General features: G+C 71.9%; 54 protein-coding genes and 2 pseudogenes (2 of these 56 only partly in view). 34 read left to right on the top strand and 22 right to left on the bottom strand.

What is annotated here, in order from left to right:
* Both ACWPXV_RS05320 and ACWPXV_RS05315 read left to right on the top strand, forming a co-directional pair.
* A protein-coding gene (locus tag ACWPXV_RS05320; protein ID WP_454084253.1) for an AbgT family transporter crosses the window boundary here: on the top strand, positions 1-754 show its end. 824 nt of this gene lie to the left of the window's left edge; the window shows 754 of its 1,578 coding nt (coding positions 825-1,578); its start codon lies beyond the left edge, outside the window; the stop codon is at positions 752-754.
* A gap of 14 nt (positions 755-768) precedes the next feature.
* A complete protein-coding gene (locus tag ACWPXV_RS05315) occupies positions 769-1,743 on the top strand; it encodes an ATP-grasp domain-containing protein (protein WP_454084252.1) in 975 nt (324 codons plus the stop codon).
* Positions 1,744-1,812: 69 nt separating this feature from the next.
* Here ACWPXV_RS05315 and ACWPXV_RS05310 read toward each other — a convergent pair whose 3' ends face one another.
* Positions 1,813-2,847 carry an NAD(P)-dependent alcohol dehydrogenase gene (locus ACWPXV_RS05310; protein WP_454084251.1) on the bottom strand — a complete coding sequence of 345 codons (1,035 nt, stop codon included), beginning with the start codon at positions 2,845-2,847 and terminating at the stop codon, positions 1,813-1,815.
* A 209-nt stretch (positions 2,848-3,056) separates the two neighbouring features.
* Here ACWPXV_RS05310 and ACWPXV_RS05305 point away from each other — a divergent pair, with 209 nt between their 5' ends.
* Positions 3,057-3,806, top strand: coding sequence for a DUF4839 domain-containing protein (locus ACWPXV_RS05305; protein WP_454084250.1), 750 nt, complete (start codon positions 3,057-3,059; stop codon positions 3,804-3,806).
* Between the two features lie 33 nt (positions 3,807-3,839).
* Here ACWPXV_RS05305 and ACWPXV_RS05300 read toward each other — a convergent pair whose 3' ends face one another.
* The gene (locus ACWPXV_RS05300; RefSeq protein ID WP_454084339.1) at positions 3,840-4,148 is read right to left on the bottom strand and encodes an MTH1187 family thiamine-binding protein; all 309 of its coding nucleotides are present in this window, start codon (positions 4,146-4,148) and stop codon (positions 3,840-3,842) included.
* A 106-nt stretch (positions 4,149-4,254) separates the two neighbouring features.
* On the opposite strand from ACWPXV_RS05300, the gene ACWPXV_RS05295 reads away from it, so the two are divergent.
* Positions 4,255-5,448, top strand: coding sequence for an OmpA family protein (locus ACWPXV_RS05295; protein ID WP_454084249.1), 1,194 nt, complete (start codon positions 4,255-4,257; stop codon positions 5,446-5,448).
* A 208-nt stretch (positions 5,449-5,656) separates the two neighbouring features.
* Here ACWPXV_RS05295 and ACWPXV_RS05290 read toward each other — a convergent pair whose 3' ends face one another.
* Genes ACWPXV_RS05290 through ACWPXV_RS05270 form a run of 5 tightly spaced genes read right to left on the bottom strand, consistent with a single transcriptional unit; the run spans position 5,657 to position 12,113 of the window.
* A complete protein-coding gene (locus ACWPXV_RS05290) occupies positions 5,657-7,915 on the bottom strand; it encodes a family 43 glycosylhydrolase (protein WP_454084248.1) in 2,259 nt (752 codons plus the stop codon).
* Positions 7,916-7,937: 22 nt separating this feature from the next.
* A complete protein-coding gene (locus tag ACWPXV_RS05285; RefSeq protein WP_454084247.1) occupies positions 7,938-8,951 on the bottom strand; it encodes a glycoside hydrolase family 43 protein in 1,014 nt (337 codons plus the stop codon).
* A complete protein-coding gene (locus ACWPXV_RS05280; protein ID WP_454084246.1) occupies positions 8,948-9,811 on the bottom strand; it encodes a carbohydrate ABC transporter permease in 864 nt (287 codons plus the stop codon). The genes ACWPXV_RS05285 and ACWPXV_RS05280 overlap by 4 nt, the downstream gene beginning before the upstream one ends.
* Positions 9,808-10,761, bottom strand: a complete 954-nt coding sequence (locus ACWPXV_RS05275) for a carbohydrate ABC transporter permease (RefSeq protein WP_454084245.1) — start codon at positions 10,759-10,761, stop codon at positions 9,808-9,810. The genes ACWPXV_RS05280 and ACWPXV_RS05275 overlap by 4 nt, the downstream gene beginning before the upstream one ends.
* 2 nt (positions 10,762-10,763) lie before the next feature.
* Positions 10,764-12,113, bottom strand: a complete 1,350-nt coding sequence (locus tag ACWPXV_RS05270; RefSeq protein ID WP_454084244.1) for an ABC transporter substrate-binding protein — start codon at positions 12,111-12,113, stop codon at positions 10,764-10,766.
* Positions 12,114-12,289: 176 nt separating this feature from the next.
* Between ACWPXV_RS05270 and ACWPXV_RS05265 the strand changes: the two are divergent.
* The 3 genes and pseudogenes from ACWPXV_RS05265 to ACWPXV_RS05255 form a co-directional block, all read left to right on the top strand.
* Positions 12,290-13,292 (top strand): annotated as a pseudogene (locus tag ACWPXV_RS05265) (LacI family DNA-binding transcriptional regulator); the annotation flags it as partial.
* Between the two features lie 202 nt (positions 13,293-13,494).
* Entirely contained in the window at positions 13,495-15,291 is a 1,797-nt protein-coding gene (locus ACWPXV_RS05260) for a glycoside hydrolase family 2 protein (RefSeq protein WP_454084243.1), read from the top strand.
* A 231-nt stretch (positions 15,292-15,522) separates the two neighbouring features.
* On the top strand, positions 15,523-15,873 hold the full coding sequence (locus tag ACWPXV_RS05255) for a hypothetical protein (RefSeq protein WP_454084242.1): 351 nt from the start codon (positions 15,523-15,525) through the stop codon (positions 15,871-15,873).
* Here the strand turns inward: ACWPXV_RS05255 and ACWPXV_RS05250 are convergent.
* Positions 15,867-17,510, bottom strand: a complete 1,644-nt coding sequence (locus ACWPXV_RS05250; protein ID WP_454084241.1) for an SLC13 family permease — start codon at positions 17,508-17,510, stop codon at positions 15,867-15,869. The genes ACWPXV_RS05255 and ACWPXV_RS05250 overlap by 7 nt on opposite strands.
* Before the next feature lie 99 nt (positions 17,511-17,609).
* Between ACWPXV_RS05250 and ACWPXV_RS05245 the strand changes: the two are divergent.
* Positions 17,610-18,218, top strand: a pseudogene (locus ACWPXV_RS05245) (MFS transporter); the annotation flags it as partial.
* A 76-nt stretch (positions 18,219-18,294) separates the two neighbouring features.
* The gene (locus tag ACWPXV_RS05240) at positions 18,295-18,795 is read left to right on the top strand and encodes a hypothetical protein (protein ID WP_454084341.1); all 501 of its coding nucleotides are present in this window, start codon (positions 18,295-18,297) and stop codon (positions 18,793-18,795) included.
* Positions 18,796-18,918: 123 nt separating this feature from the next.
* Here the strand turns inward: ACWPXV_RS05240 and ACWPXV_RS05235 are convergent, their stop codons facing one another.
* Entirely contained in the window at positions 18,919-19,332 is a 414-nt protein-coding gene (locus ACWPXV_RS05235) for a DoxX family protein (protein ID WP_454084240.1), read from the bottom strand.
* Positions 19,332-19,769 carry a nitroreductase family deazaflavin-dependent oxidoreductase gene (locus ACWPXV_RS05230; RefSeq protein ID WP_454084239.1) on the bottom strand — a complete coding sequence of 146 codons (438 nt, stop codon included), beginning with the start codon at positions 19,767-19,769 and terminating at the stop codon, positions 19,332-19,334. Before ACWPXV_RS05230 ends, ACWPXV_RS05235 begins: the two co-directional genes overlap by 1 nt.
* Before the next feature lie 88 nt (positions 19,770-19,857).
* Here ACWPXV_RS05230 and ACWPXV_RS05225 point away from each other — a divergent pair, with 88 nt between their 5' ends.
* Positions 19,858-21,042: a winged helix DNA-binding domain-containing protein gene (locus tag ACWPXV_RS05225; protein WP_454084238.1), complete on the top strand. Its 1,185-nt coding sequence runs from the start codon at positions 19,858-19,860 to the stop codon at positions 21,040-21,042.
* A gap of 9 nt (positions 21,043-21,051) precedes the next feature.
* Here ACWPXV_RS05225 and ACWPXV_RS05220 read toward each other — a convergent pair whose 3' ends face one another.
* From ACWPXV_RS05220 to ACWPXV_RS05210, 3 genes are all read right to left on the bottom strand, one after another.
* Complete coding sequence (locus tag ACWPXV_RS05220) at positions 21,052-22,356, bottom strand: hypothetical protein (RefSeq protein ID WP_454084237.1); 1,305 nt, start codon at positions 22,354-22,356, stop codon at positions 21,052-21,054.
* Between the two features lie 194 nt (positions 22,357-22,550).
* On the bottom strand, positions 22,551-23,351 hold the full coding sequence (locus ACWPXV_RS05215; protein WP_454084236.1) for an alpha/beta hydrolase: 801 nt from the start codon (positions 23,349-23,351) through the stop codon (positions 22,551-22,553).
* 122 nt (positions 23,352-23,473) lie between these two features.
* Positions 23,474-24,673, bottom strand: coding sequence for a pyridoxal phosphate-dependent aminotransferase (locus ACWPXV_RS05210; RefSeq protein WP_454084235.1), 1,200 nt, complete (start codon positions 24,671-24,673; stop codon positions 23,474-23,476).
* A 123-nt stretch (positions 24,674-24,796) separates the two neighbouring features.
* Between ACWPXV_RS05210 and ACWPXV_RS05205 the strand changes: the two genes are divergently transcribed.
* From ACWPXV_RS05205 to ACWPXV_RS05175, 7 genes are all read left to right on the top strand, one after another.
* On the top strand, positions 24,797-26,773 hold the full coding sequence (locus ACWPXV_RS05205; protein WP_454084234.1) for a serine hydrolase: 1,977 nt from the start codon (positions 24,797-24,799) through the stop codon (positions 26,771-26,773).
* 117 nt (positions 26,774-26,890) lie between these two features.
* Complete coding sequence (locus ACWPXV_RS05200) at positions 26,891-27,133, top strand: type II toxin-antitoxin system Phd/YefM family antitoxin (protein ID WP_454084233.1); 243 nt, start codon at positions 26,891-26,893, stop codon at positions 27,131-27,133.
* Entirely contained in the window at positions 27,130-27,519 is a 390-nt protein-coding gene (locus ACWPXV_RS05195; protein ID WP_454084232.1) for a type II toxin-antitoxin system VapC family toxin, read from the top strand. The genes ACWPXV_RS05200 and ACWPXV_RS05195 overlap by 4 nt, the downstream gene beginning before the upstream one ends.
* A 62-nt stretch (positions 27,520-27,581) precedes the next feature.
* Entirely contained in the window at positions 27,582-28,049 is a 468-nt protein-coding gene (locus tag ACWPXV_RS05190; RefSeq protein ID WP_454084338.1) for a GNAT family N-acetyltransferase, read from the top strand.
* Between the two features lie 61 nt (positions 28,050-28,110).
* Positions 28,111-29,652, top strand: a complete 1,542-nt coding sequence (locus ACWPXV_RS05185) for a molybdopterin-dependent oxidoreductase (RefSeq protein ID WP_454084231.1) — start codon at positions 28,111-28,113, stop codon at positions 29,650-29,652.
* Positions 29,645-29,782, top strand: coding sequence for a hypothetical protein (locus tag ACWPXV_RS05180; RefSeq protein WP_454084230.1), 138 nt, complete (start codon positions 29,645-29,647; stop codon positions 29,780-29,782). Before ACWPXV_RS05185 ends, ACWPXV_RS05180 begins: the two co-directional genes overlap by 8 nt.
* Positions 29,783-29,849: 67 nt before the next feature.
* Complete coding sequence (locus ACWPXV_RS05175; protein ID WP_454084229.1) at positions 29,850-30,320, top strand: hypothetical protein; 471 nt, start codon at positions 29,850-29,852, stop codon at positions 30,318-30,320.
* On the opposite strand, the gene ACWPXV_RS05170 is transcribed toward ACWPXV_RS05175, so the two are convergent.
* Together ACWPXV_RS05170 and ACWPXV_RS05165 are read right to left on the bottom strand one after the other, a co-directional pair.
* The gene (locus ACWPXV_RS05170) at positions 30,311-30,568 is read right to left on the bottom strand and encodes a Txe/YoeB family addiction module toxin (RefSeq protein WP_454084228.1); all 258 of its coding nucleotides are present in this window, start codon (positions 30,566-30,568) and stop codon (positions 30,311-30,313) included. The two genes, ACWPXV_RS05175 and ACWPXV_RS05170, sit on opposite strands and share 10 nt — an antisense overlap.
* Positions 30,565-30,813, bottom strand: coding sequence for a type II toxin-antitoxin system Phd/YefM family antitoxin (locus ACWPXV_RS05165; protein ID WP_454084227.1), 249 nt, complete (start codon positions 30,811-30,813; stop codon positions 30,565-30,567). Before ACWPXV_RS05165 ends, ACWPXV_RS05170 begins: the two co-directional genes overlap by 4 nt.
* Positions 30,814-31,164: 351 nt before the next feature.
* Between ACWPXV_RS05165 and ppk2 the strand changes: the two genes are divergently transcribed.
* The gene (ppk2, locus tag ACWPXV_RS05160) at positions 31,165-32,037 is read left to right on the top strand and encodes a polyphosphate kinase 2 (RefSeq protein WP_454084226.1); all 873 of its coding nucleotides are present in this window, start codon (positions 31,165-31,167) and stop codon (positions 32,035-32,037) included.
* Positions 32,038-32,055: 18 nt separating this feature from the next.
* On the opposite strand, the gene ACWPXV_RS05155 is transcribed toward ppk2, so the two are convergent.
* Positions 32,056-34,611: a hypothetical protein gene (locus ACWPXV_RS05155; RefSeq protein WP_454084225.1), complete on the bottom strand. Its 2,556-nt coding sequence runs from the start codon at positions 34,609-34,611 to the stop codon at positions 32,056-32,058.
* 160 nt (positions 34,612-34,771) lie between these two features.
* Here ACWPXV_RS05155 and ACWPXV_RS05150 point away from each other — a divergent pair, with 160 nt between their 5' ends.
* The 4 genes from ACWPXV_RS05150 to ACWPXV_RS05135 all read left to right on the top strand — a co-directional run bounded on the left by ACWPXV_RS05150 (position 34,772) and on the right by ACWPXV_RS05135 (position 40,273).
* The gene (locus tag ACWPXV_RS05150; RefSeq protein ID WP_454084224.1) at positions 34,772-36,406 is read left to right on the top strand and encodes a hypothetical protein; all 1,635 of its coding nucleotides are present in this window, start codon (positions 34,772-34,774) and stop codon (positions 36,404-36,406) included.
* A gap of 55 nt (positions 36,407-36,461) precedes the next feature.
* Entirely contained in the window at positions 36,462-36,980 is a 519-nt protein-coding gene (locus tag ACWPXV_RS05145) for a DUF421 domain-containing protein (RefSeq protein WP_454084223.1), read from the top strand.
* Positions 36,981-37,230: 250 nt separating this feature from the next.
* Positions 37,231-37,614: a VOC family protein gene (locus tag ACWPXV_RS05140; RefSeq protein WP_454084337.1), complete on the top strand. Its 384-nt coding sequence runs from the start codon at positions 37,231-37,233 to the stop codon at positions 37,612-37,614.
* A gap of 157 nt (positions 37,615-37,771) precedes the next feature.
* Positions 37,772-40,273 (top strand): AAA family ATPase, encoded by a 2,502-nt coding sequence (locus ACWPXV_RS05135; RefSeq protein WP_454084222.1) that lies wholly within the window; start codon positions 37,772-37,774, stop codon positions 40,271-40,273.
* A gap of 52 nt (positions 40,274-40,325) precedes the next feature.
* Here ACWPXV_RS05135 and ACWPXV_RS05130 read toward each other — a convergent pair whose 3' ends face one another.
* The 3 genes from ACWPXV_RS05130 to ACWPXV_RS05120 form a co-directional block, all read right to left on the bottom strand.
* The gene (locus ACWPXV_RS05130; RefSeq protein ID WP_454084221.1) at positions 40,326-40,733 is read right to left on the bottom strand and encodes a PIN domain-containing protein; all 408 of its coding nucleotides are present in this window, start codon (positions 40,731-40,733) and stop codon (positions 40,326-40,328) included.
* The gene (locus tag ACWPXV_RS05125) at positions 40,718-40,975 is read right to left on the bottom strand and encodes a type II toxin-antitoxin system Phd/YefM family antitoxin (protein WP_454084220.1); all 258 of its coding nucleotides are present in this window, start codon (positions 40,973-40,975) and stop codon (positions 40,718-40,720) included. The genes ACWPXV_RS05130 and ACWPXV_RS05125 overlap by 16 nt, the downstream gene beginning before the upstream one ends.
* An 81-nt stretch (positions 40,976-41,056) precedes the next feature.
* Positions 41,057-41,911 (bottom strand): hydrolase, encoded by an 855-nt coding sequence (locus ACWPXV_RS05120; protein ID WP_454084219.1) that lies wholly within the window; start codon positions 41,909-41,911, stop codon positions 41,057-41,059.
* A 157-nt stretch (positions 41,912-42,068) separates the two neighbouring features.
* Here ACWPXV_RS05120 and ACWPXV_RS05115 point away from each other — a divergent pair, with 157 nt between their 5' ends.
* Positions 42,069-42,704, top strand: coding sequence for a DUF4203 domain-containing protein (locus ACWPXV_RS05115; RefSeq protein WP_454084218.1), 636 nt, complete (start codon positions 42,069-42,071; stop codon positions 42,702-42,704).
* 28 nt (positions 42,705-42,732) lie between these two features.
* Here ACWPXV_RS05115 and ACWPXV_RS05110 read toward each other — a convergent pair whose 3' ends face one another.
* Positions 42,733-43,476, bottom strand: coding sequence for an SDR family oxidoreductase (locus tag ACWPXV_RS05110; RefSeq protein WP_454084217.1), 744 nt, complete (start codon positions 43,474-43,476; stop codon positions 42,733-42,735).
* A gap of 74 nt (positions 43,477-43,550) precedes the next feature.
* On the opposite strand from ACWPXV_RS05110, the gene ACWPXV_RS05105 reads away from it, so the two are divergent.
* The 10 genes from ACWPXV_RS05105 (at position 43,551) to ACWPXV_RS05060 (ending at position 52,411) form a co-directional block, all read left to right on the top strand.
* Entirely contained in the window at positions 43,551-44,354 is an 804-nt protein-coding gene (locus tag ACWPXV_RS05105; protein ID WP_454084216.1) for an isocitrate lyase/PEP mutase family protein, read from the top strand.
* 63 nt (positions 44,355-44,417) lie between these two features.
* Positions 44,418-44,975: a dihydrofolate reductase family protein gene (locus ACWPXV_RS05100; RefSeq protein WP_454084215.1), complete on the top strand. Its 558-nt coding sequence runs from the start codon at positions 44,418-44,420 to the stop codon at positions 44,973-44,975.
* A gap of 188 nt (positions 44,976-45,163) precedes the next feature.
* Positions 45,164-45,892, top strand: a complete 729-nt coding sequence (locus ACWPXV_RS05095; RefSeq protein WP_454084214.1) for an AfsR/SARP family transcriptional regulator — start codon at positions 45,164-45,166, stop codon at positions 45,890-45,892.
* A gap of 300 nt (positions 45,893-46,192) precedes the next feature.
* Positions 46,193-46,732: a VOC family protein gene (locus ACWPXV_RS05090; RefSeq protein ID WP_454084213.1), complete on the top strand. Its 540-nt coding sequence runs from the start codon at positions 46,193-46,195 to the stop codon at positions 46,730-46,732.
* 5 nt (positions 46,733-46,737) lie between these two features.
* The gene (locus ACWPXV_RS05085; RefSeq protein ID WP_454084212.1) at positions 46,738-47,640 is read left to right on the top strand and encodes a SagB/ThcOx family dehydrogenase; all 903 of its coding nucleotides are present in this window, start codon (positions 46,738-46,740) and stop codon (positions 47,638-47,640) included.
* Between the two features lie 3 nt (positions 47,641-47,643).
* Entirely contained in the window at positions 47,644-48,684 is a 1,041-nt protein-coding gene (locus ACWPXV_RS05080; RefSeq protein ID WP_454084211.1) for a TOMM precursor leader peptide-binding protein, read from the top strand.
* A 16-nt stretch (positions 48,685-48,700) separates the two neighbouring features.
* Positions 48,701-50,188 (top strand): YcaO-like family protein, encoded by a 1,488-nt coding sequence (locus ACWPXV_RS05075; RefSeq protein WP_454084210.1) that lies wholly within the window; start codon positions 48,701-48,703, stop codon positions 50,186-50,188.
* A 35-nt stretch (positions 50,189-50,223) separates the two neighbouring features.
* Complete coding sequence (locus ACWPXV_RS05070) at positions 50,224-50,877, top strand: CPBP family intramembrane glutamic endopeptidase (RefSeq protein WP_454084209.1); 654 nt, start codon at positions 50,224-50,226, stop codon at positions 50,875-50,877.
* Positions 50,874-51,617, top strand: a complete 744-nt coding sequence (locus tag ACWPXV_RS05065) for a CPBP family intramembrane glutamic endopeptidase (protein WP_454084208.1) — start codon at positions 50,874-50,876, stop codon at positions 51,615-51,617. The genes ACWPXV_RS05070 and ACWPXV_RS05065 overlap by 4 nt, the downstream gene beginning before the upstream one ends.
* Complete coding sequence (locus ACWPXV_RS05060) at positions 51,614-52,411, top strand: class I SAM-dependent methyltransferase (RefSeq protein WP_454084207.1); 798 nt, start codon at positions 51,614-51,616, stop codon at positions 52,409-52,411. Before ACWPXV_RS05065 ends, ACWPXV_RS05060 begins: the two co-directional genes overlap by 4 nt.
* Before the next feature lie 78 nt (positions 52,412-52,489).
* On the opposite strand, the gene ACWPXV_RS05055 is transcribed toward ACWPXV_RS05060, so the two are convergent.
* A complete protein-coding gene (locus ACWPXV_RS05055) occupies positions 52,490-52,837 on the bottom strand; it encodes a UBP-type zinc finger domain-containing protein (RefSeq protein ID WP_454084206.1) in 348 nt (115 codons plus the stop codon).
* Positions 52,838-52,936: 99 nt separating this feature from the next.
* Positions 52,937-54,544 (bottom strand): FAD-dependent oxidoreductase, encoded by a 1,608-nt coding sequence (locus tag ACWPXV_RS05050; RefSeq protein WP_454084205.1) that lies wholly within the window; start codon positions 54,542-54,544, stop codon positions 52,937-52,939.
* 278 nt (positions 54,545-54,822) lie between these two features.
* On the opposite strand from ACWPXV_RS05050, the gene ACWPXV_RS05045 reads away from it, so the two are divergent.
* Positions 54,823-55,822, top strand: partial view of a S8 family serine peptidase gene (locus ACWPXV_RS05045; protein ID WP_454084204.1) — the beginning only. The gene runs 3,269 nt beyond the window's last position; the window shows 1,000 of its 4,269 coding nt (coding positions 1-1,000); the start codon lies at positions 54,823-54,825; its stop codon lies off the right edge, out of view.

The following is a 55,822-nucleotide window of genomic DNA, read 5'->3' as shown; positions in this document are numbered from 1 at the left end:
CCGCGGCCTGCTGTGGGCCGCGGTGGCCTTCGCGCTGACGGCGGCGGCCGTCGTCGCCGCCGTCGCCGTGCCCGGCTCCCCGTGGCGCAACGAGGAGGGCGGCTTCCTGCCGAGCTCCCCGCTGCTCAGCTCGATCGTCTTCCTCGTCTTCCTGCTCTTCCTCGTGCCCGGGCTGGTCTACGGGTGGGTCGTGGGCACCGCGCGCACCGTCGCGGACGTCACCACGCTCATGGGCAAGGCGATCCGCGACATGATCCCCTTCCTCGTGCTCGCTTTCGTGCTCGGCCAGTTCATCGCGCTGTTCAACTGGTCGGGGATCGGCTCGTGGATCGCGGTGACCGGAGCGGAAGGGCTCGAGGCGGCGGGGCTGACCGGCTTCCTCGCCATCCTGCTCTTCGTCATGCTCGCGTCCGCGCTCAACCTCTTCATCATCTCCGGCTCGGCGCTGTGGACGCTCATGGCGGCGGTGTTCGTCCCGATGTTCGCCCTCATCGGCTACGAGCCGGCCTTCATCCAGGCCGCCTTCCGCGTGGGTGACTCCGCCACGCAGATCCTCACCCCTCTCAACCCGTACATCATCGTGCTGCTGACGATGCTGAGGAAGTACGAGCCCAAGGCGGGCCTGGGCACGATCATCGCGCGGATGCTGCCCTTCACCGTCGTGTTCTGGCTGGCGTGGGTCGCCGTGCTCTCGGTGTTCTTCGCCCTCGACCTGCCGCTCGGGCCCGGCAACGGAATCTTCCTCGACCAGTGACTGTTCGCCCTGACATGACTCTCCCCATCTACGCCCTGCACGAGAACCCCGAGTGGTTCCCGCCCTTCGCCAAGGCCTTCGCCGGCCGCGGCGTCGAGGTCGTCGAGTGGGTCCTCACCGACGGCGTCCTCGACCTCGACTCCGCGCCGCCCGAGGGGATCTTCTGGTCGCGGATCAGCGCCTCCTCCCACACCCGTGGGCACACGCTGTCCAAGGACTACACGCGGGCGGTGCTCTCGTGGCTCGAGGCGCACGGACGGCGGACCGTCAACGGGCGCCGGGTGCTGGAGCTGGAGATGAGCAAGGTCGACCAGCTGACCGCGCTCCGGGCAGCGGGCATCGAGACGCCGCGCACCGTCGCGGCGATCGGCCGCGAGCAGATCCTGCGCGCCGCGCAGGGCTTCCCCACCCCGCTGATCCTCAAGCACAACCAGGGCGGCAAGGGGCTCGGCGTGCGGCGCTTCGGCTCCTTCCCCGAGCTCGAGACCTACGTCGGGTCCGACGAGTTCGAGGAGCCGGTCGACGGCATCACGCTCGTCCAGGAGTACGTCCAGGCAGCGACGCCGCGCATCACCCGCGTGGAGATCGTCGGCGGGGAGTTCATCTACGCCATCGACGCCGACACCGCCCGCGGCGGCTTCCAGCTGTGCCCGGCCGACGCCTGCGAGATCGACCCGAGCACCGGCCGCCCGATCATGCCGCCCGGGGCCACCATCGCCCCGGAGATCGGCCAGCAGCTCTTCACTCTCCGTGAGGGCTTCGACCACCCGATCATCGGGAAGTACATCGACTTCGCCGCCCGCAACGGCATCGAGGTGCTCGGCGTGGAGTTCATCGAGTCGACCGACGGCCGCCTGCTCACCTACGACGTCAACACGAACACGAACTACAACGCGAACGTCGAGGCCGTCGCGCCCCGCTCGGCCCCGGCCGCGCTGGTCGACTACCTCGTCCGCCTCGCCTCCGAGGGCGACGCCGCGGCAGCGTAGCCCCTCGAGCGCGCCGAGAGCCGGATTTCTCCGAGGAGGGATCCGGCTCTCGGCGTTTTGCGGGCGGGACTACGGGACGATGACGGCGCGGCCGCGCAGTGTGCCGTCGTGCAGCTTCTCGTAGGCCTTGGGCGCGTCGTCGAGGGAGAAGACCTCCGTCTCGACGTGAACGGCGCCGGTCCGCGCGAGGTTGAGCACCTCGAAGAGCTCGTGGCGGTAACCCCAGTACGGCGCGCGCACCTGTGACTCGTACGGTCGGTCGAGCATGCCGACGGGGAGCGAGCCGCTGCCGACGCCGACGTTCACCTGGTCGCCGCTGACGGCGACCATCTTGGCGCCCAGCTCCATGGTCGGCTGCACGCCGACGAAGTCGAAGACGGCAACCGCGCCGCGCCCACCGGTGAGGGCGCGGACCTGCTCCACGGCGTCGTCGTTGGAGAGGAACGCATGGTGCGCGCCCACCTCCTTGGCGAGCTCGAGCTTGTCCTCAGCGAGGTCGAGGGCAACGACGGTCACCGGGGTGATCGCGCGCAGGATCTGGATGCCGACGTGCCCGAGCCCACCGGCACCGATGACGACGGCGACCGAGCCCGGCACGAGCTTGTCCAGCGACATCTTGATCGCGTGGTACGGCGTGAGGCCGGCGTCGGTGAGCGACACGTTCTGGACGGGGTCGAGGTCGCCGAGGGGCACGAGGTGGCGGGCATCGTCGACGATCATGTACTCGGCCATGGCGCCGGGCGCACCGAGCCCGGGCGGGGCGATGCCCAGCTCGGCGGCCCGCTCGCAGTAGTTCTCCTTGCCCTGGGCGCACATGTAGCAACGGCCGCAGCCCTGGGGTCCGTAGACGGCGACGGCCGTGCCGAGCTCGACTCCGGTCACGCCCTCGCCGACCTTGTCGACGACGCCGGCGCCCTCGTGGCCGAGGGTGAGCGGCAGGCCGTAGATGTACTGCTCCTCGGGCAGGCTCATGACGAACGAGTCGGAGTGGCACACGCCGGCGGCGGTGACCTTCAGCCGCACCTGGCCGGGGCCTGGCTCGGGGGTCTCGATCTCGACGACCTCGGGGGCTGCGCCGATCGTGCGGTACTGCAGTGCCTTCATGCTGGTCCTCCTTCTGGACCGGCGCGAGATGCCGGCCCTCCCCCAACCTTCTCAGGCCCCCGGCGCCCAGCATGAGCAGGAGGTCCCACCCCACCCCTACGTCGAGAGCTGAGTTGTTACTGACCCGGACGCGAGCGCTAGGGCTGCACCGGTGATCGATAAACTCCGAGCCCGGCATGTTGCCGGTTCTGAATGGGACGAGGCATCGCGTGACCGAAGAGTCCGTCAAGTACGAAACGAAGACTGTGCGGAGCATCCGCGGCATGGAGTCTCGAACGGCCGCAAAATGGGAGAAGGAAGGGTGGGAGGTCGTCTCCCAGTCACAGGGCAACCTGCAGACAGAGATCGTGCTCCGTCGTCCCAAGGCGAAGCCACCTTGGGGACTCATCGCCATCGGCGGGGGCCTGCTCGCGGTCGCGATCATCACACCGATCACCATCGGCGCCCTCAGCGATTCCGACAGCGCCGAGCCGGCGGCAACGGCGACGGCGCGAGACATTGAGCCTACCCCCGCGGAGCCTGCGCCCACTTCCCAGGCGCCGACGCCCGCCGTGCCGGAGCAGACCCGCGACGAGGTGCTCACCGCCGAGAACAACGCAGATCTCGCGGCGATCCTCGAGCTGAGCGACTACTGCGACAGCTCCATCGCTGAATTCGCCGTGAAGTACCGCGACGCAACGATCGCATTCGACGGGAACGTGTCGAATATGGCGAAGTTTGACGGAACCAACACTCGATATAACCTCTTGCTCGGTGTCGGCGACTACAGCGAGACCTCTTCGATCGGGCCTGCGTTCCAGTTCCGCGACGTGAACACGACGTACGACCTCCACTACACCGGTGAAACGCCAGACGCGATCAACGTCGGAACCAGCCTTCACATCACTGCGGACGTCGGCGAGTATGAGCCCAACTCGTGCTTGTTCCTTCTCGAGCCCGTGGAGACGGCCATCCACTAGCAGTCAGCGCGAAGTCACCCACTAGGCGTTCTCTCAACCCTCGCCGCGGAGCCGCTCCTCGACGCGCTCGACCTTGGCGCTGAGCTGGCCGTCGTAGCCGGGGCGCAGGTCGGCCTTGAGGACGAGGCTGACCCGCGGGCTGTGGGCGGCAACGGCGTCGCACGCGGCCTTGATGACCGGCATGACCTCGTCCCACTCCCCCTCGATGGTCGTGAACATCGCTGTCGTCTCGTTCGGCAGGCCGGACTCCCGGACCACGCGGACGGCGGCGGCGACGGCGTCGGAGACGGAGCCGTCGGGCGAGTCGGAGACGGTGGGCGCGACGGAGAAGGCGAAGAGCATGGCGCTCATGCTAGGACGGTCCGGGGCCGCACCGCCGCTCCGCTACGCTCGTGGACGTTTTGTCAGCACGGGCGTGTGGTCACCCCGTCGAAGCTCAGGGGTTCTCATGCGGTCTGCTCGCGTCTCGGTCTCGGTCCTCGCGGCGGGGGTGCTCGTCCTCGCCGGGTGCTCCAGCGAGCCCGACGCCGCCGACTCCCCCGGGGCCGCGCCGTCGGCGACCGAGAGCAGCAGCGCGGAGACACCGAGCGCCAAGGAGGAGCCGACCGCCAAGGACGGCGCCGCCACCGCGCCGGCCGGCCAGCGCTTCCCGCAGTGCGAGCCGGGCGAGGGCAAGACGGTCACCATGCTCGAGAACGAGGTCATCGAGGCCCAGGAGATCCCCGAGGTCGTGGTCGAGGCCTTCGAGTTCGGCGGCGAGACCGTTCCGGCGCAGGTCATCGAGGCGGTGACGATCCCCGAGCGGGTCATCGACCGCGGCTGCATCGTCGAGTACGACGCCCCCGGTGGCTGCCTCGGCGCGGTGGAGATCAGCGGCGCCTTCATCCCCGGCTACTCCCTCCCGCCGCGGGTCCTGCCTGCGGTGACGCTGCCGGACGGCACCGTGCTGGAGGAGATCGTCGTCGACGGCGCGAGCCAGCCCGACGTCGTCGTCGAGGGGGCCTCCGCCGAGCAGGTGTGCCAGGTCGAGGACGACGAGCCCGGCTCCTACGTCTCGACGGTCTACCGGCCGGCCATCTACCGGGCAGCCGGGTATCAGGCTGCCTCGTACCAGTCGGTGGCCTACCGGTCCGCCGAGTACCTCGATGACGGCCAGGTGCCCGGTGCGTCGATCCCCGGGGTGTCGGTGCCCGGCTCCTCGGTCTCCGGTGAGAGCGTCCCCGGGGCCTCGCTCCAGGGGTACCGGATCGAGGGCAGCGACGACGTCGAGGTCACCGACAAGGACGAGTCCGTCTCCTACAGCAGCGAGGGCGACGTCCTCTTCGGCAACAACGAGGACGAGATCCTGCCCGAGGCCGAGTCCGACCTCGAGGCCGTCGTCGCGGACATCGAGGACCGCGGCACCCCGGTCACCGTCCTCGTCGAGGGGCACACCGACGACGTCGGCACCGAGGAGCACAACCTCGACCTCTCCGAGCGCCGCGCCGAGGCCGTGGCCACCTGGCTCGTCGAGCGCGGCGGCCTGGACGCCGAGCTCGTCACCACCGCCGGCTACGGCTTCGCCCACCCCCGCGCCGACAACGACACCGACGAGGGGCGCGCCCAGAACCGCCGGGTCGTCATCACCATCAAGTTCGAGTAGCGCGCGGCCCTCCCCTCGCCGAGCGCTGAGTTGTTCCGAGAAGCCCGAGTAACAACTCAGCGCTCGGCGATAGGGAGGCGCCCGGCGACAGGGAGGCGCCCCCCTCCTGGCCGCGAGGTGTCGGCCCTCCCCTTGCGCCGAGAGCTGAGTTGTTCCGGGGTGCCCGAGTAACAACTCAGCTCTCGGCGACAGGAGTGGGGGGCGCGGGTTAGCTCACGTCGAGGAACCTCACGTAGTCGAAGACCGCCTCGGTCTCCGGTTGGGCGCCGCCTCCGGTGTAGAGGCCCACCCGCGCGTCGCTCCCGGCGGGCAGGGTCCAGGTCGCTCCCCAGCGCCAGGACTCCCCGTCGGTGGAGAAGGCCGAGCGGTACAGATGCTCACCGGCGTCGTTGGTCGAGTGGTGGATGCGCAGCCACGTCGTGTCGGCGGGCGGGCCGCTCGTGTGGCCGCCCCAGGACAGGAAGCCGTCCTGCAGGGTCTCCTTGCCGAACTCCACCTGGCGGGTGTTCCAGATCGCCACGTGGCCCAGCCGCAGGAAGTTGTCGTCGTCGGCGTGGACGATGAGCCCGGCCTGCTGGAAGTTGCGCACCTCGGTCTCCCCGAGGTCGAGCGTCAGCCTCGTCTCCACGATCCAGTCCCCCTCGGGCGCCTCGCGAAGAAGCAAGCCGCCAGAACCGCCGGCACCCACGAGGTCGGCACCGGTGAGCGGCCACACCAGCGCGCCGTCCTCCACCCGGGCGGCGGTGTCCTCGCGGACCCACTCCCACCCCTCGAGCTCGGCGTCGGCGAAGTCCTCGGACACGAGCACCTCACCAGCGGCAGGCTCGGCCACCAGCTCGGTCACCGGCTCGTACGCCTCGTTGACCGACAGGTTGTCGACGTGCGCGCCCGTGCCGCGGAACTCCACGGGCGCCGAGCGCAGGATCCCCGGCCGCAGCCCGAGCCCCACCTCGGCGATGACGTCACCGAGCCGCGACTCGCTGAGCCGGGCGTGCACCTGCCCCTCGACGACGTGCACCTGCAGCGCCGTCCACACGGACAGGTCGTAGCCGGCCGGGATCGGGACGGTCGTCTCCTCCTGGAAGCGCCCGCGGCCGTACTCGACGTGCAGCTCCCGCTCCCCCGGGTTCACCTCCACCTCGATGCGGTTGGACCCGCGGCCCACGTAGACGAGGAAGGGCTCCGTGCGCCGGGTGCGCAGGTCGAGCTCGACGTGCACCTCCTCGGGCGCCGGCTCGTCGGTCCACACCCGCCCGCGGAACAGGGCGTGCTCCCCGGACTGCGGGTCGACGTCGGAGCGGAAGGAGCCGCGCAGCGCGCCACCCTCGGAGGGGTCCTCGACCGTCAGGCCCAGCAGCGACCCCGCCACCGGCCCGGTCTCCTCGCCCTCGCTCGGCCCCGCCCCGGCCCGGGTGACCGGCCAGCCGTCCACCCAGTCGAGGCGGTCGAGCAGCGTGGGCCGCCGGTTGATCCCGCCCGGCTCAGCAAGCCACGGGTCCTCGCGGTCGATCGCGTGGTCGTAGATCCAGTCCTGCCCGGACAGGTCGCTCACCACGGTGTGGTGCCCCGCCCCGATCCACCGGTTGCCGTTCTGCACGAGCACCTGCGTGCCGCCCGGCCGCGTGTCGAGCAGCGAGACCCCCTCGTGGTCGACGAAGGGCCCGCGTGGGCTCTCCGAGCGCCCGGCGAACACGCTGTACCCGGTCGACGGCCCCGCGCAGCAGTTCGCCGAGGACGCCATGAGGTAGTAGTACCCGTCCCGCTTGAGCACGTAGGCGCCCTCGAACTTGTCGTTGATCGCCACCTGCGTCGCCTCGCCCACAGCGCGCAGCCCACTCTCGTCGAGCTCGGTGACCCACAGGCCGCCGTAGTAGCTGCCGTAGTAGAGGTACCGGCTGCCGTCGTCGTCGGCGAGCATCGAGGGGTCGAAGGTCCAGAAGAAGCCCCCGCCGTCGGGCCGCGGCGGGACCACGGGCTCGGCCACCGGCGTCCACGGCCCCTCCGGCGTCGGCGCCGTCACCGCCCCGATGGCGGAGTCGTCACCGGCGTTGAGCACGGTGTCGGTCACCGTGAAGTACAGGACGTACTGGCCGTCGACGTAGCGGATGTCCGGCGCCCAGAAGAAGGACGTGTCGGTGGCCCAGTCGGGCGCGGACCCCTCGTCGAGGATGGTGCCGCGGTACTCCCAGTCGACCATGTTGCGCGAGCGCGCCACGTGCATGAGCCCGAACTCCCCGCCCTCGACGAGCGGGTCGGACGTCGCGTACAGGTACCACCAGCCGTCCTTGCCGCGGATGATCGCGGGGTCGGCGTAGGTGTCGGCGAAGTCCGCCGTCACCGGGTTCGTGTAGGAGGTGGCGGCGGGGTCCTCGCCGCCGTCGGCCTGGGCGGGCACGGCCGCCGCGGCGGCCAGGCCGAGCGCGAGCGTGACCGCGCCGAGCGCCGCCGTGATCCTTCGGTGTCTCATCGTTGATCTCTCCGAGGGTGTGTCAGGGCACGACGACGACGGGACGTCCGTCGTCCCACTCCAGCGGCAGGACGTTGACGCCGCGGTAGGAGGTGTCGCCGTACCACGAGTGGAAGACGAGCCGGTCGGTGCCGTCGGGCGCCGTCACCACGTCCTGCCCGCCGGGACCGATGAACCGGCCGTCGGTGGCGTCGGTGGTGAGCAGCGGCCCGTCGGCCTTGGTGTAGGGGCCGTCGACGACGTCGGCCGTCGCGTACCCGACGGCGTACTGCTCGCCGCCGTAGTCGTTGGCCGAGTAGAGCAGGACGTAGCTGCCGTCCCGCTCCACCAGCGTGGGCGCCTCGATGAGGTACCCCTCCCAGTCCTGGTCCTGGGTGAGGAGCCGCACCGGCTCCCCCGCCAGGGACAGCCCGTCGGCCGCGAGCGGCGCGAGGTACAGCCAGGTGTCGATCCCGATGGCGTTGCCGTCGTTCTTCCACAGCAGGTAGCGGGCGCCGCCCGAGTCCACGAAGGTCGAGGCGTCGATCGCCCCACCCTCCTCCTCCGGGCATACGAGCATCTCCTCGCCCACCACCGTGAACGGCCCCTCGGGCGCGTCGGCCGTCGCCACGCCCACGCACTGCGCGTAGGGGTCGTAGTTCGTGGCCGTGAAGTACAGCGCGAAGCTGCCGTCGTCGAGCTCGGTGACCTCCGGCGCCCACGTCTTGCCGGGGATCACCCAGCTCGGCAGGTCCGGCAGCGCGTCCTCGAGCAGCTCCCACTCCACGAGGTCCGTGGAGCGCGCGACCCGCACGTTGCGCAGGTTCCCGTTGGTCCCGTAGGCGTAGTAGACGCCGTCGACCTCCAGGACGTCCGGGTCGGGGAAGTCGTCGTCGATGACGGGGTTGACGTCCTCGGAGGGCGAGGACGACGACGGCGAGGACGACGACGGCGGGGGCGTGGCGGCGTCGTCGTCCGTCACCTGGCCCCCGCCCCCGCAGGCGGCGAGCACGACGACGCAGGCCAGCGCCGTCGTCGTCGTGCCCGGCCGCCTCATCCCTTGAGCCCCGAGCGGGAGACGCCCTCGATGATGTAGCGCTGGAGGAAGATGTACATCGCCAGCACCGGGATGCTCGCGATGACGGCGCCGGCCATGAGGAGGTCGTAGCGCACGGCGTTGGCGGACTGCAGGGTGGACAGCCCGGCCGGCAGCGTCTGGACGTCGGGGCTGAACAGGACGTAGACCGGCCAGAGGAAGTCGTTCCAGTTGGTGAGGAACGCGAGGAGCGCGAGGGTGGCGAGCGCGGGCCGGGCCAGCGGCAGGGCGACCTTGTAGAACGCCTGCCACTGGTTCGCACCGTCGAGCCGGGCCGCCTCCTCGAGCTCGCCGGGGAGGCTGATGAAGAACTGGCGCATGAAGAACACCCCGAACGCGGAAGCCGCGGTGGGCACGATGACCGCGAGCAGGGTGTTGAGCCAGGCCAGCTCCCCGACGATGAGGTAGTTGGGGATGATGAGGATGACCGGCGGCACGAAGAGCGTGGCGACGACGGCCCCGAAGACGAGCCGGCGGCCGCGGAACTGCATGCGTGCCAGGGCGAAGCCGGCGAGCGTGGACGTCGTGACGACGAGCGCCGCGTTCGCCGCCGCCGCGCCGAGGCTGTTCGCGAACCACCGCAGCACCGGGGTGCCGGGGGCGTTGAGGATCGACTCGTAGGCGGCGGTGGTGGGCGGGTCGGGGATCCACGTCGGGGGGAACCCGGCGGCCTCGCCACGCGTCTTGAAGGACGTGACGAGCATGTAGATGAGCGGGCTGATGAAGAGGAGCGCGAGCAGCCCGAGGACGACGTAGCGCAGGACGACGCGGCCCACGGGCGTGCGGCGGGTCGCCGGGGCCGGTGCGGTGGTGGTGGTCATCTCGGGCCCCTCCGCTCACGGAAGATCCAGAACACGACGATGCTCAGGAGCATGAGCGCCACGGTGAGCACGTAGCTCATCGCGGCGGCGCTGCCCATCTGGAAGTTGCGCAGGCCCGTCTCGGCGATCTGGTAGATCGCCGTGCGGGTCTCGCGGCCGGGGCCGCCCGACGTCATGAGGTAGGACTGCCCGAACATGTTCGCCGAGGCGATGATGGTGATCGTCGTGATGAACGCGAGCACCGGCCGCAGCCCCGGGAGCGTGACGTTGCGGAACTGCTGCCACGCGTTGGCGCCGTCCACCCGGGCCGCCTCGTACAGCTCGCCGGGGATGTCCTGGAGCGCGGCGAGGTAGATGACGGCGTTGAAGCCGAGCGTCCACCACACCGTCACCCCCACGAGGCTCACCCACACCGCGGGGCTCGAGGTGAGCCACGGGATGTCGTCCGGGAGGCCGAGGAGCCCGAGGTAGTAGTTGACGAGGCCGATGTTGTTGTCGAGCAGGTAGCGCCACATGATCGCGACGACGGCCACCCCGAGCACGTAGGGCGCGAAGTAGATCGCCCGGAAGAAGGTCCGGCCCTTGAACTTCATGTTCATCACGAGGGCGACGGCGAGCGGGATGGTGAGCAGCAGCGGCACGCTGAACACCGTGAAGATCGCCGTCGCCTCCATCGCGTCCCAGAACTGGGCCGCCGCGATCGAGCTCGTGTCGAACAGGCTGGTGTAGTTCTCCAGACCGACGAACGGCTTGTTCGGCAGGGTGTAGTCCCACCGGTGCAGGCTGATCCACGCGCCGACGACGATCGGCGCGACGACGAAGCCGAGGAACAGGACGAGGTACGGGGCGAGGAAGAGCCACGGCGTCGCCTTCCCGTGCACCGGGATGCCACGCCGTCGCCCCTCCCGCAGCCCCTCCTCGCTGCGCGGAGGCGCAACGGTGGAGGTCATCGTCAGCCTCCGAAGCTCTCGAGGTTCTGCTCCATGAGGTTGGTGCCCTGCTCGGCCGCGGTGCCCAGCGCCTCGGACGGCGGGGTGTTGCCGAGGACCGCGTCCGCGATCGCCGGCTCGAGCGCCTCCGCCTGGACCGTGCCGACGCCCGGGACGGGCGGCAGGAAGCGCATGGTGTCGATCTGCTCGGCGATGACCTGCTGGGGCATGTCGTCGAGCACGCCGCTCTCCCGGACGGACAGGCGCGCGGGGATGAGGCCCGAGCCGGCCCAGGTGGCGGACTGCTCGGACATCCAGGCGATGAACACCTGCGACGCGGCGGCGAGGTTCTCGTCCTCGGTCGCCTGCCGGCTCATGAAGAAGTGGTGGGAGTTGGCCCAGACGGCGGCCTCGTCGCCGATCTGCGGGATCGGGGCGATGCCGTAGGGCACCTCCTCGGCCTCGAGGTCGTTGATCTGCCAGATGCCGTCCCAGGTGATGGAGTTCTCCCCGTTCTTGAAGGCGACGTACTGGGAGTCGATGGCGACGTCGTTGGGGCTGTAGCCCTGCTCGATGATCGAGCGCTGCCACTCCAGCGCCTCGACGCCACCGGCGGAGTCGTAGTTCGCCGCGGAGCCGTCCTCCGCGTACACCTCCTCACCGTTCTGCCAGGCGAGGGACAGCCACATGAGGTGGCTGGGCCACAGCTGCGGCATCCAGAACGGCGTCTCGAAGCCGGCGGCCTGGAGCGCGTCGAGGGCCTCCATGAGGGAGGCCTCGTCGGTGGGCGGCTCGGTGATGCCCGCCTCCTCGAAGTGCTCGGTGTTGTAGTACATCGCCAGGGAGTGGACGTCGAGCGGGATCCCGTAGCGCTGGTCCTCGTAGATGCCGGCGTCCCAGACCTCCTCGGTGAAGTCGTCCGCCGTGAGCTCGAGGGCCTCGGCGAGGTCGTCGAGCGGCACGATGGCGTTGCGGGCCGCCATGGTGGCCAGCTGGTCGAGGTGCATGACACCGACGTGCGGGCCCTCGCCCTGCGTGACGGCCGCAGGGAGCCGCTGGTAGAAGTCGGCCCAGTCCATGGTGTTGGGGACGACGGTGATGTTCTCGTGCTCGCTGTTGAACTGGTCGACGAGCTCCTGCATGAAGGGCCCGTCACCGCCGGTGAAGCCGTTCCAGTAGTTGAGCTCGGCCGCCGGCCCGGTGTACTCCCCGGTGAACTCCGGTGCCTCGCTCGGCTCGCCGCCGCCTCCGGCGACGTCCTCGGGTGTCTGGCCCCCGCCGCATGCTGCGAGGAGGACGACGGCGGTGGCCGTCGCGGCCGCGAGGACACTCCTCCTGCGGGCAGCGATCCGTGGTTTCCGTGTGGTTGTCATCGTGAAAGCCCCCTCGTCGATGAGGTGCACCCCCGGACCCGGAGGTGCCTGGAAGGCCTTTTTAACACAGGCGGTAAACGTTGTATACCGGTAGGCCGATTCGTTATGGTCGGGTGGTCCGGTCCGATTGCGCGGCGTCGCGGGAGGAGACCGGCGGGCACCGGAAGGAGGGGGCGATGGCACGGATCGGCTTGCGCGAGGTGGCCTCCCGGGCCGGGGTGTCGATCAAGACCGTCTCCAACGTCGTCAACGGCACCGGGTCGGTCACCACCGCCACGCGCGAACGGGTCGAGGAGGCGCTGGCGGCACTGGACTACCGGCCCAACCTGGCCGCGCGGCACCTGCGCCGCGGGTCCAGCGGCCTCATCGCCGTCGCCCTGCCCGAGCTCACCCAGCCCTACTTCGCCGAGCTCGCCGCCGAGCTCGTGCGAGCCGCCAAGGCGCGCGGGCGCATGGTCCTGCTCTCCCAGACCGAGGGCGACGAGGCGGCCGAACGCGCGCTGCTCGAGGGCCGCGACCTGCCCGTGCTCGACGGCCTCGTCCTGTCCCCCCTCGCCCTGGATGCCCCCGCGCTGCGCGAGCGGGTGGACCGCTCCCCGCTCGTCCTGCTCGGGGAGCACGTGGGTGACGCCGTCCTCGACCACGTGACCGTCGACAACTGCGCCGCTGCCGCGGACGCGACCGCGCACCTGCTGTCCCTGGGCCGGCGCCGGGTGGCGGCGATCGGCGCCCAGGACAGCGGCCCGAACGAGACGGCGGTGCTGCGCCTGGAGGGCTACCGTGACGCGCTCTCGGCCGCCGGCGTGGCCTACGACGAGGAGCTCGTCGCCACCGTCGAGCAGTTCCACCGCCCCGACGGCGCGGCCGCCATGGCCCGGCTCCTCGAGCTGCCCGAGCCGCCCGACGCCGTGTTCTGCTTCAACGACGCCCTCGCCCTCGGCGCCCTGCGCACCCTGGCGGTGCGCGGGCTGCGGGTGCCGCAGGACGTCGCCGTCGTCGGGGTCGACGACATCGAGGAGGCGACGTACACGACGCCGTCCCTCACCACCATCGCCCCCGACAAGCAGGCCCTCGCCACGGCGGCGATCGACCTGCTCCTGCGCGGGGCGCCGCCGCGGGCCTGCCCCGCAGACCGTGACCGTGCCCCACCGCCTCGCCGTCCGCGAGACCACCGCCGGCCCCACCCCTCGCCGACAGCTGACTTGTTACCGCCGACAGCCGGATCCCGCCCCGCCGCCGGCCCCACCCCCTCGCCGACAGCTGACTTGTTACCGCCGACAGCCGGATCCCACCCCACCGCCGGCCCCACCCCCTCGCCGACAGCTGACTTGTTACCGCCGACAGCCGGATCCCGCCCGGCGCCCGACCCAGAGGAGCAGCCATGACCACGCCCGCGTCTCGTCCCAGCCACCAGGACGGCTCCTACCCGCGACCCCAGCTCCAGCGCAGCCGCTGGGCGGATCTGTGCGGCAGCTGGGACTTCGCCGTCGCGCGGGCCGACACCCCCGCCGAGGTGGACTTCGACCGGCAGATCACCGTGCCGTTCCCGCCGGAGTCCCCGGCCTCCGGGGTGGGCGAGACCGGCTACCTCGGGGAGGTCTGGTACCGGCGGCGGCTCTCGCCCGAGGACCTCACCGCGGCCGGCCTGGACGACCAGGGTGACCGGCTCGTCCTGCGCTTCGGCGCGGTCGACTACCGCGCGCGGGTGTGGCTCGGCGGGACGTACGTGGGCGAGCACACCGGGGGGCAGACGCCCTTCGGCTTCGACGTCACCGCGGTGGTGCGCGCGGCGGACGGGCCGCTCGAGCTGGTGGTCCAGGCAGTCGACGACCCCCACGACGCCGCCCAGCCGCGCGGCAAGCAGGACTGGCAGCGCGAGCCGCACGTCATCTGGTACCACCGCACCACCGGGATTTGGCAGCCGGTGTGGCTCGAGGCCGTGCCGGCCCAGCACGTGGCCGGGCTCGCCTGGGTGCCGGACGTGCCGGGCGCGAGCGTCGCTGCGACCGTGCGCCTGGCGCAGCGTCCCGGAGCGGACACCTGGGTGACGGTGCAGGTGTCCCACGAGGGCGAGCTGCTCGCTGAGCAGCGGGTGCGCGCGCTGGACCAGGACGTCGAGCTGCGCGTCCACCTCGCCCGCCAGGCCAACGGCCAGGCCTACGAGGAGCTGCTGTGGTCACCGGAGCGGCCCACGCTCCTCGACGCGACCCTCACCGTCGAGACGGACGACGACGGCGGCAGCGGCCGGTCCGACGTCGTCGGCTCCTACCTGGGGCTGCGTTCCGTCGCGGTCGCCCACGGCACCTTCCTCCTCAACGACCGCCCGTACTACCTGCGCTCGGTGCTCGAGCAGGGCTACTGGCCCCAGACGCACCTCGCCGCGCCGAGCGCCGACGCGCTGCGCGAGGAGGTCGAGCTCATCAAGGCTCTCGGCTTCAACTCGGTGCGCGTGCACCAGAAAGCCGAGGACCCGCGCTTCCTCTACTGGGCCGACCGGCTGGGCCTGACAGTGTGGGGCGAGACCGCCAACGCCTACGCCTTCTCCCCGCGCTCGGTGGAGGCGCTGACCACGGAGTGGGCCGAGCTCGTGCGGCGGGACCTGTCCCACCCGAGCATCGTCACCTGGGTGCCGCTCAACGAGAGCTGGGGCGTGCAGCACGGCGCGCACGACCCCGCCCAGCGCCACTACGCGATCGGGCTCGCCAACCTCACCCGCGCCCTGGACTCGACACGCCCGGTCGTCTCCAACGACGGCTGGGAGCACACCGACTCCGACATCCTCTCGATCCACGACTACTCCCCCACCGGCGCCGAGCTGCGCGCGCGCTACGGCACCCCCGAGGCCGTGCGCGAGCTGCTCGCGGGGATCGGCCCGGCGGGCCGGCGCATCCAGCTTCGCGAGGACGTCCGCGACCAGCCCGTCATGCTCACCGAGTTCGGTGGGGTCAGCTTCGCGGCGCAGCACGAGGGCGACTGGGGCTACTCGACGGCGTCGGACGCCGCCGACTTCGAGGCGCGTCTGCGTGACCTCCTCGACGCCGTCCGCGACAGCGCCCTGGCCGGCTTCTGCTACACCCAGCTCACCGACACCGGCCAGGAGACCAATGGCCTCCTCGACGAGAACCGCCGCCCCAAGCTCCCCATGGAGACGCTGAAGTCCATCATCACCGGCCAGTAGCGTCCCCTCCCGCACCGCGCTCCCTCCCGCCGAGAGGCTCCGACGCGCGATGAGGTTCACGCGCGGCGGCGGTCGGTCCATCCGTGGACGCCACCACCGACCCCGTCACCCAGTTTCCGCAGGGTGACCTCTGCCGGCTCGACGCCCCCCTCGCCGAGCGCCTGCTGGGCTCCACCATCCCCGCCCCCTGGCCTACACCGCGCACGACGGCACACCGCGCGTCATCCCGACGTGGTTCCACTGGACGAGCGAGCTGCTCGTCATGGCCACCTTCCTCTTCGCGCCGCACATCGCCGGCCCGGCCGCCGGCTGCCCTCGCCGAGCGCCCACCCGGACGTCGCCGTCACCATCGACACCGAGGGTCTCCCGCCGGAGGTGCTCCACGTGCGCGGCCGCATGGCCGTCGAGGAGCTCGACGGTGAGGCTCCCGAGTACGCCGCGGCCCGCGGCTACCAGGGCGAGGAGCCGCCGGGCAGCACCTCGCTTTCGTCGACCAGCCCGGCACGCGCATGGCCCGGCCCCTCGCGGGCGGGACTGCTCGACTTCCAGGCCCGCTCTCCGGGTGCGCTGGCGCGTCAGTAGACGATCCCGAAGACCCACACCGCGAGCGTCATCGCGGTGAGGGTGACGAGCACGATGCCGATGAGGTTGAGCCACAGCCCGGCCTTCATCATCTGCGGGATGGTGACGTATCCCGAGCCGTAGGCGATCGCGTTGGGCGGGGTGGCCACCGGCAGCATGAACGCGCACGTCGCGGCGATCGCCACCGGGATGGTGGCGAGCAGGATCGGCATGTCGATGCCGATCGCCAGGCCACCCACCACCGGGAGGAAGGTCGCCGCCGTCGCCGTGTTCGAGGTGAGCTCGGTGAGGAAGATGACCAGCGCGACGAGCACGACCACCACGAGGATGACCGGTGCCCCGCCCAGCGCCTCGGCCTGCTCGCCGATCCACGCCGTCAGCCCGCTCGAGCCGAACTGGGAGGACAGCGCCAGGCCGCCACCGAAGAGGAGCAGCACGCCCCAGGGCAGCTTGACCGCGCTCTCCCAGTCGAGAAGCCGCACGCCGCGGCCACTGCCGGAGGGGCCGAGGAAGAGCAGCAGCCCGACGACCATGGCGATGCCGGCGTCGGAGATGAACGGCTCGTCGAAGATGAGCGGGATCGCCACCCAGGACACCGCCGCGAGCACGAAGATCGCCAGCACCCGCTTCTCGCCACTGGACATCGCACCGAGCTTGGCGAGCTCCTCGTTCATGAGGTCCCGGCCGCCCGGGATCTCCTTGATCTCGGGCTCGTAGAGCACCTTGGTGAGCAGGAACCAGCAGATCGCGAGGAACACCACTGCGAGCGGCAGCCCGACCAGCATCCACTGCCCGAAGCCGATCTGGATGTCGTGGTTGTCGGCCAGGTAGCCGACCAGCAGCGTGTTCGGCGGGGTGCCGATGATCGTGGCGAGGGAGCCGATCGAGGCGGCGTAGGCGATGCCGAGCATGAGCGCCGTCCCGAACGTCGACTCGATGACGTGCGCCTTGACCTCCTCGGACTGCAGGTCGATCTCCCCCTCTGCCCCGGGCGCGCCGGCGGGGACCTCGTCCTTGAGCTTGGCCACGAGCATGAGCACGGAGACACCGATGGGCAGCATCATGACGGCGGTGGCCGTGTTCGACACCCACATCGACATGAAGCCGGTGGCCACCATGAAGCCCGCCACGACCATCGACGGGCTCGTCCCCATCGCTCGCACGGTGACGAGGGCGATGCGCCGGTGCAGGTTCCACCGCTGCATCGCCAGGGCGAGGAGAAACCCGCCCATGAACAGGAAGATGATGTTGTTGCCGTAGGAGGCGCCGACCTGGTCGACGGTGACCGGGCTGGTGGTGCCGTCCTCCGCCTTCGTCTCGTTGAAGATCGGGAAGACGACGAGCGGTACGAGCGCGGTGGCCGGGATGGGGATGGCCTCGGTCATCCACCACAGCCCCATGAGCACTGCGGTGGCGGCGGTGACGCGCGCGGAGACGGCGAGGTCGTCGGGGAGCAGGAGGAAGACGAGCAGCCCGCCGCCGAGCCCGGCCGCCAGCCCGATGAGCCGGTTGCGCCAGGTGGTGCGCTTGAGCGGCTCGGCGCGCTCACCCGGTGAGCGGTTGTCCTCGTCGTCGCCACCGCGTGGCCGCGGGGAGTAAGCCCGCAGGTGGTCGCCCGGAACGGGTCGCTGGGTCATGACTGGCCCCCTTGTCAGTGTGTCCTCGAGCACACGCTAGTTCCTCGCACCGACACCGGCGCGGGGGCCACGCGGAGAGGGCCGCTCTACAGTGGGCCGATGCACGCCCCGCAGCCCGTCGCCGGCCTGCGTCCGCAGGACCCGCAGTACCGCCGGGCGCTGCTCGCCCTCGGCGCGACGGGCGTCGCGGCATTCGCGATGGTCTACGTCGTCCAGCCGCTGCTCCCCCTCGTCTCCGCCGAGCTCGACGTGGGTGCGACGCGAGCGAGCCTGCTCGTCTCGGCCTCCACCCTCGGCATCGCCGTCGCCGTCCTGCCGCTGGCACGCCTGTCGGAACGGATGGGCCGCGGGCGGACGATGGTGCTGGGACTGGCAGGCGCCGTCGTCGCCGGGGTGGTGGCGGCACTTGCCCCGACCTTCGCCCTCATGCTCCTCTCCCGCGCTGTCCAGGGCGCGGCAATGGCGGCCGTCCCGGCGGCCGCCCTGGCATGGGTGGCGGAGAACGTCGCGTCCGGGTGGGTGACGCGGGTGGCTGGGCTCTACGTCGCGGGGACGACCATCGGCGGGATGGGTGGACGCGTGCTCGGCGGTGTCGTCGCGGACCTCACGACGTGGCGCACCGCGATGCTCGTCGTCGCCCTCGCCGGCGCTGCACTCACGGCGGTCGCCGCCCTGCTCCTCCCCGCCGCGCCGCCGGTGTCGCGAGCCCGCGCGGCGCCCGCGCCCCGACGACGCCGCCTCCCGCGCCGCCCGCATCCGCGTCTACCTGCTCGGCGGCCTGGGCATGGCGATGTTCGTGGGCATCTACAACGTCATCGCCTACCGCACCCACGCCCCGCCGTTCCTGCTGGGCACGGGCCTCGGCTCGATGTTCTACCTCACCTACCTCGCGGGGACGGCGACGTCGTCGCTCGCCGGCCGCCTCGAGCGGCGCGTCGGCCTGCGCACGACGGCGCTGACCGGGCTGGCCGCGTGCGCGGGCGGGGTGGCGCTCACCGTGCCGGACTCGCTCGTGCTCGTGTGGGTGGGGCTCGCGGTGGTGGCCGCGGGCTTCTTCATGGTGCACGCCGTCGCGTCCGCGGCGTCGGCGCGGCTGAGCCCCCGCCCCTCCGACGGCTCGGGCACGTACACGCTCGCGTACTACGCGGGCTCGTCGGTGGGCGGCGTGTTGCTGGGCCAGGCGTGGGAGGTGGGCGCGTGGGGCGCGACGGTCGTGGCCGCGGTGGCGATCATCGCCGTGGCGGGCGCCGTGGCGGCGAGTCTGCCGCGCCGGCTCCCGCGCTAGCCGGGGCATGTGCCACAAAGGGTCAGGAGCAGGCCCGCTCCAGGATCAACTCAAGCCCCCGGGCTTGATCAGCGCCCCACACCCATCATTAGGAACCGCCTTTGTGGCACACGCCCGAGGTGGTCAGGAGTCGGTGAGCTCCACCCGCTTGCGACGGCGCAGGTGGCCGCCGCCGTAGAGGGCCCAAAGGATGAGCACCGGCTGGAAGAACAGGCGTCCGAGGCGCTTCTCGTCGGTGTCGAGGCCGAAGCCGTCCTTGCCCTCGAGGTACTGGGCGATGTTGCCCGGGAAGATGACGACGAAGAACAGCGCGAGCACCGCACCGATGACGCGCTTGTGCTTCGGCAGGGCGATGAAGGCCGAGCCGAGCGCGATCTCCACGACGCCGGAGGCGAGGACGGTGAAGTCCTTGTCGAGGGGGAACCAGTTCGGGACCTGCGCCTGGAACTCCTCGCGCTGGACGGTGAGGTGCCCGGCCCCGGCGCCGATCATGGCGACGCCGAGGGCGAGACGGGCGACGGTGCGCAGCTTCGACATCAGGCCATCCTCTCCAGCACGAAGACCGGGATCTCGCGGTCGGTGCGCTCCTGGTACTCGGCGTAGGGCGGGTAGGCCTCGACGCAGCGGGCCCACCACTCCTCCTTCTCCGCGCCGGTGACCTCGCGTGCCTGCATGTCCCACTTCTCCGCGCCGTCCTGCAGCTCGACGTGAGGGTCGGCGACGACGTTGAAGTACCACACGGGGTGCTCGGGAGCGCCGCCCAACGAGGCGACGGCGGCGTACCGGCCCTCGTGCGCGACACGCATGAGCGGCGTCTTGCGCAGCTTGCCGGACTTGGCGCCGCGGCTGGTGAGGATGATGACGGGCCGCCCACCGAGGGTGTTGCCCTCCTGGCCGTTGGTCCGTTCGAAGAGCTCGACCTGCTCGCGTGCGCGGTCACTGGGGCTCGGGGCGTACTCACCGACTAGAGGCATGGGAACTGTCTACACGAGCATCCCGGCGCGCGCAGACGGGGCGCGGGATGTCCCCGTCAGTGTCGGTGCACCCCGGCATAGTGGCCCCGTGCGCCACATCGACGACACCGAACGCCGCAGCCGGCTCGCAGTCCGCCACGGCCTGCACCCCGCCCACCGCCTGACCGACCCCGTCGCGGCCACACGCGCGATGACGGTCCTCCACGCCACCGAGCCCGCGACCGTCCACCTCGCCGTGCACGCCCGCACCGAGGGCGTCTCCCCCGACGACGTCGAGCACGCGCTCTACGAGGACCGCAGCCTCGTGAAGCAGCTCGCGATGCGCCGCACGCTCTTCGTCTTCCCGCGCGACCTCCTGCCCGCCGCGCTCGGCAGCGCCTCCGCCCGCGTCGCCGTCGAGGCGAGGCGGACCATCATCCGCGACGTCGAGAAGTACGGCGTGGCCGACGACGGCGCAGCCTGGGTCGACGCGGCCGCGAGCGCCGTCATGACGCACCTCTCCACGTCCGGCGCGCTGTCCGCGCGCGAGCTGCGCGAGCGGGCTCCCGAGCTCACCGGCCAGTTCACCGCCAACCTGGACAAGAAGTACGGCGGCACCTTCCAGATCGGCCCGCGCGTCCTCACGATGCTCGGCGCCGAGGGCCGGATCTTCCGCGGCCCGAACGGCGCCCACTGGCGCCTGAACCGCCCCACCTGGACCCTCACGGACTCCTGGCTCGGCGAGCAGCCCGACCCCCTGCCCGCCGACGAGGGCTACGCCGAGATCGTCCGCCGCTGGCTCACCACCTTCGGACCGGGCACCGTCGAGGACGTCCAGTGGTGGCTCGGCTCCACGAAGTCCGCCGCACGCGCGGCCCTCGCCGCCGTCGGCGCCGTGGAGGTGAGCCTCGACGGCGGCCAGGTGGGCTGGCTGCTGCCCGAGGACGAGGCACCCGTTTCCGCACCCGAGCCGTGGGCCGCGCTCCTGCCCACCCTCGACCCCACGACCATGGGCTGGAAAGGCCGCGGCTTCTACCTCGACCCCGCGGACGTCCCCTACCTCTTCGACACCAACGGCAACGCCGGCAACACCGCGTGGTGGGACGGCCGCATCGTCGGCGCCTGGGTCCAGGACGACGACGGCGCGGTCAAGGTGGTCCTGCGCCACGACGTCGGCTCGGTCGCCAGGTCCGCCCTCGACGCCGACGCCGCCCGGCTCACCGCCTGGCTCGGCGGCGTTCGGATCAGCAACGTCTACGCCTCGCTCCTCATGAAGCAGGCCCGCCTGCCCTGAGGCGCCAGCTCAGCTCGGTTCGGTCTGTGCCGTCAGACCGTCTTGTCCGACGCCGCTCTCGGTCGGCAGTTCCGCAGCATCGCTGTCGGCTCCGCGCCGCCTGAGGGCTCGCTCAGCGATCCCGGTGGAGAACTTGCTTCGCGCGGACCTCGCCCGGTCCAGCGCCTCGCTACCCAGGACGCGAGCGTTGACGACACCGTCGGCTCCCGTCTCGAGGACCCTGTCTCGCACGTCCGTGGCCGCCTCAGTCCAGCGCCTCATCTCGATCGCTTCGCGACTCGCCTCGATACCGAGGTGGCCGTGGAACTCGATGACAGCGCCAGAGACGTAGTTTCCGGCCTTCACCACGGTCCGTGACGCCGTCGGGTGGAGCAGCACCTTGGCGTTGGCCGTCCCGGCGGCGGCGTCCATGCGTTCGATGAGACGCCTGGTGGTTCGCGAGATGAGGTCGGAGCGGTTCTGTCGTGCGGCGCGCAGGGCGGCGCGGTGGTCGTCGAGCTCCTTCGGCGACGCGTCGAGCACGCGGTCGAGCTCGAGGACGGCGATCCCATCCTGCAGCTGGAAGCAGCGCGCAAGGACCGCGAGCCACTCCTCGACCTTTGTCTCGGCGTCCTTGGCGGCGTCCGCCATGTCGCCCATCTTGCTCTTGCGCTCGAGCTGCTCCGCCAGGGCATCGAGCTGGCGCAAGGCGTATCCCTGGGTCCGCGCGATGGTCTGGGACGTCGCCTGCACCTTGGACCAGGTCACCTCGGAGACCCGGCCTACCGTCTCTCGGATGACCATGGCCTCCTCGAGGACGAAGTCGACACCGATGATGTCCGCGAGGACGGCGTCCTTCTGCGCACGGAGAACGTCGTCGAGCTTCTCGTCGATCGCCTTCAGGTAGTCGCTGATCTCGTCCATGGTCTGCTGCATGGCAACCTGCGCCATGAGGCCAGCAGCACCGGCGAGAAACGCCGGATTGGCTGGGACGGCCCCGGGCTTCACAACCTCCATGAGGCCGGTGATCCGGCCTTTGTCGTTCGTGAACACCGCACGGCTGAGACCGGACTCGGAGCCCTTCATGAGGTTGTACTTCTTCATGTTCCGGGCCGACTCCTCGGTGATCTTCACCCACCGGCCCGAGTTCGCGGCGATTTCCGAACCGGCCTGCGCCAGGCCCGCTGCGCTGCGAAGGGTCGGGCCCAGCCGCTGAAGTCCGAGATCCCGGGAGACCGGCATTCCTTCAGACGCGAGGAAACGCTCCACGGCACCTGCTTCTCCGATGACAGCGAGGCCGTCACCGTCGCTGATCAACTGGATCTCACTGCTCAACGTCGCTCCCGATGGGTGGGCAGGGCACGGTTCCCGAGTCGCGGGTGGGAACACGCAGGGCTAGGCGTCGTGGCCCTCCACGATGGCTGCCCCGCTCACCGTCAGGCAGACGACCTTGACTGGCACACAGTACTGCTGCGGCGAACGAGTACTTGCGACGTTCCGACCAACACGCGGGCGCGTTAGTCGGGCGGTCAGCCGCTCAGGACCCGGTCGACAAACTCCCGCACGTCGCCGAGCACGTCCTCCTTGTTCGTCTCGTTGAAGATCTCGTGCCGCGCACCAGGGTAGGACTTGGCCTCGGTCCCCGAACCCCGGACCGCGTCGATCCCCGCCTGGCTCGGGCCGATGGGCACGAGCTGGTCCTCCTCACCGTGGAGGTAGAGCACCGGCAGCTCGCCGAAGGACCCACCGGACGCGATCCGCCTCATCGCCTCCTGCAGCGCCTCGAGGGTCGGTCGCTTGAAGTCGCCGTGCCACACGAGCGGGTCGTCGGAGTAGGCAGCACCCACCGAGGGGTCGCGCGACAGGGTGGCGGGGTCGATCGGCATGGGGGCGATCTCCTCCATCGCGAGCAGGGTGTCGACGGCCGCCCAGCTGCCGATGACCGGCCCGGAGAGCACTACCGCGGCCACCTCCTCCCCGTGCAGCTGGATGTACCGGGCAGCGATCATCCCGCCCATCGAGTGGCCCAGGAGCACTACGGGCAGTCCGAGGTTCTCCTCCTTCGCGGTCCGCACCACCAGGTGGAAGTCCGCGACCACGTCGTCGTAGTCCGTGATGAGCACCCGCTCACCCGCGCTTCGCCCGTGCCCCACGTGGTCGACGCCGTACACGCTCGCGCCGTGCGCGTTGAGCGCACCAGCCACCCACTCGTAGCGGCCGATGTGCTCGCCGTAGCCGTGGCACAGCACCGCGACGTAGCGCGGCTGCTCGACCGTCCACGACCGTGCGGCCAGCTCCCCGGAGTGCCCGCTGTACGTCCACTCACCCATGCGCTCCTCCCCTGTCGAAGGCGCCGTCGTCGGCGACGGAAGCCGAGGGGCCACCGTGCCACAGCGCTCTCACAGCCACCACCCCGTCCCGGCGTGCCGACGGCGAAGGAGGTCAGGGCCTGCTACGCCTCGAAGCGCTCGATCCGCCGCACGGCCTCGCGGACGGCGTCCGCCCCGGCCGCGAAGGAGAGGCGCACGAACTCGTGCCCGCGAGCGCCGTCGAAGTCCACACCCGGCACGACGGCGACCCCCTCCCGCTCGAGCAGCGCCTCGCACCACTCGACGGAGCTCGCGTAGGACCCCAGCCGCTCCCCCAGCCCCGCGTAGAGGTAGAACGCGCCGTCCGCCGGGGCGACGGGTCCCCACCCGAGGCGGGGCACGTCGTCGCGGAGGACGGCGCGGGTGGCGGCAAGGTCGGCGACCCGCGAGTCGGCCTCGGCGTAGGTCGCGTCAGAGAACGCGCCGAGGGCGGCGTACTGGGCCGGGGCGGGCGGGCACAGGGCGACGTTCCCGGCGAGCGCGTCGACGGCGCCGGCGAGGTCGGCGGGCAGCAGCGCCCACCCCAGCCGCCACCCCGTCATCCCCCAGTACTTGGAGAAGGAGGAGATGACGACGGCGGACTCCGCACCCGGCACGTCCCAGGCGCACACTCCGCGCGCGTCAGGGGCCGCCGGGTCGGCCGGGTAGGTGATGCCGTGGTAGATCTCGTCGCTCACCAGGCGCACGTCGTGCTCGGCGCACCAGGCGGCGAGCGCCGTCATCCGCTCGCGGTCGATCATCGTCCCGGTGGGGTTGGCGGGCGAGGCGATGACGAGCCCGGCGACGCGCCCGTGCTCGGCAAGCACGCCGTCGAGCAGCTCGGATGTCGGCTGGAAGCCGACCTCCGCACCGCAGTCGACCTCCACCACCGTGCACCCGAGGGTCTGCAGAATGTTGCGATAGGCGGGGTAGCCGGGACGGGCCAGGACGACGACGTCGCCCGCGTCGAACGCCGCGAGGAAGGTGAGCATGAACGCGCCTGACGACCCGGTGGTGACAGCGACCCGCTCCGCCGGCACGTCCAGCCCGTACCAGCGCCCGTAGTGGCCGGCGATTGCTTCCCGCAGCTCCCACAGCCCGAGCGCGCTCGTGTATCCGAGGGCCTGGTCGCCCGCGTGCGTGCTCGTCGCGAGCTCGCGGACCTCCCGCGGCGCCCCGCCGGACGGCTCGCCCGCACACAGCGAGATCACGTCGCGCCCCTGGGCACGCAGCTGGGCGACGCGGTCGAGGATCGACATCACCTGGAACGGCGCGACGGCGGAGCGGCGGGAAGGGCGAGGCATGCTCCCTGTCTACACCGTGCGAGTCGGTCCGTCGTGACACTGGGGTAACAGGTCGAAACACCGCGGCAACGTCGCTCGGTTTCACTCCGTCGTGTTCATCCATGACGAGGAAAGGACCTGGGCATGCGCACAGGAACACGCCGAGTAGCGCGGGCGCTGGTGGCGACGTCGGTCGGCGCCGCACTCGTGCTCGCCGGGGCGGGCGCCGCATCAGCGGAGCCGCTGCAGAGCTGGGACGGCCTCCAGGGACGGCTCGACGCCGTCGTCGCCGACGCCGCCGACGCCGGCGTCACGCTAAGCGTCACCGTCACTGACCTGGCGGGCGGCTACGACGGCGCGGCGCTGGTCGCCGGCAAGGACGAGCAGGTGAAGGCGGCGAGCATCATCAAGCTGCCGCTGCTCGCCACTCTCATGGCCGATGTCGACGCGGGCGAGCTCGACCTCGACCAGAACGTGACGATCCCGGCTGGGGACCCGAACATCGTCGGCGGCTCCGGGACGCTCAAGGACGGGCAGTTCCCCCTCGACATCACCGTCGCCGAGCTCATGGAGCTCATGGTCCAGGTCAGCGACAACACCGCGACCAACGTCCTCATCGACCTGGCTGGCGGCTTCGACGCCGTCAACGACTACGTCGAGGCGCTCGGGTTCGAGGACCTGCATCTCGGCCGGAAGATGATCCACCCTGCGTCCCCTCCCCTGCAGGAGAACTACATCTCCGCCGAGGAGGTCACCGAGCTCGTCACCCTGCTGTGGGAGGGCCAGACACTCAGTGCAGATTCCAGCGAACACATCATCGACCTCATGCGTGGGCAGCTCGTCGACACGAAGTTCGGTGCGGTGATCCCGCGCGTCCACCTCGCGAACAAGACCGGCGAGCTCGCCGACGTGTCGCACGACTCCGGTATCGTCCTGCTCCCCGGGCGGGAGCTCGCGTTCACCACGACGACGTCCTTCGCCGACCTGCCCCGCGAGGAGGCCGACGTCTTCGTCCAGGAGACCGCTCGAGTCGTCTACGACTTCGCGCGCCTCACCGGGGACGCCACGGCCGATGTCGCCGCGATCATCCAGCCCTACATCGACAAGGCGGCCGCGCAGGACGTCCGCGTCTCCGTCGGGTTCAGCGATCTCACCGCTGACGGCGACCGGGTTCTGCTCGGGTCGCAGGAGCCGTACAACCCGGCGAGCGTCATCAAGCTCTCGCTGCTCACTGCGGTCATGCGGCAGACCGAGCGCGGCCTGCTCGACCTCAGCGCGCCGGTGACGATCTCGCCGTACATGGTGGTCGGCGGGTCGGGCAGCTTCCAGAACGAGGAGATGCCGTTCACGACGACGGTGGGCGAGCTCGTGCGCCGCATGGTTGTGGAGAGTGACAACACGGCGACGAACGTGCTGCTTTACCACATCGGCCTGCCGACGACGCAGCAGCTCATCGATGACCTCGGCCTGGACGTCATGCGCTTCAACAGGCAGATGTTCCCCGGGGAGCTCATCGACGAGCCGGCGAACGTGCTGGACGTCGGCGACACCCTGACACTGCTCGAGGCAATGTACGGCGACGAGCTGCTTGCTGGAGAGTCGCGGGACCAGATCCTCACCTGGATGGGTGACCAGGAGGTCGACACGAAGTTCGGCGCGGTCCTGGACGGCGCGCCGATCGCTCACAAGACCGGAGAGAGCGGCACCGTCACCCATGACGTCGGCTACTTCCTCGTGCCCGGCCACGAGTCCGCCGTCGTCGTCCTCACCGACGTGACGGACTCCGGGAGCTTTGACGAGACGCTGGAGATCGGCAACCCGATCGTCCAGGAGATCGGGCTCGCGGTCTACGACTACCTCGACGCCGTGGCGGACCTGGACGGGGAGGAGCCGACCGGCACCCCGACCGACACGCCACCCACGCAGCAGCCGACGACGGCACCCGACGACGGGGGCGCCCAGGCACCCGGCGGCACGTCCGGGGAGGGCCCGACCGCCGGCGGCGGGACCCTGCCCACCACCGGTATCTCGGTGACCATACTCGCCGGTGCATTGGCGACCGTGCTCGCCGGTATCGCGGTGACGGCCGTGGCGCGCCGTAAGGGGCCACTCGCGCAGTAGCCCCATCCGACAGCACGGGAGCGGGGAGGCTTCGAGGTGCTTCCCCGCTCCTGTGCTCGGTCCGTGCTACCCACGTGGCCCTAGCCAGACTTAGCCATACCCGCTTACGCTGGTCCAATGGTCCAGATGAATGTGCATGAGGCGAAGAGCCAGCTCTCACGCCTCATCGAAGCCGTTCTCGCCGGGCAGCCGGTGACGATCGCACGGGCGGGCAAGCCAGTGGTGGACCTCGTCCCCCACCGGGGGCCCGAGGTGGTCATCGGTGTCGACGGCTGGCGTGACTTCAGTGTTGAGCCCGATGTCTTCGACGGACCGGACGCCGAGGTAGAGAGCCTGTTCTACGGCGACGCGACGTCGTGACCGGCGTCCTGCTCGACACGAATGCCTTGCTGTGGGTGCTCGCCGGCCATGTCGATCTGGGCGAGCGCACTCGGGCTCTGCTGAAGGCGTCGCGGCCGGTGCACTTCTCCGCGGTGTCAGTTCTTGAGATCACCATCAAGCAGATGCTCGGCCGGCTCGACGTGCCAGGGGACCTGTCGGACGGCGCACAGCGGGCCGGGCTCCTGGAGCTCCCCTTCCGCGCTGACCACGCATCCCGGCTGCTCGACTTCCCGAGCTTGAGCAGGCACGACCCGTTCGACCGGATGCTCCTCGCACAGGCTGCCGCCGACCAGCTCCACCTCGTGACGTCGGACCGTCTCCTGCTGAGCCTCGGAGTCGGCTGGGTGGTGGACGCTCGCACGTGAGCGCACGGGCGAGACCTCGCGCCGTGAACGCGACGGAAACCGTGGGCCTCTACGGTGCTGCTGTGCGGATCGGGCCAGGGAACGTGGACGCGGCGGACGTCGCTGCGCTCCTGCGCGAGCACCTCGACGACATGTACGCCACCTCGCCTTCCGAGAGCGTGCACGCGCTGAGCGAGCAGGGCCTCCGCGACCCGGACGTCACCTTCTGCACCGCGCGCGACGACGATGACGGTCTGCTGGGCTGCGGCGCGATCAAGCGGCTTGGTGCCAACGCCGCGGAGCTCAAGTCGATGCGCACTGCCACGGCAGCTCGCGGTCGAGGCGTTGGTTCGGCGATACTGACACACCTCCTCGACGTCGCACGCGAACGCGGCTGCACGACCGTGCACCTCGAGACCGGCTCCATGGACTACTTCGCCGCCGCGCGCCGGCTCTACGCCCGGCACGGCTTCGTCGAGACCGGACCCTTCGGCGACTATGCGCCCGACCCGCTGAGCACGTTCATGGTCCTGCGGCTCAGCACTCCCTGACGGAGGAGCACCGCCCCCTCCCCCAGCGAGCCTCCCGCGGTGGTGCAACCATGGACCGGTGATGCTCTCCCGGCGTGGTGAAGCCGCGCTGGCCGGACTGGCCGCGGGGGCGGTGACGCTCGGCGTCGCCGAGCTCCTGGCCGGCCTGCTCACCCGCCTCACCACGGTGAGCGGCACACCCTCCCCGCTCCTCGCCGTCGCCGACGCCTTCGTCGACCTCACCCCGCCGTGGCTCAAGGACTTCGCGATCGCGGCCTTCGGGACCGCGGACAAGACCGCCCTCTTCGTCGGCATGGGCCTGGTGCTCCTCGCCGTGTGCGCGGGCATCGGTCTGCTCGCCCGGTGGCTGCTCGCGGCGGGGCTCGTCACCTTCGTGCTCGTCGGCATCCTCGGCGTGGCCGCCGTGCTGAGCCGGCCCGGCGCCGCGGTGACGGACGCGCTGCCGACGGTCGCGGGCGTCGTCGTCGGCGTCCTCGTCCTCGCCTGGTTCAACCGCGACATGACGACGACGGCGCAGGTCGAGATGCCGGGCGATCTCACCCGTCGCTCGGTGCTCGTCGGCGGTGGCGCGCTGGCGGTGCTCGGGGTGCTCGGCGTCGTCGCGGGGCGGGTGCTCAGCGGCGCGGGTGAGGCGGTGCGGGCGGCGCGGGACGCGTTCGTCGTGCCGCGCGTCGCCCAACCCGTGACGGTGCCCGCGGCCGCCGACCAGGGCTTGCCCGGGCAGACCACGTACCGCACGCCCAACGACAGCTTCTACCGCATCGACACCGCCCTCGTGGTCCCGCAGGTCGATCCGGGCATGTGGCGCCTGCGGGTGCACGGGCTGGTGGAGCAGAAGGTCGAGATCGACATGGCGGAGCTGCTCGACCAGCCGATGGTCGAGGCGCTCGTGACGCTCGCCTGCGTGTCGAACGGGGTGGGCGGGGACCTCGTCGGCAACGCCGTGTGGACGGGCTGGCCGGTGCGCGAGCTCCTCGCCCGCGCCCGCCCGCTGCCCGAGGCGGACATGGTGCTCTCGACCAGTGCCGACGGCTGGACCGCCGGCACCCCGCTGGAAGTACTCACCGACGACCGCAACGCGCTCCTCGCCGTCGGGATGAACGGCCAGCCGCTGCCGCCGCAGCACGGTTTCCCGGTGCGGATGGTCGTGCCGGGGCTCTACGGGTACGTGTCGGCGACGAAGTGGGTGGTCGACCTCAAGGTGACGCGCTTCGCCGACGACGAGGGCTACTGGACCCCGCGCGGCTGGGCCGAGCGCGGCCCGATCAAAACCGCCTCACGCATCGACGTCCCCCGCGGCGGGCAGATCGATGCCGGCCCGACCGTCATCGCCGGTGTCGCCTGGGCCCAGCACCGCGGCGTCACCGCCGTCGAGGTGCGCGTGGACGACGGCGAGTGGCAGCCCGCCACGCTCGCCGCCGAACCCACGGTCGACTCGTGGCGGATGTGGAAGCTCGACTGGGATGCCGAGCCCGGGGAGCACACCCTGACCGTCCGGGCGACGGACGGGAACGGTGAGGTCCAGACAGCCGACCTCGCCCCGCCCGTCCCCGACGGCTCGAGCGGGTGGCACTCGGTGGAGGTGGAGGTAGCAGGTGACTGATCAGGCCGACGCGGACGCGGCGCTCGCCCGGCTCGAGGCGCTCCAGCGTGGGGTGATGGACGAGATCGTCGAGTTCCGTGCCGGTGACCGGCCAACCGGCGACGCGGCCCATGATCGCACGGTGCGCTGACCCGTTGCGCTGAGCCAGGGCGGGCCGTACCTCGCCGAGCTCCACGCGTGCGTGTCGCACCTCCGGGGTGCTCCGGTCCCGCTACCAGCACCACCACGGCTTCCGAGGCTTCGCGGAGCGCGCTGCGCCGCAGCTGATCCGCTGGGAGTCGCCGCACGGCTGGACGCGATACGGGTTCGGCAGCGTCGCGGAGAAGAAGGACACCCTCGCCACGGTGATGTCCGGCCTGCTCGTGCTCCCCGACCACTGGGTCAGCGTCACCGAGTGCTGCCTCGCCGCGCTCGACGCCGCGGCCAGCGCGGACGAGGTGGCAACCATGCGGCATTGGCGCTCGCGTGCGGCGATCCGCGCCGACCGCGCCGACTCACTCGCGGCCTGGCACCTTCTCCTGACGGAAGGCTGCAGGACAGCGAGGCCGTCGCCCCGCTGGACAGGCTGGCCGGCCATCCCGCCCTGGCGGGGTCGGAGTAGAACCTGCCTCGCCGCCGTTCTCGGCCGGCCGGTGGAGACCTGCTACGAGGAGCAGCCCTACTCGTAGTGAAAGCGAGCCTGGAGGACGACAAGGTCCTCGCCGTCGACGAGGTAGACGAGGCGGTGCTCCTCGGTGATCCGGCGCGACCATGCGCCAGCGAGCAGGTGGCGCAGGGGCTCAGGTTTCCCGATGCCGCCGGTGGGATCGCGCAGACTCTCGTCGATGAGCCGGTTCACCCGCTTGAGGGTGCTGCGGTCGGCCTGCTGCCAGTGGGTGTAGTCGGCCCAGCCGTGAGCGGTGAAGACCAACCTCATTGGCGGTCGAGCTCGTGCTCCGCACGCTCGCCGGCCTGCGCCTGCTGCAGGCTCTCCAGCAGGCGCCGGGCGTTGGCAGGCACCCTGAGCAGATGAGCAGTCTCCTCGAGCGCGTCGTACTCGGCCCGCGAGATCAGTACGGCGTCACCCCGCCGAGAGGTGATCTCGACCGGGGCGCGGTCAGCGTTCACCTGCTCGATGAGCGGGAACAGGTTCTTACGCGCCTCGCTTGCGGTCACGGCCATGGCCGACCTCCCTGACTCGTACTGGTTCTTGTACCAGTATGGGGCGTTCGCCACTACTGCACAATGCTCTGAGCCTTAAGGACCGCGACGAGGAGCGGCCGCCGTCAGAGCTCATGGTCGGCGATGAGCCGGTTGAGCCCCCGCATGTCGACGCCGCAGGCGAGCTCGAGCCGCGAGGGATCGGCACAGAGGTCATCGACGCCGTCGCGCCCCGCGCCACGCTGGACCTCACGGTGCTGACCATGGGCGAGGAGGACGACGACATCGTCTCCGGCGGGCGAACCGGGCCGCGGCCCTCGCTACGCAGGGACCCGGGTGTCGCACCGGCCCGTCCAGCGGCACAATCTCGCCATGGCGAGATCAACGAAGACCGAAGCCGCAGACGTCAGCCCCGAGGCCGCCGGGTTCACCACGACGAAGATCCCGAACAAGGTCTACGAGGCCGAGCTCTACCGCCTGCAGGGTGAGCTCGGGAAGCTCCAGGCATGGGTGAAGGAGACGGGCGCGCGCGTCGTCGTCATCTTCGAGGGTCGCGACGCCGCGGGGAAGGGCGGCACGATCAAGCGCATCACCGAGTACCTGTCCCCGCGCACCGCCCGCATCGCCGCCCTGCCTGCACCGACCGAGCGCGAGCGCGGGCAGTGGTACTTCCAGCGCTACATCCAGCACCTGCCGGCGGCGGGCGAGATCGCCCTGTTCGACCGCTCCTGGTACAACCGCGCAGGCGTCGAGAAGGTCATGGGCTTCTGCACGCCCGAGGAGCACAAGCGCTTCCTGCGCCAGTGCCCGATCTTCGAGCAGATGCTCATCGAGGATGGCATCCACCTGCGCAAGTACTGGTTCTCCGTCTCCGACGACGTCCAGCTCGAGCGCTTCCGCAAACGCCTGCACGACCCGCTGCGCCAGTGGAAGCTCTCCCCCATCGACCTCGAGTCGATCACTCGCTGGGAGGACTTCTCCCGCGCCAAGGACGAGATGATGGTCCACACCGACACGCCGGTCGCGCCCTGGTACCACGTCGCCTCGGACTCCAAGAAGCAGGCGCGGCTCAACATGATCCACCACCTGCTCGCTTCGCTGCCCTACGAAGACGTGCCGCGCGAGGAGAAGGTCACCCTGCCCAAGCGCCCACCCGGCACCGGCTACCAGCGTCCGCCGATCGAGGTCTCCTCCTACGTCCCGGACTGGGCCTCGTCGCTGGTCGACGACCCGGCGCGCAAGTAGCTGCGCCGCCCGCGTCCCCTACGTGCTGTCGGTGTGCTTGATCCGCGCCTTGTTGACCTTCCCGCCGTCGCCCTCACGCAGGTCGACGTGCATGATGTCCTTCGCCGTCTTGTACGTCCCGCCCCACGTGAGCCCGGCGCCCACGAGCGCCATGACCACCCGCTCGTCCAGGTCGAGGAAGCCCTCCTCCGGCGGCTTGTGCTTCTTGAAGTCGCCCTTGTCCTTGAGCTTGGCGTGGTCCTGCTCGATGACTTTGATCCACCCGGCGGCGTCGGCCGGCTCGCCCGCGGCGGCTGTGCGGCCGGTGAGCTTGGCGTCGAGCAGCGGCCGGTTCGCGGCGTCGCGGTAGGAGAAGTACGTCTTGAGCGCGTCGTTGGCCGCCTTGAGAGCGGTGAAGGAGGCCTGCGCGTCACCGAGGTCGGTGAGGACGTCGACGGCGGTGCCGTTGACCAGGGACGTGGCCCGGGCGACGACGTCGGGCGCCGTCTTCCCCTGGTTCCCGAGGAACGGGTTGCCCTTGTAGTTGAGGTCGACCGCCAGGCCGAAGGTGTGCAGGCTCAGGCTCGAGCCGCCGACGGCGTTCTTCGGCCCGCGGAGGTCGCTGGCGGTCCCGTACATGCCGAGGGTCGTGCCCAGGGTCTTCGCGTCGTCACCGCCCGGGTTGATCGCCGCGTCCCCGACGAGCGCGGTCTCCGCCTGGGTGAGCCGGTCCGCAAGGGACTTGTGCACCCGGGCCGGGACACCGAGGAAGCTGCCCTTCTGGATGTCGCCGTACCACCCACTGACAGTGAAGCCGGCGTCGTCGAGGATCTGCTCAACGTCCGTGCGTCGCAGCGCGCGGTTGGCGTTCTCGACCTTCGTCCTGAGGGCCTGGAGGTCGGCCAGCTCGGTCGTCTCCTCCGGGGTGAGGGCGCGCTTCTTCGCCGCCTTCGTCAGCTCCACGATCCGGTCCTGCTGCGTCTTGCCGAACGCCGCCCGGTCCGCGGCACGCTCGGCGGCTGTCTGGGAGGCGAGCAGGGTGGTGTCGTCCGTCGTGAGCGCGTAGTCCGACGCCGCGCCGCTCGCCTTCCACGTCGTCGCCTTGGGCTTGGGCGTGGCCGCGGCGGGCGCGGCGGGCGACGTCGCAGGGTCCTCACGCTGGACGGCCAGCGGCTGGACGGCGGGAACTTTCTTCGCCTTCGCCGCCTTGAGCTCCGGCATGGTCTTCGCGTCCCACGGGAGCGCCTGGGCGCGGTCGCCCGTGGGCGCCGTCGACGCCGTGAGCGCATCGGCCAGCGCCCCCTCCGTCGCCGGACCGGTCTTGGAGATCACCGTCTCGTGCCGCACGCCCGGGACCGCGATGATGCGGAACAGGTCCTCGACCTTGGTCCCCGGGCCGGCCGAGCCCGCGAGGGTCCACGCCGCCGGCACCGCCGCGAGCGCGCGCTTGAGCATCCTGTTCGCGGTGATGTACGGGGTACGGTAGCCGCCCCACTCGGCGAAGTAGCCACGGAACTTCGGGGACTCGTCGACGAGCCGCTGCCCGCCCACGGGGTCGGCCCTGAGGCCGGCAGCCAGCTCCCCCACCTTCCCCACCACCCACGACATCACCGAGACGACCCCTTCGGCGTCGAACATGACGACGACGTCGGAGGGTCGCGTCGGCGCCGTGCCGCTGGCGGGTGGTGTCGCCGCGTCGCGCAGGTCCGCCACCTTCCCCGCCACCTGCGTCGACCCACCTCCGCTGTGGCCCGACACGACGAGCGAGAAGTCGCTCACCCTCGCCAGCTCCGGGACGGCGTCGAGCACGGCGCGGACGTACGGGAAGGTCGGGACCTTGCCGAACTCCGACCGGCCGCGGCCCTGGGCGAGGACGGCGACGGTCTGCGGGCCGGACGCGCCCCGGGCGGCGTTGACCGCGCCGATCTGCTGGGACCAGTGCTCCTGGTCGACGTCGCGGACGGTGCCGAGCGCCCCGTGGGCGGGGTCCTTGGACTTGCCGGAGGCGACGGCGTACCCGGCATGCGGGTCGGTGCCGCCCCGGAAGCCGAAACCGTGGAAGTGCAGCACCACCTGGACGGGCCGGTTCTTGTCGAGGACGTCCGGCATGACGACGACGGCCGTGTTGTCCGGCGACTGCTCGGTCATCCGCCGCTCGGCACTCGGCGTCCTGACGTCGACAACCTCCCCGGTCTTCGCGTCCTTCTTCCGGTGCGTGTACTCGGCCTTGAACCCGCCGGTGATGCCGAACCCGGGAACGGTGACCACGCGCCGCGTCGTCCCGCTTCCGGCGACGTTCTTCACGCCCTGCGGCTGGGTGTAGCCCTTGGGGTCCTGCTTGGGGTCCAGCGGCGCGCGCTGCACCCGCCGCGGTGGTGGGCGGCGCCGTCGGGAACGGGTGAGCAGGCCGACGACGGCGAGGTTCCCGGCCGTGCGCTGCATCGCCAGGATCGTGCGCGGGTCGAGCCGGTCCGTCCGGAACGCGCCGTGGAGCCCCGTCGGCGTGATCTCGCCCGCGGTGCCGCTACCGCGCCGCCGCCCTAGTTTCGTCGACGCGGCACCGGCACCGACCTGGCGCAGACCCTGGGGTCGCACGAGTTCAAGTCTCCACAGACGGGCGTGCCGGGGAAGGCGCGGACGAGCGCACGATCGGGCAGTCGGGTGTGCCCGGTCGTGCGGGCCGCCCGGCCGGCCGCCGACGGCGTGGGCGTGCCACGCTGCTCGTCGAGGGAGAGGCACGCGCATGGAGCCGGCCATGGGACCACCATCCCGACGCGGCCGCACGGCTCGCCGCGACGACGCTCGCGCACGCCCGGGCAGGGTGGAGAGGCCGCTCTCGCGCGCTACGACGACACGGACCGAACCGGGGCGCGCCGTCGACCTGGCCCTCGGCACCCCACGCCCGTCGGCGCGGCTCTCGCCGGCCGAGGCCCTGCGGCTGCAGCGCACCGTCGGGAACCAGCGGGTCCAGCGCCTCCTTCAGCCGGTCGTCCAGCGCACGCCGCTGTCGGACGAGCTTGCCAAGGCGAGCGCCGGCCAGCCGCCGTCGGCGATCTTCGCGCTGGTCGGCGAGAAGAGGTTCAAGGACGGCGCACTCGACAAAGCGGAGCTCGCCGCGCTGACGGCCGTGCTCCAGACCGCCCTGCCGAAATCGGACGACCACTGGATGGCGCTGAAGATCCTCAGCGGCCAGCTCGGCATGTCCGGCGGCGTCACCAAGGCCGAGGCGCCGAAGCTTGCCAAGGACATCCCGCCGCAGCCGGTCGTCGTCCACTTCGTCAAGGGCAGGAGCGCCGAGCGGGCCCTGGTCATCGCGGGCGTCCACGGCAGCGAGCGGCAAGGCATCGAGGTGGCGCAGGCGCTGCTCGCCACCCTGCAGAAGCAGCAGCCGCACTACTCCGTGGTGGTGGTCCCCTCGCTCTTCCCGCAGCACGCGGACCCGGCGTGGGGCGAGGAGGGCGCCCGTCAACGGGGTACGCAGACCAACCGCAACTTCCCGAGCCTGGACGCGACGGTGGGCTCCTACTCGGGCGGCAAGGCGCTGGACCCGTCCGGGAAGGAGCTCACGGCGGCGCCGGCCCCCACGGCGACGGCGAGCGGCGGTGACGGGCCGGTGCAGGTGTCCCCGATCCTCGCCGAGAACGTCATGCTCATGGAGCTCATCGACCGCTTCCACCCGTCGCGGATCATCAGCATCCACGGCACCAAGGACACCTCGGCGTCGGGCGTCTTCGCCGATCCGCACTTCACCAGCCCGGCCGAGCAGAAGGAGATGAAGGTCCTGGCCGAGTTCGCCGCATCGGTGGCGGCCCTGGGCGGGATGACGGCGGCCGGACAGCGGGTCCTGATGAAGCAGATGATCAAGGCCCTGACCCAGGCGTCCGAGAAGGCGGACAGCGCGCGCACCCAGAACGACATCGACCTCGCCCTCGCGACGGCCTACGCCATCCATGGCCAGGCGACGGGAGCCTCGCTCAAGGGGCGCTCGTTCACGGGCAAGGCCACGCTTGTCAAGAAGAAGCGGACCTCGCCGTCGGTTACCGGCAACAAGCTCTACAAGGGTGCCGGCAAGGAGACCGCCACCTGGCGGGAGGACATGGGAGCCGGCGGCAAGCCCAAGCCGTGGAAGGACCGGGCCAACAAGAAGGGAGTCTCCCTCGGGCTGTACGGGCCGGCGAAGGACATCAGCGTGTTCACGGTCGAGCCGCCGGTCAACCGCGCCCTGGACCAGTACGACGGGACGAAGGCCGAGCCGGGTGGTTCCGTCGTCTCCAAGGCGGACCGGGAGAGCGAGCTCAAGGCCTACGCCGACGCCGTCGCCCTCGTCCTGCTCGGACCGGACCCCGGGGCCACCGCCCTGGCAGCCCAACGGCCCGCACCGAAGCCGTAGGCCACCGCCCGTCCCCGCGCTCGCCGCCCGACCCTGCCCGTGCTGGGCTGGGCCCATGTGGTTCGACACCTGGTCCGACATCGTTCGCATCCTCGCCGTCGGCGCCGCGGCGTACGTGACGCTGATTCTCGTGCTGCGCCTCACCGGCAAGCGGACACTGTCCAAGCTCAACGCCTTCGACCTCATCGTCTCCGTCGCGCTCGGTTCGACCCTCGCCACGATCCTGCTCAGCTCCGACGTCAGCTGGGCCGAGGGCTTCACCGCCTTCGCCCTGCTCGCCGTGCTCCAGCTGGTCATCACCTGGACCTCCACCCGCGCGCCGAGCACCCGCTCCGTCATCACGGCGAAGCCCACCCTGCTCCTGCGCGACGGCCAGCCGCTGGAGAAGGCCCTGCACGAGGAGCGCGTGACCATGGGCGAGCTTCGTCAGGCGGTACGTGCCTCGGGCAGCGGCGACCTCGCCGACGTGGGCGCCGTCGTCCTCGAGAGCGACGGCTCGCTCAGCGTCATCCCGGCGGACAAGATGGGGGCCGGCAACGCGCTCGACGGCGTCGAGCGCCCCAGCCGCGCCTGAGCATCGCCAGGGCGGGTCACAGATGACCTGCTTACGTGCTCGTGTGGCTAGCGATGGTGCCGCTCGGGCTCGCGATGCTCGGCGTCGGTCTCACCGCCCACAGCCTCTACCAGGTGGTCCTCGGCAGCTGACGGCTCCCCCGCCCGGGCATCCTCGTGCAGCCGCCTGCGGTGGCTTCGAGACCTCAGTGCACGACGGCGACCGATGAGTTCCGCCGTCGCAGGTGGTCTCCACCTGCATGGCTACCTCACTGTTCGAGAACAGCACCGCGTTCGCCGGCTTCTCCGTGGACGACGCCGCCCGTGCGGCGTCCTTCTACCGCGACACTCTCGGACTGTCGGTCGAGGAGGCCCGCCAGGAGGGCGTCCTCTTCATCGACCTGCCGGGCGGCTCCCGGGTGCTCGCCTACGCCAAGCCCACCCACGAGCCCGCGACGTTCACCGTGCTCAACTTCGCCGTGCCCGACGTCGAGGCCGCCGTGGCCGAGCTCAAGGAACGCGGCGTCACGTTCGAGCACTACGCGGGGACGCCGATGGAGACGGACGAGCAGGGCATCTTCCGCGGCGGCGGTCCGCTCATCGCCTGGTTCACCGACCCCGCGGGAAACGTCCTCTCGGTCCTCGAGGACTCCTGACGCCGCAGCGGCGGGCCGGGCTGAGCCGGGTCGCCGCTGCGGTCCTCGACCGCGCACACGCGCCGTCGGCGACGCATCGAGAGTGACGGCTCGCTCGGCGTCGTCACTGCGGAGAGGATGGACGCCGCGCCCGCGTCCCCCTCCGGAGGAGTTCTCGATGACCTCGCAGCCCGACCACATCTCCGTCCGCGGCGCCCGCGTCCACAACCTCAAGGACGTCGACGTCGACATCCCCCTGCGTGAGCTCGTCGCCATCGCGGGGGTGTCGGGCTCCGGCAAGTCCTCCCTCGCGCTCGGCGTCCTCTACGCGGAGGGCTCGCGCCGGTACGTCGAGGCCCTGTCCACCTACACGCGGCGCCGGATGGCCCACGCCCCGCGCGCCGCCGTCGACTCCGTCGAGCACGTCCCCGCTGCCCTCGCGCTGCGCCAGCGCCCCGGCGTGCCCGGGGTCCGCTCGACCTTCGGCACCTCCACCGAGCTCCTCAACGTCATCCGGCTGATGTTCTCCCGGCTCGCCAGCCACGTGTGCCCCAACGGCCACCGCGTCCCGCCCACCATCGACGTCGCCGCCGAGGTCCCCTTCGCCTGCCAGGAGTGCGGCGCAGACGTCCAGGCCCCGGGCGCCGAGCAGCTCGCCTTCAACTCCGAGGGCGCCTGCCCCACGTGCACCGGCACCGGCGTGGTCCGCGACGTCGACGACGCCGCCCTCGTCCCCGACGAGTCCAAGACCATCGACGACGGCGCCGTCGTGCCCTGGCAGATGTTCAACTTCAAGGTCCAGCCGGCCATCATCCGCGAGTTCGGCGTCCGCACCGACGTCCCCTTCCGCGACCTCGAGGACTGGGAACGGGAGATCGTGTTCAACGGGCCGGAGGAGAAGAAGCACATCACCTTCGCCACGAAGAAGAACGTGCACGACCTCAACTTCACCTTCCGCAACGCGCGCCTCACGGTCACGGAGGAGCTCAAGCGCGCCACCGATGAGAAGCGCCTCAACCGCGTGGCCCGCTTCCTCATCGAGGGCACCTGCCGCACCTGCGACGGCACCCGCCTCAGCGACCGCGCCCGCCTCCCCCGCATCGGCGAGCTCGGCCTGGCCGACGTCACCGCCATGACGCTCGACGACGTCGTCGCCTGGGCGCCGACCGTCACCGCCACCCTCCCGGCCAACATGCACGAGATGTCCGAGGGCCTCGTCGAGACGCTCCAGCGCATGGCCCGCCGCCTCGTCGAGCTGGGCCTGGGCTACCTCACCCTCGACCGCGCCGGCTCCACGCTGTCCACCGGCGAGCGCCAGCGCGTCCAGCTCGCCCGCGCCGTGCGCAACCGCACCACCGGCGTCCTCTACGTCCTCGACGAGCCCTCCATCGGCCTGCACCCCTCGAACGTCGACGGCCTCATCGGCGTCATGCGCGACCTCCTCGCCGACGGCAACTCCGTCGTCTTCGTCGACCACGACGTCCAGATTTTGCGCGAGGCGTCCTGGCTCGTCGAGATCGGTCCCGGCTCGGGCACCGGCGGCGGCCACGTCATCGCCCAGGGCACCGCCGCGGACCTCGCCGGGAGCCCCGACTCCCTGCTCAGCGGCTTCCTCACCGGCGAGGAGCCCGTCGTCGTGCGCGAGCGGGCCGGGGAGGCGGAGATGTTCGACGCCGGCCGCCTCCGCCTCACCACCGACGCGATCCACACCGTCCACCCCCTCGAGGTCGATGTCCCGCGCGGCCGGCTCGTCGCCGTCACCGGCGTCTCCGGTTCCGGCAAGACCACCCTCGTCCTCGAGTCCCTCGTCCCGGCCCTGCTCGCCATCGCAGGCGACGACGGCGCACCCCGGCTCCCCCGGCACGTGCGGTCCGTGGAGGCTCAAGGGATCAGGCGGGTCCACACCGTCGACGCGACGCCGATCGGCATCAACGTCCGCTCGACGGTCGCCACGTACTCCGGCGTCTACGACGACCTGCGCAAGGCCTACGCCGCCACCGAGGAGGCGAAGCGCCGCGGCCTCACCGCCTCGGACTTCTCCTACAACACCGGCTCGCTGGCCTGCCCGCGCTGCGAGGGCACCGGCCAGGTGACCCTCGACGTCCAGTTCCTGCCCGACGTCGACGTCCCCTGCCCCGACTGCAACGGCTCGCGCTACGCCCCCGGGGCGAGCGAGATCCGCCGCGACGGCCTCGCCCTGCCCGAGCTGCTCGGGTACACGGTCGACGAGGCGATCGACGCCGTCGGCGACATCGCCAAGGTGCGTCGCCGCCTGCAGGCCCTCGCGGACCTCGGCCTGGGCTACCTCACCCTGGGCGAGGACACCCCGGCTCTGTCCGGCGGCGAGGCGCAGCGGCTCAAGCTCGCCACCCAGCTCCACCGTGACCAGTCCGACGCCGTCTTCGTCCTCGATGAGCCGAGCGTCGGCCTCCACCCGCTCGACGTCCGCACCCTGCTCCACGTCCTCCAGCGCCTTGCCGACCGGGGCGCGACCGTCATCGTCATCGAGCACGACCTCGACCTCGTTGCCAACGCCGACTACGTCATCGACATGGGCCCCGGCGGCGGGGAGGCCGGCGGCCGAATCGTCGCGGTCGGGACACCGGATCAGATCGCCGAGGACGCCCACAGCGTCACCGGGCAGTTCCTCTCTGCTCACCTGCCCACGGCGAGGCGCTGAGGGCGCGTCGCGTCGATCCTGCCCTCGGGCCACGGCCGAGGTCGCTAAGCCGTCACCGTCCCGCAGGCTCTTCGGCGATGACGCCGGGAAGGTCACCGAACCTGGCCACGGCGCCACGGCTGAGCACAACGCGTCCAGTCTGGGCAGCGTGGGCGGCGATGACCAGGTCGTGAACTCCCCGGACACTGCCCGACCGTCGAGTGTGGGCCATCAACCGTGCGTGGTGGGCCGCCGTCACCTCGGTGTAGTCGAGCACCTCGATCGTCTCGGTGATGAGCGCCAGCGCACGGGACCGTGCCGCGGCCCGCACGACCGAGTCGGCGAGCTCGATGCCGGTGCGGTACTCCGCCACCGTGATGGCGGCGATCGCCAGCTCATCGTCGTCCAGTGCTGCCTGATCCAGCCGCCCTCGCTCGTAGTCGATGAGGACGTTGGTGTCGAGGATCAGACGTCTCGCCACGGGTCGGCCACCTCCTGGGCCAGGCTGCCCACCGCCCCGGCAATATCCGCAGCGAACCCGTCGTCGGGAGCGTCGGTCTGGATGAGCGCTTCACGCAGGTCGCGACCCGTGCGGCGACGAGCCGGGCGGATCTCGGCGACCGGGCGGTTGCCGCGGGTCACCGTCACCGCCTCCCCCGCCTCGATCGCATCGAGCAGCTCGGAGAACCGGCGCGACGCCTCGGTGGCCGTGACAGTGCGCATGACAGGAAGGCTATCTGATTATCAGACCCCGCGGACGAGCCTCTTCAGGAACGTCCCACCCCTCCGCTGGCCGGGCGCCGGCTACGCCTCGGCCGGATCGATCCTCCGAGGCACTGTCCCGGTCTCCCCGTCGTGGTCCCCCTGCACCCATGAGATGTGCCGCTGCGCGGACCACTCGACCGCGTCGCGGGCACCGGTCTCGATCGGGTTGGCGAAGTTGCCGACGATCCGGTCGAACTCGAAGGACGCCAATCGGTCGGCGATGTGGCGCACCACCGCCGCGGACAGCGGCAGCCGGTTGGGGTAGCTCCGGAGGAACCCCACCGACCTGCGGTCGGGGTTGGGATACACCGTGTCACCGCTGAGGACGACGCCCCGGCCGCCGGCGCCGTCGGCCCAGTGGGCGATCGCGCTGCCCGGGAAGTGGCCGCCCACGCGGTGGAGGCTGAGGCCTGGTCCGAGCTGCCGGGACTCCTCGTAGAGCTCGATCCGGTCCGAGCGGCGACCAACCCACTGCTCGTCGGCCGCGCAGACGAGGACCGGCGCGTCGAGCGCCTCACCCCAGGCCACCTGGACGCCGAACATGTGCGGGTGGCTGGCCGCGACCGCCAGCACCGGGCCGCGGGTGAGGATGCGCTCGACCGTCACGTCGTCGAGGTAGCCGGTCGGGTCCCAGAGCAGGGAGCCGGCGGGAGTCGTCACCAGCTGTGCGGTCTGGCCGATCCCCAGGGACAGCTCGGTGCCGATCTCCACCCGGTTCGGCTCGGCTTCCGACCAGCTGAGGCGCTGGCCGTCGGCTCGCAGGGCGGCCAGGCTGGTCCACTGCTGCCCGTCGTCGGGCACCGACCACTCGCGTTCGTCGGCGCAGATCGGGCACACCTCGGGTGGCGGCGTCGTGTACTCGACGGCGCACGTGGCGCAGATGGCGAACATCATTCCTCCTCTGGTCCGCAGAGCCACCACGACACCAGAACGGGCGCGGTCCGCAAGGCGAGCACCCAGCCGCTGAGCCGCGCATAGGCGGTGCCGGCCTGCGCTCGGCACCGCCGTCCCGCAGGATGGGCACCATGGTCCTGCAGGAGGAGAGGTACCCATGAGCGAGACCATCACCGGAGTCCTCGCTGTGCTGCTGGGCCTCCTGCTGTGCTTCCGCGGCAGCGGTGCGCTGCGGATCCTGCTCGCGGTCTGGGGCGCCTTCATCGGCTTCGGCGTGGGCGCCGTCGTCGTCGCCGGGCTGACCGGTCAGGAGTACCTGGGCACCGTCGTCGGCTGGGCCGGGGCGATCCTCGGGGCACTGGCGTTCGCGGCGCTCGCCTACCTGTTCTACGCCGTCGCCGTGATCCTCGGGTTCGGGGCGATGGGCTTCGTCCTGGGCCAGACGGTCGCCGCCGCCGTCGGCGCCGACGAACCGGGGGTGATCACCACGGTCGGACTCGTCGTTGGTGTGGTGCTCGCGCTGCTCGCGATCGCCACCAACCTGCCCGAGCTCGTGCTCATCATCGTCAGCGCGTTCGCCGGCGCGAGCATCACCGTCGCCGGCGTCATGGTGCTGCTGGGGATGCTCGACGTCGAGTCCCTCGTCGGCGCAGAGGTCTCCCTCGCCGACCACCCGGCCTGGTACGTCGGCCACCTGGTGCTCGCCGTCGCCGGCATCCTCGTCCAGCTGAGCCGCTCCCGACGGCGCAGCCCGGGCACCGTCCGCGAGTCCTGGGCGGCGCCGAGCCGGTGACCTGCGAGCCGCTCGCCGTCCGCCTGCCCTACCGGACGTCCTCGTCCAACCACTCCCGGAAGGTGATCCGCCCCCGCGGCCCGGCCTCGGTGGGCAGCAGCGACCCGTCCATCATCGCCCGCCCAGCACCACCCGGCACGCGGACCGGCAGCACCCGACGACGCAACCCCCGCGCCGCCGTCACCTCCCGAGCGAGGTCGGCGAACTCGAGCACCTGCGGCCCCGCGAGGTCGGCGGCCCGCCGCTGCGGCTCCCCGACGGCGATCTCCACGAGGTGGGCCGCCACCTCTGAGGCCGCCACCGGCTGCATCCGCATCCGCGGAACCACGGCCACCGGCCCGGGCACACGAGCCAGCGACTGGTCGACGAACTCGTGGAACTGGGTCGCGCGCAGCACCGTCGCGGGCAGCGGCCCAGCCAGGACCACCTGTTCCTGCCGCAGCTTCGCGCGGTAGTACCCGAGCGGGGACCGGTCGACGCCCACGATCGACAGGAGCACGTGGTGCCCCACCCCCGCGCGCCTGCCGGCGGCGAGAAGGTTCTCGCTCGCGCGGACGAAGAACCGCTGGGCGGACCTCCGGGACAGCGTGGTCACGTTGCTGACGTCGACGACGGCACCCACCCCGTCGAGCACGCCGTCCAGTCCCGCGCCGGTCGTCAGGTCCACGCCACGCGAGCGGGCGATCACCACGGGCTCGTGCCCCGCAACGGACACCGCCTCGACGACGTGCCTGCCGACCACGCCGGTCCCACCGGCCACAGCGATCCTCATGGCCAGATCGAAGCACACGACCACCCGGCGGGAGCAGCCTTCCCACTCCTCCCCCACCCCAGTAACGTGGCGAGATGACCACGGAGAGCACGAACCAGCCCAGCACGTCGCCCGCCGACCGCGCCCGCACCCTGTCCGCCCTGCACGCGGCGCCCGAGATCCTGCGGGTGGTGAACGTGTGGGACGTCGTCTCGGCGAAGGCGATCCTCGCCCTGCCCGAGACCAGGGCCATCGCGACGGCCGGCCACTCGATCGCCGCCACCTTCGGCTACCCGGACGGCACCATCCCCTTCGACCTCACCCTCGACATGGTCGGCCGGATCGTCGCGGCAGCCGGCGACGTCCCCGTCACCGCCGACCTCGACGACGGCTACGAGGACACCGGCGAGACCACCCGCCGCGCCATCGGCGTCGGCATCGTCGGCGCCAACATGGAGGACCGCCTGCGCCCGCTCGCCGAGTCCGCGGCGCGCGTCGCGGCCGTCGTCGCCGCCGGCGAGGCCGAGGGCGTCCCCTTCTCCCTCAACGCCCGCACCGACGCGATCGTGCGCGGCGGCGACCGTCCGATGGAGGAGTCCGTCGCCGACGCCATCGAGCGCGGCCGCGCCTACCTCGACGCCGGCGCCGACATCGTCTTCGTCCCCGGCGTCCTCGACGCCGACGTCACCCGCCAGCTCGTCGAGGGCATCGGCGAGCGCAAGGTCAGCGTCATCGGCCTGCCCGGCGCGCTCACCGCCGCCGAGTACGAGGCCCTCGGCGTCGCCCGCATCTCCTACGGCCCCACCACCCAGCGCGTCGCCCTCACCGCGCTGCAGGACGTCGCCAAGAGCCTCTACGCCGACGGCGTCATCCCGGAGTCCACCCGCGCGCTCAACTGAGCTCACCGGACCGGGTCCGACGGCGGCAGATGAGTTCCGCCGTCGGGCCCGGTCGACACCACCATGGGCAAACTCCTGTACGTCCCCATCTGCTCGCTCGACGGCTTCGTCTCCGACCCCGACGGCGACCACGACTGGGCGGAACCGTCACCGGACGTCTTCGAGTTCCTCAACGAGCTCCAGGAGCGCATCAGCGTCGAGCTCTACGGGCGGCGGACCTACGAGGTGATGTCGGTGTGGGAGACCGATCCCTCCCTCGCCGAGTCCGGCGAGCACGAGGGTGACTTCGCCGAGTGGTGGCAGCGCACCGAGAAGGTCGTCTACTCGACGACGCTGACGGAGGTCACCACCTCGCGCACCCGGCTCGAGCCGCGCTTCGCCCCGGAGGCCGTGCGCCGCCTCAAGGCAGAGTCACCGGGTGACCTCAGCGTCTTCGGCCCCACGCTCGCCGCGCAGGCCTTTGCCGCCGGGCTGGTCGACGAGCTGCACCTGGTCCTCAGCCCCATGACCATCGGCGGTGGCCTGCGTGCCCTCCCCTCCCAGCGGCTGCAGCTCTCACTGCTCGAGAACCGCCGCTTCACGGACGGCACCGTCCACCTGCGCTACGCCGTCGGATCCTGACGACCGAGCGCCGCGCGGGCGCGGGCGCGCCCGTGCCCTGACCCGCTGCCCCAAGGGGAAGCGACGTCCGCCCGATGGCCTGTCGCACCACACCCCGGCCGGCCGGCCCCTCCCCCATAGGCTCGACGGCACCGCCGGTCCCGAGACGATGCGCGCGCGGAGCAGCACGCCCGACGGAGGCTGACCACATGGACGACACCGCGGACTGTCCCCGCTGGCAGCTCCACCTGCTCGACCGCTGGCAGCTGCTCGCCCCCGACGAGGGCCCGGTCGACGTCCCCCAGCGCGAGCAGCGCCTGCTCAGCCTGCTCGCGGTGCGCGGGCCGCGGCGGCGGGACTACCTCGCCGGGGTGCTGTGGCCGGAGAGCGACGAGGCGCGCGCACGAGCGAACCTGCGCGGTGCGCTGTGGTGGCTCCACCACCGCGTGGGCAGCGTCGTCACCGACGGCGCGGGGTGCCTCGTGCTGGGACCGGCCGTCGACGTCGACCTCCACGGGCTGCGCACGTACCTGGGACCGCGCGTCGGGACCGTCCCCGTGAGCCCGGCCGTCGTCGACGCGCTGAGCTTCGACGACCTCCTTCCCGGCTGGGCCGAGCCGTGGGTCCTGGAGGAGCGCCACCTCCTCCACCAGCTCCGCCTCCAGGCGCTGGAGGCCAGCGTGGACCTCGCCCTCGGTGCCGGGGACACCGCCACCGCGCTGCTCGCCGCGACACGGGCGGTGGGCCTGGACCCGTTCCGCGAGAGCGCCCGGCGTGCGCTCGTCCGGGTCCACGTCCAGGAGGGCAACTACGCCGACGCCGTCGCCGTCTACGACACCTTCGCCGACCTGCTCCACCGTGAGCTCGGTATCCGGGTCTCCGACGAGCTGCAGCGCCTCGTCCGGCCGCTCCTGTGGTCGGCCGTCTCCCCCGACTGACGGACCGGGAACGCCGCAGTAACGGTGGGGCAACGGTGCTCGCCCTACGGTGCGCCTACCGGTCCGGTGCCGGTGCCGCGCCGTGGGGCGCGGGTCCAGCTGACGGAGGAGGAGCGACGATGCGGATCGACGTCGAGATCGCTGTCGAGCATCGCAGCCAAGGACAGCAGGCGGGCAGTGCGCCCGCACTTCGCGAGGCATTCCTCCCGCTACCAGGAGCGAGCTCCTGCTGCGGGTCGGGGTGCTGCTGCAGCAGCAGCTGCTGCTGCTCGTGGTGACTGACAGCCCCAGGAGGAGACGATGAGAACCGCACTGCGCGGCAGCTTGATCATGTGCAACGTCCCGACGACGAACTCCCAGGCGGCGCGCCGGTTCTACGGCACGCTCCTCGGCGACGACTCGTTCGCCCGGGGCCTGAACGACGAGGTGGAGTCCTACTTCATGCCGATCTCCGAGGACGGCATCGACCTAACCATCACCCAGCGCTACGACGACTCCGAGCGCCTCACCTGCTACTTCGCGGTGGAGGACCTCAAGGGCACCCTCGAGGAGCTGCGGGGGCTCGACGGCCGCGTCGTCGTCGAGCCGCAGCCGGTGAAGATCGCCGAGAAGGCCCGCCGCTTCTACCAGGAGCTCGGGCGCCGCGAGGGCATCGAGGTGGGTGACGACGTCGGCACGATGGCCGTCATCCTCGACCCCGACGGCAACCACGTCGGGCTCATGCAGCTCGCGCCGATCGCGGAGAAGCACTTCCGCGTCGGCAAGTACCAGAACCCCATCACCGACGATCAGTCGAAGGAGCATGAGGAGGCCGTGTCCGTCGGCAAGGACGCGACCTGATCGCCATGCCACCCCTCGACGGGTCGGCCGACCCGACCGCCCTCACCGCCGCCGTCTTCACCAACGGCTTCCGGCCGCTGCAGGCGGCGGCGCGGGCGACCGGCCACCTCACCCACCCCTTCCGCCACGACGCGCTGGCGTTCGGCGCGGGCGGGCCGCGGTCGGCGGAGACCTTCCTCGTCGCCTCGCGCCTGCGCCGCCGTGACGCGGAGTTCGAGGCGTCGGTCGGCCTGTTCCTCAGCGAGGTGGGCAGCGGCATCGGAGCCCTCGTCGACGAGACCGTGGACGACGACGGCGGCACCCCCCTCCCGCCGGCCGGTCCCCTGCCGATGGCCCTCGGCACGGCGCTGGCGGACCGCCGCAGTGTCCGCGCGTTCACCGGTGAGCCGATCCGGCTCCGCGACCTCGCGGCCCTCGCCCACGCCGCGGCGGGGACGACGTCGCCGGACCCGCACCGTCCGTTCCGCACCACCGCGAGCGCCGGCGCGCTCTTCCCGGTCCGGCTCGACGTCGTCGTCCTGCGCGTCACCGGTGTGCCGCGCGGCGTCTACACCTACGACTCCCGCCGCCACGCGCTCATGCCCCGCGGCGACGGTGACGCCGTCGACGGGGTGCTCGGCTCGATGGCCGTCTCGACCGAGCTCCTCATGTGGGACCGGGCCGCCGTGCTCTGCCTGCTGGTCGCGCGGCCGTGGCGGAGCATGCGCAAGTACGGGGCACGCGGCATGCGGCACGTGCTGCTCGAGGCCGGGGCGATGGCCGCGCACCTCGACCTCGCGGCGACCGCCATCGGCCTCGGCAGCGTCCCGTGCTCGTCGGTCTACGACGACGAGGCGCACGAGGCCCTCGGGATGGACGGCGTCAACGAGGCGATCGTCCACGTCGTCGTCATCGGAGCGAAGGAGTGACCCGTGGCCACCCGCCCGCGCATCAAGCCGCACTTCACGGCCGTGCCGCACAGCCCCGACGTCGTCGAGCTGCGGCACGGCGGGTGGAGCGCTGAGTCCTACACGCTCTCCGACTCCTCCGGAGCGGGTGCGCTCGCACGGCTCATCGGGCTGCTGGACGGCTCACGGACGGTCGCCGAGCTCGCCCGGGAGGCCGCCGTCTCCCGACGGGACGTCGACGGGCTGCTCGACCACCTCACCGACCTCGGCGCCCTCGAGGACGGGCCGACGACGGCGCTGGACTCCTACGTCGCGCGCGCGGCCCCGGCGCTGCTGCCCTTCGGCGGCGGACCGGCCACGGAGGTGAGCGAGCCGGTCGTCCTCGGCTCGTCCTCGCTCGCCGGCCGCGTGGCCGACCTGCTCGCAGAGAGCCTCGCCGTGGCGGGCACGCGCGTGCGCACGGAGGACGACGGCGCGCTCCTCGCCCTGGCGGCACGGCCCGGGACGACGAACGACCCCTTCGCCCTCGCCGAGGCGGCGGAGGCCTTTGCGGGCTGGCGCGACCACCTCGTCGTCGCCCCGCAGGAGTCGGTCCGGCCGCACGTCGCCGTCGTCCTCAACCGGCTCGCGATGCACTGCGGGTTCACCTGGCTGCACGCCGTCGTCGACGGCCCGTCGCTCGTCGTCGGGCCCCTGACGGTGCCGCACCGCTCGGCCTGCTACGAGTGCTTCGAGGCGCGGGTGGCGATGAACCTGCGGGAGAGCGCGAGCTACCTGCGGTACAAGACGGCGCTTGCGCAGGGGCGTGCCGCGGGCGCCGTGCCGGAGGTGGAGCCGGTGCTCGGCGCGATGCTCGCCGCCCACACCGCCGCGGAGGCCCTCAACATGCTCCTCACCGGCACGACCTTCACCGTGGGCAAGGCGCTGAGCATCTACCTGCCGACGATGGAGCTCACCTACAACGAGGTGCTGCGGCTGCCCGGGTGCCCGGCGTGCGGGCCGGAGCCCTACGCGCGGGACGAGGAGCTGTTCTTCGACGTCCGCGCGGTCCTCGACGGCGCGTGAGAGGAGGCGGGCGGCGATGAGCACGGAGACACGGACGGTGGCCGACGTCGACGACGGCGCGGCCGGCCCGGCGCTGGACGTCCAGGTCACCGGGACCGGCGTGCTCACGCCCTCGACCCGCCGGCTGCTGTCGCGGATGGTCGGGCCGCTGACCGGGCTGGCGCAGCAGATCGGCTTCGTGCTGCCGGGGCGGCTGGACCCCCGGCTCGTCATCGCGGGCGGGGAGATGACCGGCGTCCACGTCCTGCGCGGCACCGAGCCCCCGGCGGCCGGGGCCTACCACATCGGTGGATCCGGGCCGTCGGTGACGGAGTCGGTGGTCAAGACGCTCGGCGAGACCGTGGAGCGGTACTCGCACGTGATGAGCCAGGTCGCCCCGCGCCACGAGAGCCGCGTCGCGTCGCTCGCGGACATGCGCGCGTCCGGTCACCGGGTGCTCGTCCCGCCCGACGGGTGGTTCACCGACGAGATGCTCGCCCGGGAGGGCTTCCCCTTCCGGAGGCTCGACCCCGCCGAGCCGGTCACCTGGCTGCGCTGCCGCTCGCTCGTCGACGGCGGGCAGCGGTGGATGCTCGCCCAGGAGGCCTCCCCCGGGTACCACGGCTTCCCCGGCGAGCCGCACGTCGTGAGCGGGGTGAGCACCGGCAGCGCCGCCCACACGACGACGGCCGCCGCCCTGCTCAACTGCCTGCTCGAGCTCGTCCAGATCGATGCTGCGATGGGGCACTGGTACGGCGGCGGGCGCGCCTACCGGCTCGTCGGCGGTGCCCGGACGGCGTCCGCCCGGCGGCGGATCGCGGAGGTGCTGCCGGCGGGCGCCGAGCAGCCGACGTTCGTCCTGCTCCCGAGCGCGGACCTGCCGGGCTTCGCCGTCGCGTGCCTCGTCACCTCCCCGCATGCCCCGCGGGTGGCGGTGGGACTGGGCTGCGACCTCACGCTCGCGGGTGCCGTCACCAAGGCCTTCCTCGAGGGCGCGGCGGTCGCGCAGCTGGCGAAGGTGCTGCTGTTCCGGCGCTCAGTCGAGGGCGACGCCGCCCGCGCCGAGGGCCTGTACGACCTCGACGAGAACGTCGCGCTCTACGCCTCGGGTCCGCTGGCCGAGCGGGTGGTCGAGCGGTTCACCGCGGGCCCCGAGGTGACCGACGAGGACCTCCCGCCCGACGGCCCGAGCGACCCCGCGGCGGGCGCAGCGCGGATCGTCGAGGCGTTCCGCGGCACCGGCAAGGACCTCCTCCTGCTCGACCTCACGACCGTCGACATCCGCGACCTCGGCATGGTCGCCATGCGCACCTGGTCCCCCGACGTCCTCACCCTGTCCCTGCCGAGCGCCCCACCCGCGCACCACCCGCGCTTCGCCGCCTACGGCGGGTGCACGGGGAGGAGGCTCCCCATCCGTACCCCTGAGACCGTCGCGTACGCCACCGCCGTGGTCTGGGTGCTCGGCCCCGCGACGGCGACGGTGGCCGGGACGCTGCTCGGCCTCCTCCCCGCCCCGGGCCTCTGAGCTTCCTCCGACTCCACGCCGGTCTCCTGCTCGCCGTGCTGGTGGTCGGGACTGGGGTGGCGGGCATCGGCGCCCCGGGACGTGCGAGTTCTTCGGACGCCGACGGCGGTGGCTGGCTAGGCCTCGGCCGCGCCGCCGCGCTGGGCGACGGCGGCTTGCTCGACCTCGGCGGCCTGCCGTGGCCACTGGCGCTCGTCGCGTTCATCGCCGTCGGCGGACTCGGCGGACTGGCCGCCATCTGGGCGTATGACCGCATCGTGCGCGTGATCCGCGCACGGGCCTCGCAGGTCAGCCGGCCGCTCTTCTCGCGCGTGGCGCGCCAGAGTCGGCCGGCAGCTGTCGAAGCTCCTCGGCCAGTGACCGTCACCGGCCACCTCGTCGCCTGCGCCGTCCTCGAGGAGCTCGTCTTCCGCGGCCTGCTCGTGGGGGCCGCCCTGGCCGTCGGCGGCGTCGGTGGCGCGGCGGCCCTGGTCGCGGTCACCGTCCTCTTCGCGCTCTCCCACGCTGAGCTCGGGCCCGGCCAGCCGCTGGCGTTCCTCCCGCTGTCCGTCATCGCCCTGGCCCTGGTGCTGCTGACCGGCTCCGTGCTGCCCGCCGTCACGGCGCACGTCGTCGTCAACGTCCGGGCAGGCGTCGCCGCCGGCCGGCAGACCGGGTCGCGCGTCCCGGCCGGGGGGTGGGCGCGGTGACCGCCGTCGTCGTGTGCGCCGTCGTCGTGGTGTTCTACGCGGTGGTGTACCGCCACGTCGTCGGCCGGTTCGGGGCGCTCGCCCGCCGGGTCGCGCAGGCCGCGTCGCTCACCGAGCGGCACAGCGAGAAGGACGTCGACGACGCCCTCAAGCTCGCCGGCGCCGCGCTCGCGCAGCTCGTGCTCGCCGTCGTCCTCTGGCTCCTCGTCGGCCCCTCCGCCGGCCCGCTCGTCAGCGGCTGGTCCCCCGCGCTGCTGGCCCTGGCGGCGCTGCTCGGGATCGGCTCGCTCGGCCTGTCCGCGGTGCTGGTCCGCGCGGTCGTGGGCGTGACGCGCGGCTCCGCCGAGACGTGGCTCGCCTCCGGCGGCGGCGGGTGGGTGCGGCAGTTCCGGGCGGTCGGGCGGGTGGCGAGCCCGGGCGTCGCGGTCGTCACCGTCGTCGCCTACGTCGCCGGGGAGGAGGTCGTGTTCCGCGTCGTCCTGCTGCACGTCCTCGAGGGCTGGGGCCCCGCGGTGGCCGTCACCGTCGCGACCGCCCTCTTCGTCGGGGTCCAGGCGGTGGGGATGCCCAGCCTGAGCGCCGCGTTCTTCCCGATGGTGGGAGCCGCGGTGGTGGGAGCCGTGCACGGCCTGCTGTACCTCGCGGTCCCCGCCCTCGTCCCGCTCGTCGTCGCGCACGCCGTCTTCCTCCTCGGCGCGACCGCACCACGGGTGCCGGCCCCGACGGGCGCCGTCCGGTGAGCACGCCCTTGAGGGCCGCGCGCCCCGCGAAGGCCGTCACCGACGACCCGTGGGCGTGGGCAGCGGCGGAGTGGGAGACCTTCCAGGCGGCGTACGTGCCCGAGCGGGCGACCCAGCTCACCGTCGCGCTCGACGCGGTCCGCGGCATCCTCGGACGGGACCCGCGCAGCGTTCTCGACCTCGGGACCGGGACCGGCTCCTTCGCCCGCGCCGCACGGGCACGCTTCCCCGGCTGCACGGTCACCGGCCTGGACGTCGACCCCTTCCTCCTCGAGCTCGGACGGCGCGCGTACCCGGGCGACGGCGTCCGCCGCGTCGTCGGGGACCTCCGCCACCCCGGGTGGCTGGGCGCCGTCCCGGGGGACGGGGCCACCGCCGTCGACGCCGTCGTCACGGCCACGACGACCCACTGGCTCTCCCCAGACGTCCTGGCCCGCGTGTACGCGGAGGTGCGGACCGTGCTGCCCCGCGGCGGGGTGATCGCCAACGTCGACACGGTGCCGCCCGGCACCGCGGACTCCGCGGTCGGCCGGCACGCCCTCGCCCGCACCCTCCGCCACCACCCCTCGGCGGGGTCCGGTGCGCCGACCTGGCCGGAGTTCTGGCGACGCGTCGAGGCGGTCCCCGAGTTCGCGCCGCTCCTCGCCGCCCGCGCCACCGCCCTCGGCCCGCGTCAGCCTCGCGTCTTCGTGCGAGAGGTAGAGAACACCGCTGCGCTCACGGCCGCGGGCTTCCGGGACGTCGGCACGGTGTGGCGCAGTGACGCGTCCGCCGTCGTCGTCGCCGTCGCCTGACCGGCCGGGCGGGGTGCGGGCGGCACGATCCCGCGGGGAAGCCGCCGTGGTGCGCGCCGCGAGCCGGTGGCCCGTGTCTCAGCGGTGGATGCGCTCGCGCCACTCGGCGGGCACCGCACCGGCAGGGCCAGGAGCGGGCTGGTCCGTCGGGTGGTGCTGCGGTGGTGCGAGCTCGGGTCCCTCGATCGAGACCTGGTCCTGGAAGTCCCAGTACCAGGTCTCCCCCGGTTCGAAGCTGCGCATGTAGCGGTGGCCGGTGCTCTCGTAGTGGCCGGTCGCGTGCTGGCCCGGGGAGCTGTCGCAGCAGCCGATGTGCCCGCAGCTGGCGCAGCGGCGCAGGTGCACCCACCAGCCGCCCTCGCGCAGGCACTCGGCGCAGCCGGTGCCGCTCGGTGGGACGCTGACGTCGATGTCGGTCTCGGCCATGGCCGTCTCCTCGGGTCCGGTCGCCACGGCGCGGCGGCCCGCTACCGACTCTAGGACGAGGCGTCGGCGCGCCGCTACGCCCTGGCACGAGTCGAGTGACTACCGGCTGAGCGCGAGGTACTGGTGCGCGTGGGCGATCGCCATGCCGCCCTCCCCCACCCCCGCCGCCACGCGCTTGACCGACCCCGAGCGCACGTCGCCGACGGCGAAGATGCCCGGCACGCTGGTCTCGAGTGCGAAGGGGCGACGGCCGGCGGTCCACTCCGGGGCGACGTCGGGACCGGTGCGGACGTAGCCGTTCACATCGCGCGCGACCGACGGCGGCAGCCACCCGGTGACGGCGTCCGCGCCGATCATGACGAACACCTCCGTGAGGTCCCGGCGGGACGTGCTGTCGGTGGCGGCGTCGTGCACGTCGACGGCCTCGAGGTCGGTGGCACCGTGGAGACCGACGATCTGACTGCGCGTCTCCACCGTGATGGTGCTGTTCGCGGCGATCTGGTCGATGAGGTACTGCGACATGCTCGCGGCGAGGGAGGGTCCGCGGACGAGCATCGTCACCGACCGGGCGTGGCGGGAGAAGAACACCGCGGCCTGACCGGCGGAGTTGCCCGCGCCGACGATGCAGATGTCCCGGCCGCGGGCCAGGCCGGCGTCGCTCCGGGCGGCGCCGTAGTAGACGCCCTTGCCGAGGTACCGGTCGACGTCGGGCAGCGACAGCTTGCGCCACTCCACCCCGGTGGCGAGGACGACGAGCGGCGCCCGCAGGACGTCGCCGCCGTCGAGGACGACGTCATGGCCTCCCGGGCGGATCTCGGTCACCGACCGCGTGACGACGATCTCCGCGCCGAGGCGTCTGGCCTGCTTGAGGGCGCGGCTCGCGAGGTCGTCACCGGACACGCCGTAGGGGAAGCCGGTGTAGTTCTCGATGCGCGTCGACGTGCCGGCCTGGCCACCCGGCGCGAGGCTCTCGACGACGAGGGTCCGCAGCCCCTCGGCCGCGCCGTTGACCGCTGCGGTGAGCCCGGCCGGCCCCGCCCCGAGGATGACGACGTCGTACTCCGTCGCCTTCGGCTGCACGCCCAGGCCCACCGCCGCGGCGATCTCGCGCATTGAAGGGTCGACGAGGCGGCTCCCGTCGCGCAGCTCGAGCACCGGCCCGTCGACCGCGGCGGCGCCCGGCGCGACTCGCTCGAACGGGATCTCGTTGCGGCTGAGGAACGTGGCGATCTCCCGCACGCGGCGGTCGGCGCGTGGGCCGATGAGGTGCGCCTCCGCCTCGGGGGTCGCGGCCGCCCAGTTCTGCAGGTCGGTGAGGTAGCCGCGGGCGACCCCACCGACGTGCGCCGCGACGGCCGGGGCCAGGGCGGCGAGGCTGTGGTACTCACTCACGCCCAGCCGCAGGATCCGCGTCGGCTCGGTCGCGCGCCCGCTGGCCGGGAACTTCGTGCTCAGCGTCATCGGCACCTCACCGAAGAGCATGCCGGGGGTGCGGACACCGATGACTAGCTCGTCACCGTTGACGACCTTGGTGATCTCGGCGCGGCCCTCGATGACGACGAAGAGCGCCCGCTCGTCCCCCTCCTGCGCGAAGTACTCCCCCGCGACCAGCCGGATGTCCTCGACGGCCCCGGCGACGTAGTCGAGGGTGTCCGGCGGCAGCGCGGAGAACAGCGGGACCCCGCGGAGCGCGTCTGCGGTGATCATGCCGTGGGCACAGCGTCGGCCAGCGTCATTGGCGGTCATCCTGGCACGGCTGGACAGGCCGCGGGCAAGAACGCTGACGCAGGTTCAACCGCCGTACGGATTGCCCTGGGACGCGTCAGGGAACGATCGGGTGACGACGTCACGAAATCCCCCGAGGGCCGTTGACCGGGCCCCGCCGAACCACTAGACAAGGCTCACTCGGGCGAACCGGGGTCCTTCTTCTCCCAAAGGTGGGTGAGCCTGTGTCCAGACTGCGACCCCGGCTTCTTGTGTCGGTCGTGACGTTCGCGCTCGCGCTGGGGGTGATCCCAGCGGCCCACGCCGGTCCTTCCGACGCCGCCGGCGCCCGGAAGCCCGGGGCCGGCCTCGAGGCCGCGGAGGTCACCGCCTCCACGTCCCTCCCGCGAGGAGGCGACAAGGGGACGGTGCTGCGCCTCGGCAAGTCACCGACCGCCGAGCGGTACATCGTCCAGCTCGCCGACCCCGCGGTCGCCACCTACTCCGGCGGGGTCGAGCGGCTGCGGGCCACAAAGCCCACAGCGGGTGGACGGCTCGACCCGGCCGCCGCGCCGGTGCGCAGGTACGCCGCCCACCTCGAGACCGAGCAGGACGCCCTCCGCAGCCTGATCGCCAGGGAGATCGGCCGCGCGCCGAGGGTCGACTTCACCTACACCTACGCGCTCAACGGCCTCGCGGTCCGCCTCACGGCCGACGAGGCCGCGGCCGTCGCCGGGCTGCCCGAGGTGACCTCCGTCGTCGTCGACGTCCGACGCGAGCTGCAGACGGACAACGGCCCGGCGTGGATCGATGCGCCCGCCCTGTGGGACGGGACCGCCACCGGGGTCGACGGCACCCGAGGCGAAGGGATCGTCGCGGGCATCCTCGACACGGGCATCAACCCGTCGAACCCCTCCTTCGCGGACACCGTGCCCGTGGCCGACGGCGGTGACGGCTATGACCACACGAACCCGCTGGGCGCCGGGACCTACATCGGCATGTGCGACCCGGCCAACACCGACCAGTACGACGAGCGGTTCGCCTGCAACGACAAGCTCATCGGTGCGTGGGACTTCTCCGGCGACGGCCCGTTCGACACCGACGGGCACGGCAGCCACACCGCCAGCACGGTCGCGGGCAACCAGGTCGACGCCGTCGTGAACGGTCCGTCAGGCATCAGCGAGACCCGCAGAATCTCGGGCGTCGCGCCCCACGCCAACCTCATCGCCTACGACGTCTGCGACGTCGACGGCTGCTCGATGGCCGCCACGACGGCTGCCC

It is taken from the genome of Georgenia sp. Marseille-Q6866, assembly GCF_965111665.1.
The sequence above is the reverse complement of the archived record's forward strand: the minus strand, read 5'-3'. Positions and strand labels throughout refer to the sequence as shown.

Bases quoted from the DNA above. Each gene is read 5' to 3' on its own strand.
- ACWPXV_RS05135 (WP_454084222.1), top strand. From the start codon at position 37,772: ATGACCTCGCAGCCCGACCACATCTCCGTCCGCGGCGCCCGCGTCCAC.
- ACWPXV_RS05085 (WP_454084212.1), top strand. From the start codon at position 46,738: ATGCCACCCCTCGACGGGTCGGCCGACCCGACCGCCCTCACCGCCGCC.
- ACWPXV_RS05230 (WP_454084239.1), bottom strand. From the start codon at position 19,769: ATGCCTCTAGTCGGTGAGTACGCCCCGAGCCCCAGTGACCGCGCACGC.
- ACWPXV_RS05150 (WP_454084224.1), top strand. From the start codon at position 34,772: ATGGGACCACCATCCCGACGCGGCCGCACGGCTCGCCGCGACGACGCT.
- ACWPXV_RS05120 (WP_454084219.1), bottom strand. From the start codon at position 41,911: ATGATGTTCGCCATCTGCGCCACGTGCGCCGTCGAGTACACGACGCCG.
- ACWPXV_RS05300 (WP_454084339.1), bottom strand. From the start codon at position 4,148: ATGCTCTTCGCCTTCTCCGTCGCGCCCACCGTCTCCGACTCGCCCGAC.
- ACWPXV_RS05290 (WP_454084248.1), bottom strand. From the start codon at position 7,915: ATGAGACACCGAAGGATCACGGCGGCGCTCGGCGCGGTCACGCTCGCG.
- ACWPXV_RS05270 (WP_454084244.1), bottom strand. From the start codon at position 12,113: ATGACAACCACACGGAAACCACGGATCGCTGCCCGCAGGAGGAGTGTC.
- ACWPXV_RS05095 (WP_454084214.1), top strand. From the start codon at position 45,164: ATGGACGACACCGCGGACTGTCCCCGCTGGCAGCTCCACCTGCTCGAC.
- ACWPXV_RS05240 (WP_454084341.1), top strand. From the start codon at position 18,295: ATGGCGATGTTCGTGGGCATCTACAACGTCATCGCCTACCGCACCCAC.
- ACWPXV_RS05145 (WP_454084223.1), top strand. From the start codon at position 36,462: ATGTGGTTCGACACCTGGTCCGACATCGTTCGCATCCTCGCCGTCGGC.
- ACWPXV_RS05250 (WP_454084241.1), bottom strand. From the start codon at position 17,510: ATGACCCAGCGACCCGTTCCGGGCGACCACCTGCGGGCTTACTCCCCG.
- ACWPXV_RS05210 (WP_454084235.1), bottom strand. From the start codon at position 24,673: ATGCCTCGCCCTTCCCGCCGCTCCGCCGTCGCGCCGTTCCAGGTGATG.
- ACWPXV_RS05125 (WP_454084220.1), bottom strand. From the start codon at position 40,975: ATGCGCACTGTCACGGCCACCGAGGCGTCGCGCCGGTTCTCCGAGCTG.
- ACWPXV_RS05185 (WP_454084231.1), top strand. From the start codon at position 28,111: ATGCTCTCCCGGCGTGGTGAAGCCGCGCTGGCCGGACTGGCCGCGGGG.
- ACWPXV_RS05310 (WP_454084251.1), bottom strand. From the start codon at position 2,847: ATGAAGGCACTGCAGTACCGCACGATCGGCGCAGCCCCCGAGGTCGTC.
- ACWPXV_RS05090 (WP_454084213.1), top strand. From the start codon at position 46,193: ATGAGAACCGCACTGCGCGGCAGCTTGATCATGTGCAACGTCCCGACG.
- ACWPXV_RS05050 (WP_454084205.1), bottom strand. From the start codon at position 54,544: ATGATCACCGCAGACGCGCTCCGCGGGGTCCCGCTGTTCTCCGCGCTG.
- ACWPXV_RS05110 (WP_454084217.1), bottom strand. From the start codon at position 43,476: ATGAGGATCGCTGTGGCCGGTGGGACCGGCGTGGTCGGCAGGCACGTC.
- ACWPXV_RS05205 (WP_454084234.1), top strand. From the start codon at position 24,797: ATGCGCACAGGAACACGCCGAGTAGCGCGGGCGCTGGTGGCGACGTCG.
- ACWPXV_RS05055 (WP_454084206.1), bottom strand. From the start codon at position 52,837: ATGGCCGAGACCGACATCGACGTCAGCGTCCCACCGAGCGGCACCGGC.
- ACWPXV_RS05100 (WP_454084215.1), top strand. From the start codon at position 44,418: ATGGGCAAACTCCTGTACGTCCCCATCTGCTCGCTCGACGGCTTCGTC.
- ACWPXV_RS05215 (WP_454084236.1), bottom strand. From the start codon at position 23,351: ATGGGTGAGTGGACGTACAGCGGGCACTCCGGGGAGCTGGCCGCACGG.
- ACWPXV_RS05295 (WP_454084249.1), top strand. From the start codon at position 4,255: ATGCGGTCTGCTCGCGTCTCGGTCTCGGTCCTCGCGGCGGGGGTGCTC.
- ACWPXV_RS05075 (WP_454084210.1), top strand. From the start codon at position 48,701: ATGAGCACGGAGACACGGACGGTGGCCGACGTCGACGACGGCGCGGCC.
- ACWPXV_RS05165 (WP_454084227.1), bottom strand. From the start codon at position 30,813: ATGGCCGTGACCGCAAGCGAGGCGCGTAAGAACCTGTTCCCGCTCATC.
- ACWPXV_RS05280 (WP_454084246.1), bottom strand. From the start codon at position 9,811: ATGACCACCACCACCGCACCGGCCCCGGCGACCCGCCGCACGCCCGTG.
- ACWPXV_RS05315 (WP_454084252.1), top strand. From the start codon at position 769: ATGACTCTCCCCATCTACGCCCTGCACGAGAACCCCGAGTGGTTCCCG.
- ACWPXV_RS05200 (WP_454084233.1), top strand. From the start codon at position 26,891: ATGGTCCAGATGAATGTGCATGAGGCGAAGAGCCAGCTCTCACGCCTC.
- ACWPXV_RS05170 (WP_454084228.1), bottom strand. From the start codon at position 30,568: ATGAGGTTGGTCTTCACCGCTCACGGCTGGGCCGACTACACCCACTGG.
- ACWPXV_RS05115 (WP_454084218.1), top strand. From the start codon at position 42,069: ATGAGCGAGACCATCACCGGAGTCCTCGCTGTGCTGCTGGGCCTCCTG.
- ppk2 (WP_454084226.1), top strand. From the start codon at position 31,165: ATGGCGAGATCAACGAAGACCGAAGCCGCAGACGTCAGCCCCGAGGCC.
- ACWPXV_RS05235 (WP_454084240.1), bottom strand. From the start codon at position 19,332: ATGTCGAAGCTGCGCACCGTCGCCCGTCTCGCCCTCGGCGTCGCCATG.
- ACWPXV_RS05275 (WP_454084245.1), bottom strand. From the start codon at position 10,761: ATGACCTCCACCGTTGCGCCTCCGCGCAGCGAGGAGGGGCTGCGGGAG.
- ACWPXV_RS05285 (WP_454084247.1), bottom strand. From the start codon at position 8,951: ATGAGGCGGCCGGGCACGACGACGACGGCGCTGGCCTGCGTCGTCGTG.
- ACWPXV_RS05260 (WP_454084243.1), top strand. From the start codon at position 13,495: ATGACCACGCCCGCGTCTCGTCCCAGCCACCAGGACGGCTCCTACCCG.
- ACWPXV_RS05105 (WP_454084216.1), top strand. From the start codon at position 43,551: ATGACCACGGAGAGCACGAACCAGCCCAGCACGTCGCCCGCCGACCGC.